Below are 57196 nucleotides of genomic sequence, written 5' to 3'. Positions count from 1 at the left end.
TCGCAAAGGGGACAATTCTCAGTACCAGTCGCTGCGAAAGCAGCTTGATGACTATCCGTTAGCCCCATATTTGGACTACGAAAAGCGCATCGCCCAGGTGGGTCGAATGAGCTTGAAGGACTTCCAGCAGTTCAGCGAGTCCTTGAGCGAGACCCCGCTGTATAACCGAGCCCGCCATCGCTATTTGATGGCCAAAGGCAAACGCAAGCAATGGTCAGAGTTTTTGGCGGTCAGCCCGCAAGAGCCGAGAGACACCCGTTTGCAGTGCTACTACTATCGAGCGCAATTGCAAAAAGGCGACAAAGCGCTGGGCTACAAGGGCGCTAATCGACTGTGGCTGACTGGACGCTCTCAGGTAGACCAATGCGACGTGCTGTTTAGCGAATGGCAGAAAGCCGGTAAACGCACCGACCAACAAGTGTGGAACCGAATGTTGCTCAGCTTTGAGGCGGGCCAAACAAGCCTGACTCGCTATTTAGGTTCACTACTTAGCGACGACAACAAGAAACTAGGGCAAGCCTTACTCGGTGTGTACAGCGACCCTCGCCGACTAAAGCAGGTCAGCAATTACACCAATGACCACACTTGGGTCGAAGAGATTGTGAGCGTCGGACTCAAACGCTTGTCACGCCGCGACCTCAAAGCCAGCTTAGACCTTTATGAGCGCTATCAAGCCAAGGGACGCTTTAGCAAAGCCAACAGCTACAACCTCAAAAACGCCTTGTTGCGACAAGCCCTGATTAAAAAGCCAGAAAAGCTACAGGCGCAAATTGACCGCCTGCTTGAGGGCAGCGAGCAAGACAGCTTGGTGGAAATTCGAATTCGTTGGGCGATTGCCGAGCAAAATTGGCAGCATATTGCCTTTTGGATTGAACAGTTGTCCGATAAAGCCAAGGCCAAAGATCGCTGGCAGTTTTGGATGGCGCGCTACTTGAGTCAAGACCAACAGGAGCAAGCGGCCCAGAACATCTTACAAGACTTAGCCCAACATCGAGGCTTTTACGGCTTCATGGCCGCAGAACAACTCAATTTGCCCATGGCCTTAAAGTCGCAAAGCCCAACGCCTCAAGCCGATAGCCAAACGCTAATTGCTCAGCTTGATGGTATCCAACGAGTACAGGCACTGATAGACGTGGAACGTCACCAAGATGCCCGCAGCGAATGGCTTTATTTGCTGGCACGCCAGCCCCAGCACAAAATGGAGCAGTTGGCCTTGTACGCTGCCGACCAGGGTTGGTCGTATTTCGCTATTGAAGCCGCGATTCGAGCCAAAGCTTGGGATGCCGTCGAGTTGCGCTTCCCCACCGTCTACAACGATATCTTTGAGCAATTTGCCAAAATGCGAAATGTGGACGCTGCGGATTTGCTCGCCATCGCGCGTCGCGAAAGTGCCTACAACCCTCAAGCCACTTCGCACGTTGGCGCTCGTGGCTTAATGCAATTAATGCCGCAAACCGCCAAGATCACCGCCAATAAAATCGGTTTCCGCTACAAGGGCACCGGCCAGCTGTATCAGCCTCACCCTAACATTCGCCTGGCCAGCGCCTATTACAAAGAGCTATTAGGCCAGTTTGATAACAATCGGATACTGGCGGCCTCAAGCTACAACGCTGGGCCAAATCGCACTAAAGCCTGGCTTAAAAAGAGCGACGGTAATCTGGATCCGGTTAGCTTTATCGAGACCATTCCATTTCGCGAAACACGCGAATATGTTCAGGCAGTCTTGAGCTATCGAGCCATCTATCAAATGCTCAATCAACAGAGCCCAAGTTTGCTCAGTGAAGACGAGAGAAGTTGGCGCTATTAATACGCCATCTTATTAAAAAACCAGCAAAATAAGACATTTGTCCAAAAACTGCTACTCTTTGGTAAGTGCGCTGATAATTTACCAGGGGGGCATGTCGTGCACCAACTCGTCGACGAGGCTTTACGCCAGCTCAATCGTGTTATTTTGGACAAACCCAGAGAAATTCAACTGGCGTTGGCCTGCGTGCTTGCGCGCGGCCATCTGCTGCTCAATGACTTGCCCGGAGTGGGAAAATCAACGTTGGCCCAAGCGCTAGCAGATACGCTCGGCTTGAGTCATCAAAGGGTGCAATTCACCAGCGACATGTTGCCGGCAGACTTGGTTGGAGTGTCCATCTTCGACCAACAAACCCAGCAGTTTGTGTTTCATCCAGGACCTGTATTCAACCAAGTAGTGCTTGCGGACGAAATCAATCGAGCTAGCCCAAAAACACAAAGCGCGCTGCTTGAGGCCATGGCGGAAAACCAAGTGTCTATGGACGGCAATACCTATGGCCTTCCGACGCCGTTTTTTGTCATTGCGAGCCAAAACCCCATGGACCAAGCTGGCACCTTCCCTCTGCCAGAGTCGCAGTTAGACCGCTTTATGGTGCGCCTTAGCTTGGGGTATCCAAACCCACAGGCCGAGCTCACCATGCTAGCGCAAAGCGACAGTGGCGCGAATACCCGCTCGCAACAGGCGATGGATGTGCAACAACTGGTGGAACTGCAAGCTTTGGTGGATCGCATTCAGGTGTCTGAACCTGTGCTGCGCTACATAGTGGCGCTGGCCAACGCCTCGCGCAACAATCAGTCTTGCTATCCTCTGTCACCGCGAGCGAGTAAGGCTCTACTCGCCTGCACTAAGGCTTGGGCCTTCATTCAACAACGAGAGTTCGCCACCGCTGACGATGTTCAAGCCGTGTTCGAGGCCGTCGCTCAGCACAGGCTGACGGGCTTGCAACCGCAAACTCAGGCCAACAGCGCGATAAACCTTTTGAGTAAAGTCGACCCACTGCAATGAAACTCAAGCTTTGGTGGCGTCCTTGGTGGTTGCGCCTGAGGAATCAGGAAGAATTGGACAAAGCCAGTCTGACCCATTCCAATATTTTTCTTTGGCCCAGCCGCTACGGAGTGAGCTGGCTTGCCATGGCGAGCGTGCTGTTTATCTTCGGGGTCAACTACCAAAACAACCTGGTCATTCTATTTAGCTTCTTTCTAATCAGTCTGTTCATCACCAACTTAGTGTATAGCTATCGAAACTTAGCCGGGTTAGAGCTTGAGCCTTTGTCATCGGGCAATGCGTTTTCTGGTGAGACCATTCATTTCGTGCTTCAACTCAGTTCTGAACGGCAACGCTTGGGCTTGATGCTGCGCTTTGTGGGCCAACGACGAACCCCGCTTTTTGACTTAAGCGACCAACGTATCGAGTTACAACTGCCCTACTTGTCGAACCGGCGTGGCCCCTTAAAGCCCGGTCCAATTCTGATAGAAAGCCGCTTTCCCATGGGCCTCTGTCGCGCTCGTGCCAAGGTCCATTGTCGCTGGAACGCGCTGGTTTGGGCCAAACCCGATTCTCAGTGGCTTCAGTCCAACGCCAGTGCACAGCAGCCGGATACGGATCAACCCGAGCTCTCGGGTTTAGCCAAGTATCAACCCGGTGAAAGCAAGAGCCGAGTGGCCTGGAAACAGTTGGCGCAAAATCGCGGCTGGTACAGCAAACAGTTTGATTCCGGTCCTGTGCAAAGTACTACCTTGTCGCTAGACCCTTTACCTGGCCCAGGATTCGAGCGCAAAGTGCGCCAGCTCAGTGCCCAGATCGAGTGGTTTTCCACCTCAGGCCTGCCATTTTCATTGGTGCTTCCGGGAAGTACGGTTAACGAGGGACAAGGTGAGCGCCAACGCCAACTGTGTCAAAACGCGCTAGCTGCACTTCCGATTGGGCAAGGAGTTGAGTCGTGAATACCAAGGTAGGTTTTCAGACACTCGCTTGGTTGATGCTCAGCCAATGCCTAATCATGGCATCCATCTGGCAGCAGGTTAGCCCGTGGGCGCTGGCCATTACTTTTTGCTGTTGGTTGTGGCGCGTGAGCGCAGAGGCCGGCTACGCCAACACTTTTGCTAAAGCACTTATCATAGGTGTTACCCTTGTGCTGTGCTTTTACACCTTGATGCACATGGGCGAAACCGGTTTGCTAGAAACCATGGCCAACCTATTGATCATGGGCTTTTCGCTCAAACTGCTTGAGTTGCATTATCGCCGCGATATCTTTGCCTTGGTTCTGGTGGGCTGCTTTATCATCGCCATGTCTTGCCTGTTCTTTAACGACTGGATTCACTCACTGCAGGCAAGCGTGCTGTTTATCCTAAATTTGGCGGTGAGTTTTGTTATGGTGCGCAAGCAAATAGGCAACAGCCAGCTTGCACGCCACTTGCTCCGAATGACTGCCCTAAGCCTGCCGCTGACCTTAATTCTGTTCTACTTGTTCCCCCGTGTTCCGCCACTTTGGATGGTCCCTAAACTGGGGCAATCGGAAATTGGCTTAGCCGATAGCATGTCGCCCGGGCAAATTACCGAGCTTACTCAATCCACACGTTTGGCATTTCGTGCTCAGTTTGGCGATGAGTTACCGGCCACCAGTCAGTTGTACTGGCGTGCGCTTGTCCTCGAAGAGTTTGATGGCGCCACATGGCGTCAGCACTCCTGGCGCAAAACACCGCAAAGCACCCTTACCCAAATTCAGGCAGAGCCAGAGTTAGAAGCCCAATGGCAGTATCAGATATGGGCCAGAGCATCAGACAACCCTTGGTTGTACGGACTAGACAAAGCCTATGTCAGCGATGCTCGCATCCAGACTGGGCAGGACTATAGCCTGAGTCGCTACCTGTCGTTGAACGAGGATATTCACTACAGTGTGCGCAGTTACCCCGAATCGCCGCTGAACACCGCCTTGAGTCGTCCCGAGCACCAGCTGAACTTACACGTTCCCGAAGGCAACCCAAAAACTCGCGCATTTGCGCAGCGCTTACAGCGCAAATACCCAGAGCCCAGCACGGCGGTCACCGAACTCATGCGCCATTTCCACCAGCAGGACTTCCGCTATAGCCTGACGCCGCCAAAGATGCAAAACCAACAGCAAGACGACTTCTTGTTTAACCAGAAAGTCGGTTTTTGCATGCACTTTGCGTCGGCGATGGCAACCGTCACTCGCTTGATGGGGTTACCGAGCCGTGTGGTACTTGGCTATCACGGTGGAATACCTAAAGCCAACGATGACGGTATTTCGCTAAGCGTCTATCAATACATGGCGCACGCTTGGGTAGAGGTGTATCTCGACGGTGTTGGCTGGCAGCGATACGATCCAACCGCTGTGGTCAGCCCAAGTCGCATCAATCTGGGATTTGATGCCTTTGCAGAGCAGCAAATGCAACAAGAAGACCGCTCAGATTGGATGATGCAGGTTCGCTTACATCCCCTGTTTAAAGGCATGCAAACCTGGGCTGCTGAAGTTGACGCTGCATGGGGCGGCTGGCTTGGGGACTTTAACGCCGAACGCCAAACTCAGTTACTAGAACATTGGCTTGGCGATGATGCTAAAACCCACTTGCCGGTGGTATTGCTGACCAGCTTGGTATTGGTGTTGCTATTTCTCGCTTGGAATTTAGGTCTGTTTAAACGCGGGCCAGCCAAAGCGCCAGAGCTCGCTCACTATCAGGCGCTGCTAAAACCCATGGCCCGCTTGGGCATTAATCCAGCCCCTGGTGAAACCCCTAGCTCTGTACTCGACCGGCTAGCCGAAGCACAACCCATGCTAGCCGCCCGCGCCAAACGCTTTCAACGCCTGTTTGAAACCTGTTACTACGGTCAGCAATCACAACAACGCGAAGCGCTAAAGCGAGCCCAGCTTGCGCTGGCCAAGGGATTAAAGCGCGGTTCGTTGCGCCCGCCAAAAGGTCAGCCTACAATGAGCCAAAAACCTGGCTCGGAGTCACGCCATGCACATGAACTACACCCAAGAACAGACTCGAGTGATCGGCTGTCTGATTGAAAAATCTATCACTACCCCAGACCAGTATCCCCTGTCGCTCAACGCACTCACCAACGCCTGCAATCAAAAGAGTAACCGCGACCCAGTAATGGCGTTATCCGAAGGCGATGTTCAAAGTGCGGTTGACGAACTCTCCAAGTTGAGAGTGGTAAGCGATGTCTCTAGCTTTGGCTCTCGAGTGTCCAAATACCAGCACAGATTCTGCAACACTGAGTTTGGCGATCTTCAACTCAGCGAGGGCGAACTGGCGATTGTTTGTCTGATGTTTTTGCGCGGACCACAAACCCCAGGTGAGCTGCGCACCCGCTCCAATCGACTGGCCAAGTTTGCCGATGTTAGCGAAGTTGAAGCTGCCCTCTCTGACATGGCCGAGCGAAGCCCGGCATTGGTGGTAAAACTGCCAAGAGAAGCGGGTAAGCGCGAAAGCCGCTACGCTCATTGCTTTAGCGGTGAGATAGACCTAGACGCCATAGCCTCAAGTGCACCAGCGCCATCGGCAAGCGCCCCATCCGTCGAGTGGATAGACCGAATCGAGGCGCTGGAAGCCCGAGTCGCCGAACTCGAGCGCCAGCTAGGCGTTAATCAAGACTAATTGCCCATCATAGGACCGAATTGACCGGACTGGTAATCGCGAACCGCTTGGTCAATTTGGGCCTGAGTATTCATCACAAATGGGCCATAGTGTGCCACAGGCTCGTTTAACGGCACCCCAGCCAACACCAGCACGCCGGTTGGTTCGGTGGCGCTTAACGTCAGTTGAGTCTGGCCATCTAACGCCAGAATCTGCTGGGCTTTCACTGGCTCTGGCGCCGTTAGCTCGCCTTGATAAACCAATAGCAAAACCCGCTCGTTGTCAGCGACGCCGAGTGTGTGTTCGCCGCTAAACACGAGATCCATGGCTCGGGCACCACTGGGCAATCCTTGAAGTTCAGCCGAGTAACTCTCTCCGTCCAATTGCCACTGTCCAGATATCACCGCCAGTTGGCTTTCACCCAGAGTGTATCTGTGGGTTTTAGCATGCTGATAACTGGGTGGATTTAACTTGTCGGCCGCTGGAACGTTTATCCAGATTTGAAAACCGTGCACGCCTTGTTGGCTGTTGAGCGGCATTTCCGAGTGAATAATACCTCGACCGCTGGACATCCACTGACTGGCGTTTTCACCGGTTTCGGCGCGATTGCCCAAGTTATCTTGATGGACAAAACCACCTTGGCGCATGTAAGTCAGAGTATCGATACCCCGATGCGGGTGCGGCGGAAATCCGGGAATGCTTTGACCCGGCTGAGCGCGAATTTCGTCAATTAACAAGAAAGGGTCGAGTTGATTGCGGGCAAAGCCGTGAACTCGTGATAGATCCACGCCAGCACCGTCGACAGCGGGATGTGCGGTTTGTAAGTAGCTCATAATATAGCCCTCAATATGCGTTGAATTAGCTTGATGAGACTATCTAACTATTAATCAAACCAAATAAAAAGCGCCTTTTTTGGCGCTTTTATTTCTAAAATTTAGAAAGCTAGCTAGTCGCGCTCAAACCTATCAATGCAAAAATCTAGACTAAGCGCCAAAGGTTTAGCGGCCAATTGCGCTTTTTGCGTATCACTCATTCGCCATGCAAACGGTGTCATGTTCAGCAAAGCGGTTATTGCTGCCCCACTTTCAATGGTCAAGGTCTGGCTGACCCGCAATCGATTGCGGTGGCTGAAACCCTCTAGCTCAGTAGTCGGCAGCTGGTGTGGCTTAGGATAAGGGTATATCGCGCTTTTCAACTCAAACAGATGTTGCTCACCGGGAGTCACCGTCAGCAATTGACCTCCGCTTTCCAGCAAGCGTAGCAGTTCTTGATGCTGGCTAGGCGCGAAGCAGCGAACAATGGCATCAAAACTCTGGTCAGCAAAGGGTAGCTGATAAGCGCTGGCAACGGCGAAGTCCACTGTGGGATAGCGCTTAGCGGCAAAGCGTATGGCCGATTTCGAAATATCGATGGCTTCCACTTGCAGCTGACGCTCTGCCGCCTCAAAAGCCTTTGATAAACGGCCGGTATAATACCCCTCACCGCAACCAAGATCTAACAGGCGATAGCTCTGTTTCGACGATAGCACCTCGAGCAGCTCCGCATTAATCGCGTCCGACAAACATTGATAAAAGCCTGCGTGCAAGAACTCGCGGCGGGCCAGCATCATGGCTTTAGAGTCACCCGGTTCTTTTGAACTTTTTTGCTGAACAGGTAGCAGGTTTACGTAGCCTTCTTTGGCCTGATCGAAGTGATGACGGTTGGCGCAACGATAGCCGTTATCGCCAAATTGCAGCGGTTGCTGACATAAGGGACAGGAGTAATTCATAGGTCTCAAAAAAGCCAGTTTGCTCAAGCTTAGCAAGGGTCTGGCGGTTATTCCTCTTCCAGCAGCTGGTCTACTGCTGCAGTTAATTCTGGGCTGGCTAGTAAGCGGTATAACTGAGCCTGACGCTCAGCATGAAGGCTGCCCGCATCATTGGCTGCCGACCCTATATCCAAGGCTCGGGCTCCGTGTTGTATCTGGCGCTGCAAGAACTCGTGCCTTTGACGCAATGCATTGAGCAGCTCATACACTCCTTGATGTTGGTTTAGTACCGCACCGCCATGGCGCATCCAATGGCTCAAGCTCTGGCAGGCTTGCTCGATTTCAAGCAAGTGCAACTGCTGTTCAGTGCGATGTGAAATCTGGTCTAAGCGGCGAGCTATCACAGCTTTGGCTTTGGCCAACTCTACCGGCTCTACAAAACTTGGATGGGAGTCTTCGGCCTTAACCAACTGCCAGGTTTGGGCACCGTGCAACTGTGCATCAAATCCGTTTTCGGTGGGAATCAAACTCAACTGAAGGCCGTTTTGCAACTCCTCAACACACAAACTGGGAGCTTTGTCGTAGAGCGGTTGAACGTAGAGCAACTGTCCGAGTTGGCGCTGAACCACCTGAGATGGCAATTGAGCTTGGGCATGGTCGACCGGCCCGAGTTCAACAAACTCAAGTACTCGCAAGCTAAGCTCTGCCTCTCCTTTGTCCGTGAACCGCATTAGGCATTGGGCAATGGGTGCTTGGCGCGCCGCTAGCGCCAAGGTTTCATCCATTTCACACTTAAAGCGGAGTGCCAGCCCATATTCGGTATCTAACCCAAAGTTATGCTCAGGCTGAAACAGGAGATTAAACATGCCAGTCCTTGGAAGTCGTAGTTGAGTGCAACTGGCAGCAGGATATCACAAAGCCCAGCCAGGATAACTTGATTAGTTTTTGCCGATAGCTCAAACAGTCTAAAAATGGTGTGTTGACACTGCTGCCAAATGCCGCAAATAAGCCTGTGGCGGATTGCCTATCAGGGGATAATCAAGCACAATCTCTAGCATAACCACATCAACAAAACCCACGACTAAAAGTCCGCATGAATCAAGCAACTCTCCTATGGCACGACTACGAAACCTGGGGTGTTCATCCAGGTAAAGATCGCCCCGCTCAGTTTGCAGGGATCCGCACCGACCTTGACCTCAATCCCATCGGTGAGCCGATTGAGTTGTTTTGCCAATTGGCGACTGATTACTTGCCGCAACCGGAAGCCATGCTGGTCACTGGGATCACGCCACAACACGCCAATGCCAATGGTCTAGTAGAAGCGGAATTCATAGCCAAAGTGAATCAGCACATGCGTCAGGCCAACACCTGTACCGTGGGCTACAACTCGATTCGCTTTGACGATGAAGTCACTCGCTACACTCTGTATCGCAACTTCTTTGACCCGTACGAGCGGGAGTGGAAGGACAATAACAGTCGTTGGGATTTGATTGATTTGGTGCGCGCTTGTTACGCCTTGCGCCCTGAGGGCATTGAGTGGCCAACCGATGCCGAAGGAAAGCCGACATTTCGACTGGAAAAACTGACCGAAGCCAACGGCATAGGTCATGCCAACGCTCACGATGCGGTGTCCGATGTGTACGCCACCATTGCAATGGCCAAGGCCATCAAGCAAGCCCAGCCTAAGCTCTACGATTACGGGTTTAAACTGCGCCGCAAACAAGCCGTAGAACAACAGCTCGACGTGTCTAAACTGACACCGCTGGTCCACATCAACTCTCGCTATGGCGGCTGGCAAGGTTGCTGTTCATTAGTTGCGCCGGTATTGCGCCACCCCACCAACCGCAACGGCGTGGTAATGGTAAACCTCACTCAAGACATTCAACCTTTGCTGGATTTAACCCCAGAGCAACTGGTCGAGCACTTGTATACCCGCAACAGCGACATCAAAGTGCCTGTGAGCCAATTGGCCGTGAATCAAAGTCCGTTTGTGGCGCCGGCCAGTACCTTACAAGACGAGAGTGCTGAGCGCTTGGGGATCGACAAGCAATTTGCAAGACAGCAATATCGCACCTTGATTCAGCATCAGGGAATCATTCGCGAGAAACTGGCGCAAATGTTCGAGCAACCAAGAGAGTTCGAGCCTCAGCAAGATACCGATTTGATGCTTTACTCCGGTGGCTTCTTTAGCGAAGCCGACAAGGCCAAAATGGCGATTATTCGCGACACCCATCCGTCCAACTTAGCCGCGCTGTCGCTGAAGTTTGACGACGCTCGTCTAGACACCATGCTGTTTTTGTACCGAGCGCGTAACTACCCCTACGCTTTAAGTGAGTCGGAACTTAGCCGCTATCGTCAACATTGCCAAAGCCGCTTGAACGACCCAGACTATATGGTGCGTTTACAAGATTTGTTTGAGCAACACCAAAATCATCCAAAGAACTTGGGACTGCTCAGTCAGCTCAAGCTCTATCTTCAATCTCTTTAATATTTGGTCGCCATGAATCCAGCCAAGTCGCCGCAGCAATTGGCGCTGCAAACCCTACCAATTTCGTTAGCCGACGCTTTGTCGTCCATGTTAGGAGAAGGGGTTACCCATTGTTTTAGCGCCACCCAATTTCAGACTCTGCAAGAAATCAGCGGTATGGGCCAAGTTGAGCTTAGCCAGGCGCTGTTGCCCTTCGCTGCCAGTTACTCCCAGCCATTTGTGTCAGGCTTTAAAGTCGGTGCATTGGCTCAAGACGATCAGGGCCGTTGGTTTATAGGTGCCAACCTAGAAATCCCCAATGAAGCACTTAACCACTCGCTGCACGCTGAGCAGTCGGTATTGCACAACGCCTGGTGCCATGGCGCCCGTCGCTTGCTCCACATCACCATTAACGCTAGCCCATGCGGCCACTGTCGCCAGTTTTTGAACGAAGTGGCGGATGGTGCTGCCATGCAGGTTTCGATTCCTCAAGGGCAGCGTCAGTTGGGCCAGTTACTGCCAGACAGCTTCACGCCTGCGGATCTGGGTGTTGAGCAACCTTTATTGGTTCATCACGGCGCTGAGTTGGCTCACGACAGCGAGGATACCTTAACTCAGTTAGCCATTACTCAGGCCAACGCGAGTTACGCCCCCTACTCCAAGAATTACGCCGCTATCGCCCTTGAAACTGCTAGCGGCCAACAATTTTTTGGTCGATACGCCGAAAATGCTGCCTACAACCCAAGCTTAATGCCGGTGCAGGGAGCCTTATCGCAAATGGCGCTTAGTGGGAATTTTGAACAGCCGATTGTACGCGCCGTTTTGGTGGAGTCGAGTCAGGGAAGCATTTCACTGGCGAACGCCAGTATGGATGCATTGCACGCCATTGCCGACGTGCAGCTGGAACACTGGGTGCTTTAGTCAGTTGCGGCTACATTGCCAATAGGGCTTGTGACAACAACCAAGCGATAGCAATAAAGCTTACCGCACTCACTGGTATGGCATAGTCAAAACCCGCGTGCGCTTGAACTTGAGCCGGCTGAGGTCTTTTGGGTTGGTGTTTCATAGGAGTCACCTGTTGCTGTCTGCTGTGCATGGGCCTTGCCATTGGCTTAGCCGCACTTTCTACTGCTTTAGTGTTAGCCACCGTCGGGGGGGCCGCCTGAGGCAGTTTGTACCGGATTGCCTGCTGAGTACTTAAGCTCTTATCGTATTCACGCCGTTTATCCGGATCCGAAAGGACAGCATAAGCCAGGTTCAACTGCTGCATGAGCTCATTAGCTAAATTCTTACCCAACACACTAGTGTCGGGATGATAGCGACGCGACAACACCTTATACGCCGATTTCACCAAGGCGCCATCCGCCTCTGGGTCTAACAACATGGTCTGGTAGTGATTGGTCGCGTTCATGGCTTACTTTCCAAGTGGCTGTTCGTAGTAAAGAACTTGAGTTAAGTACATGAGTTAACTATGAAAGACCTCACTCGTTTGCGCTGTGTCCTGCGCACCACCCATTGTGTTTTGGCCAGAACTTTTCTGTTCCTGTTTGTGTGTTTTACTCTGAGCAGCAACACACTTTTGAACTAAGCTAAAAGCGCAGCCATAAACTCAAGGAAACGACGATGGGATATGTAGACGGCTATCTGTTGGCAGTGCCGAAACAAAGCAAACAAGACTATTTAAACCACGCTAAAGTGGCGGCAGAAGTGTTTAAAGATCACGGTGCGATTAGTGTTACCGAATGCTGGGGTGACGATGTTCCGCCGGGTAAACTCACCTCTTTTCCTTTGGCGGTGAAAGCCAGTGAAGACGAGGTGGTGGTATTTTCTTGGATAACTTGGCCTTCCAAAGACGTTCGTCAGGCCGGAATGGCGAAAGCTATGGAAGACACGCGCCTGCACCCAGATAACTGTCCAATGCCCTTTGACGGTCAGCGCGTGGTATTCGGTGGCTTTGAAGTGATGATGCAAGCTTGAGCTTGCATCATATGAGTTAGCCTAAAAGGCCTTAGTCGGCGTGCCTTGGTGAAAGACTATTTGCCACTGTTTGCCGTTTTTGCGCCAAATTGAGCTGCGCAGTGAATAGTTGATGTGGGCTTCGTTGGCCCTTTGCAGGCTGGCGCGATAAATGATCTGTGCCAAGCCCTCACCCAATTTACGCACGCGAAAGCCATGGGTATCCACCCTAGGTGACGTTTCGCTGGGCAGACGTTGCATCACCTCTGTTTTACCAAAGGCAACACCTGAGCTACCAAACTCAAAGAAATCATCCGCCAGATACTTATCTAACGCCATAGCATCCGCTCTCACCTCTGGCTTAAGCAGATGCAACTCGAGTTCAATTAAGGACTGTTTTAAGGCTTCATCCATGATGGCACCCAGCTAACACCTTGTTTACTTGCGATTTTGTTCCAGTCTAGCAATTAACGACGAGGTATCCCAGCGACTGCCGCCAAGATTTTGCACTTCAGCATAGAACTGATCGACTAAGGCCGTCAGTGGCAATTGAGCCCCATTGCGGCGCGCTTCGTCTAGGGTGATCCCTAAGTCTTTGCGCATCCAGTCCACCGCAAAGCCAAAATCAAACTCATCTTTGAGCATGGTTTGGTAGCGGTTTTCCATTTGCCACGACTGCGCCGCACCTTTAGAGATCACCTCAACCACTTTCTCGCCGTCTAACCCTGCCGACTTGGCAAAATGCAGGCCTTCGGCCAAGCCTTGCACCACACCGGCGATACAAATCTGATTAACCATCTTAGCCAGCTGACCGCTACCCACGTCACCGAGTAATTCCGCGCAACGAGCAAAACTGTCAATCACAGGACGAGCTCGCTCAAAGGCGGCTGGTTCGCCCCCCATCATTACCGTAAGAACCCCATTTTCAGCACCGGCCTGGCCGCCGGACACGGGCGCGTCGAGAAACGCGATATCACGTTTGGCAAACTCAACTGACAATTCACGGGCCACATTGGCTGACGCGGTAGTGTGATCTACCAAAATGGTACCTGAGGTCATACCGTGCAGCGCGCCTTGCTCACCGACTGTCACTTGGCGTAAATCGTCGTCATTGCCCACGCAACAAAATACGATTTCCGCACCTTCAGCTGCGGCTTTTGGCGTGGTTTGGTAAGCACCGCCATGCTCGGCAGCCCAAGCCTCGGCTTTTGCCTGAGTTCGATTGTAAACCGTGACCTGATGGCCGGCGTTAACCAAATGCCCTGCCATGGGATAACCCATAACGCCCAGACCTAGAAAGGCGACTTTTGCCATTCGCTACTACTCCATAGTTGAAACACTTGCTGATATTGAACCACCGCTGCAGGATTGGGCTCGAGGCGTAGAAGAACTTGTGTCATTCGGCTTCGAGCACTCGACAGGTCGGGATACACTCCACTTCCGACCGCAACGCACATCGCCGCTCCTAGTGCTGACGATTGATGGGTTTGAATCACTTCTGCCGGTAGATTAAAGACATTCGCCAGCATTTGCACCACAAATTGATTTTGGCTACCACCGCCGCTAACTCTAAGGCGCTGAATAGAATCCGTTTTGCACTTAAGTACCGAGCTCGATTGACGCTTGAGTGTAAACGCAATGCCCTCGAGTGCCGCTTGGTACAAGTGCCAACGAGTGTGATTAACTCGCCAACCGTGCACACTCCCGCTGGCGTTTGGGCCTGGAAAAACGATGCCCGGTGCCCAAGTGGGATTTAAGCGCAAGCCATCGGCCCCCGGGGGCATCTTCGCCAAGCGCTCTAAGATATAGGTTTCAACGCTCACGCCCAGTTCTGAAGCACGCTGGCAATCTTGCTGGCCAAACTGGTCGATGAAATAGCGAAACAACCACATACCTCTTTCCAGCTGTATTTCGACGATGTGCTGGTTGGGGTCAATCGAGCAAAATGCGGGCAAGTATCGCAAGGCCTCGCGATAGCCTTTGCGCTCCAGACTCAAAGTCGCCGCTGAGCCCAAACTCAGATTGAGAACTCCAGCATCACCTCCGCCGGTGGCATAAGACTCACAGGCTTTATCTGCACCTGCGGCATACAGCATCAAACCTTCAGCTAGCCCTGCCTCGCGAGCAAATTCAGGGGTTAGCGGGCCTACTGGGCTTGTCGGTGAGATGAGTGTTGGCAACCATTGAGGCTTAATCGCTAGCGCTTGAAATCGCCAGTTTCGAGTGGTGTACCAACGACGTTGGCGAAAGTTAAAAGGCAAATAGCCCACTTGAGAGGCTTCGCTGTCCTGCCATTTTGCTGTCATACGCCAGTGCAGATAACCGCTAAGCTGCTCGAGTTTGGCTGTGTTATTCAGAGTTTGAGGTTGATGCTCGGCCAGCCAGTTAACCAGCGCTCGTTGGCGCAAGAAAGCAATTCGTTTAGACACTCTTACCAGCGCGAAACCCAAGCGGTAATACCAAGCCATTGGCTTTAGCCGGTGCGCCATGCGTTGATCAGACCAGTGCACAAGCGGGGTCAACGGGCGATTTTCAGCATCTAAAAACAGGCAGCAATTGCGCTGAGTGGTTAAGGCCATGCCTTTGAGCTGATTGAGCCCCGAGTGTTGCTGGTTCACCAGCTGTCGAATGGCGCTGACTAGGGTTTGATAGCAGTCTTCAGGGCGGTACTCACACAAGCCAGCACTCGGGTCAGATGCTTCAATCGGCCTAGGTGTAGGCAACTGGGCTTGGTCAAGCACCCCGCCTTTGGCGTTAATGAGCAGCGCGCGCACGCTTTGGGTGCCGTAGTCCAAACTGACAAATGTTGGCGTGTCCTTCGCGCTGTGCGCCATGTTTGCTTCCTGCATAAAAAAACCGACATTCAGTGTACTGAATGCCGGCCTTCGCTGCCAATCCTTCACTAACAAGAGCGTAGCGTTATTCGCCGTGGGGCAGTTCGTCCATTTGCTTGGCAATTTCTTTGCGCATGTCCATTAACTTCTCGGCGCCAGCGTGTAAGCGTTTGTCGTCTTCAGTCTCTGGCAGCCATTTTGGCACAGGTACCGGATGACCCGACTCGTCTACGGCCACCATCACGATAATGCAATTGGTGGTTTTGCGACGATGAGCTGATTTAGGGTCAGCGGCGTACACGTCGATAGCAATGTGCATCGAGGTACGCCCGGTGTAGATAACCTTGGCTTCAAGTTCCACCAGGTTACCCACGTGAACCGCTGATACAAAGCGAATACCACCGACGTAAGCCGTCACACAATAGCGTCCACTCCAGCCGGCAGCACAAGCATAACCAGCTAGGTCGATCCACTTCATCACAGCACCACCGTGGACTTTACCGCCAAAGTTTACGTCCGTCGGTTCTGCCAAAAAACGCAGAGTTAATGAGCGTTTTGGGTCCATGTAAGTTAGGCCTTTTTGAACAGCAAAGAGCCGTTAGTGCCACCAAAGCCAAACGAGTTACACAAGGCGTACTCAAGCTCAGCTTCTACCGCGCCATTGGCCACGAAATCCAAGTCACAGCCTTCATCTGGATTATCCAGATTGATGGTTGGCGGGATCTTCTGGTCGTGCAGTGCCATCGCAGTAAAGATGGCTTCGACCGCACCAGCTGCGCCCAACAGGTGTCCGGTCATGGACTTAGTTGAGCTGACTTTCAAGTCGTAAGCGTGCTCGCCAAATACGGTCTTAACCGCTTGAGCTTCGGCTTTATCACCGGCAGGGGTAGAGGTGCCGTGAGCGTTAATGTAACCCACTAGGGTTTTATCAATTCCCGCATCAGCAACGGCATTTTCCATTGCTAGAGCTGCACCGGCACCATCGGCCGGAGGTGACGTCATATGGTGAGCATCACCACTCATACCAAAACCAACCAACTCAGCGTAAATGGTTGCGCCACGAGCCACTGCGTGCTCGTACTCTTCAACCACCATGATGCCTGCGCCCTCGCCCATCACGAAACCATCGCGGTCTTTGTCCCATGGACGGCTGGCCGCTTGTGGGTCATCGTTGCGAGTAGAAAGTGCTTTTGCCGAAGCAAAGCCACCAATCGCCATTGGCGTGGTTACCATCTCAGAACCACCGGCTACCATGACATCCGCATCACCATAGGCAATACAACGGGCGGCAAAGCCAATGTTGTGAACGCCTGTGGTACAAGCAGTAGTGACAGCGAAGTTAGGCCCAGTCATGCCGTATTGAATCGACAAGTGGCCAGCAATCATGTTGATAATGGTGCTTGGAATAAAGAAAGGCGAAATCTTGCGAGGACCGCCATTAAGGTATGACTGATGGTTCTTCTCAATCAGCTCAAGTCCACCAATACCGGCGCCAATTGCGGTACCTACGCGATGCTTAGCCAGCGAATCCATATCCAGACCTGAGTCTTTGATGGCCTGAATAGAGGCGGCTAACCCGTAGTGAATGAAGGCGTCCATTTTGCGCGCTTCTTTGCGCGGCACGTATTCGCTAACGTCAAAATCTTTAACGCAAGCAGCGATTTGACAGGCGAAGTCAGTCGCGTCAAAACGCTCAATTTTACCTACGCCACTGGTACCGGCCAGCAAAGCACTCCAAGTGCTATCTAGGTCGTTTCCTACTGGAGTTACAGCACCCATACCTGTGATAACGACACGGCGTTTGCTCATGGCTCACTCCTTTAAATTAATAATTGTGGAATTATAGGATGTCACAAACAAAAACAGGCGGCGCGAGGCCACCTGTTTTAGCGATTCTTGTGCTTACTGATTGTTGTTTACGTAATCAATAGCAGCTTGAACGGTAGTGATTTTCTCAGCTTCTTCGTCTGGAATCTCAGTATCGAACTCTTCTTCCAGAGCCATAACCAGCTCAACAGTGTCCAGAGAGTCAGCACCTAGATCGTCAACAAAAGACGCTTCTGCTTTTACGTCTTCTTCTTTAACGCCTAGTTGTTCAACGATAATCTTACGTACACGTTCTTCGATGTTGCTCATGTTATTTTATTCCCATTAATTTACGCACTTGCGTAGGTTGCGAGTAGTTTATTCTATTTCGATTTTAATGCAAGTCGGAAAATTCTGGTCTAACCACGAAAATACCATCCGAATCACACTTTTTAGCCACTCGTTCGTTACAGTTCAATGCACAAGTGCATTAAACCATGTACATACCGCCATTCACGTGCAAAGTTTCGCCTGTGATGTATCCAGCGGCGTCAGACGCCAGGAAAGCAACCGTATTTGCAATTTCCTGAGGTTGGCCCAAGCGCGCCATTGGCACCTGAGACATAATTCCTGCTTGTTGATCTTCAGTCAACTCGTCAGTCATGTCAGTTTGAATAAAACCAGGCGCAATCGCGTTTACCGTGATGTTGCGGCTAGCCACTTCGCGTGCCAATGACTTAGTGAAACCAATCAGACCGGCTTTCGCCGCTGAGTAGTTCACCTGACCTGAGTTGCCCATGGTACCGACAACAGAGCCGATGTTAATGATACGACCGCTACGGCTCTTCATCATTGGACGCAGTACTTGCTTAGACAAGTGGAATACCGCGCTTAGGTTAGTTGCAATGATATCGTCCCATTCGTCGTCTTTCATGCGCATCATCAAATTATCGCGGGTGATGCCTGCATTATTCACCAAAATGTCGACTTGACCGGCTTTTTCTTTGATTTGCGCGAACAACTCAACGATTGAGTCTTTGTCGGTCACGTTCAGTACCAAACCATGGCCTTTGTCGCCTAGGTAATCGTCAATCGCTAGTGCACCGCGCTCACTGGTCGCAGTACCGATAACGACCGCACCGGCGTTGGCCAAAGTCTCGGCAATTGAACGGCCGATACCACGGCTAGCACCGGTAACCAGGGCTACCTTGCCATTCAGATCCACAGATAAACTCATGCTGTTTTCCTTTTAGATATTATTCTTGCCCAACTGCATCAAGTGCAGCTTGGGTATTCATCACGTCGCTTTGCAACGCTTTGTTAATTCGTTTGGTTAGTCCGCTAAGCACCTTGCCTGGGCCGCACTCAACTAGAGTTTCCACACCGGCTTCTGCCATGGCGTTAACCGACTCAGTCCAACGTACCGGACAGTACAACTGGCGTACTAACGCGTCTTTGATCTCTGCCGCGCTTTGAACTTGGGCCACATCGACATTGTTGATAACTGGAATTGCAGGCGCGCTAAACTCGATAGACTCTAGCGCAACCGCCAGTTTGTCAGCGGCAGGCTTCATCAGAGCGCAGTGGCTAGGCACGCTTACAGGTAGAGGCAAAGCACGCTTAGCACCCGCTTCTTTACACAGCACGCCTGCACGTTCAACCGCTGCTTTTTGACCCGCGATAACCACTTGGCCTGGGCTGTTGTAGTTAACCGGTGATACCACCTCACCTTGCGCTGCTTTCTCACAAGCGGCAGCAATCGCGTCATCAGCCAAACCGATAATGGCGTACATAGCGCCTTCACCAGCGCCAACCGCTTGTTGCATCAACTGACCGCGTAGCTCAACTAGCTTAACCGCGTCTTTAAAGTCGATAACACCCGCGCATACCAACGCCGAGTACTCGCCTAGGCTGTGGCCGGCCAACAAAGCTGGCTGCTCACCACCGCGGGCTTGATAGCTGCGCCACAGAGCAACACTTGCGGTTAGCAAGGCAGGCTGAGTTTTGTCGGTCTGGTTTAGGTTTTCCGCTGGGCCATTTAGCACCAAGTCGGTTAGGTCGTAGCCCAGCGCGTCAGACGCTTCTTGGAAAGTCTGGTTGACCACTGCTGATGATTCGATAACGTCGGCTAACATGCCAACGCTTTGCGAGCCCTGTCCAGGGAACACAAATGCGAGTTTAGACATTATTCTTATTCCTTAAAATTTGACGAGTGCGGAGCCCCAGGTAAAACCTGCTCCGAATGCTTCTAACAGCAAGGTTTGTCCTCGCTGAATACGACCATCGCGGACCGCCTCATCCAGTGCAATAGGCACGGATGCCGCTGAGGTATTGCCGTGACGATCAAGCGTCAGCACTACCTGGTCTAATTCCATATTCAATTTTTTAGCCGTGGCTTTAATGATGCGGAAGTTGGCTTGGTGTGGCACCAACCAATCGATATCCGATTTCTGCATATCGTTGGCATTAAGCGTCTGCTCAACCACGTTAGCCAGTTGCGTCACCGCAACCTTAAACACTTCATTGCCCGACATGTGAATGTACTCTTCTGCTTTACCGCTTTCAACGGTGCGCTGTGGGAATGAGCACTTCAACAAATCGCCGTGCTTACCATCGGCGTATAGATGAGTCGACAAAATGCCTGGCTGCTCTGATGCACCAACCACGGCGGCACCTGCGCCATCACCAAATAGGATGATGGTTGAGCGGTCGTCGCTGTGGCACAGGCGCGACAATACGTCAGCACCAATCACCAACACCTTTTTAGCAGCACCTGTCTTGACGAACTGATCCGCAATCGAGATGGCATAAATGAAACCCGAACAGGCCGCCGCTACGTCGAAACACGGAATGTTGCGCACGCCCAGCATGGATTGAATATCGCAAGCCGCTGCCGGAAAAGCATTATCACCACTGGTGGTGCCCAGAATGATCATGTCCAACTCTTGCGGGTCAATGTCAGCCATCTCTAGCGCCTTTAGCGCCGCCTGATGACCCATAGATGCCACAGACTCGTGACTTGCAGCGATACGCCGCTCTGATATGCCAGTGCGCTCGACAATCCATTGATCGGACGTGTCTACCATCTTTTCCAGATCTTGGTTGCTACGCACTTGCTCTGGCAGATAGCTGCCAGTGCCTAGAATTCTTGTATACATAGGATCTACAGGTTGGTTTTATCCAACAATACTTGTTCCAATCGGTCTGTCACTTGTTGCTGCAGCGCGACTTCAACTTCGGCCTTAGCCAGCTGAATCGCACGCAAAAATGCCGCTTGGTCGGCATTACCGTGACTCTTAACTACAATGCTGCGCAATCCTATCAAACTTGCGCCATTGTACTGGTCGGGGTTCAGGCGATTGAGACTGGCATCGAGTTTTTTTGCGAATACCTTCGCAAGAAGTCGACGCCAAGGCGAGCCTTGAATGCTGGCTCGGATGTGATGTGACAGCAGACGTGCGACCCCTTCACTACTTTTTAACGCTATGTTGCCAACAAAGCCATCGCAGACGATGACATCGACGTCACCGCGATACAAGCGATCGCCTTCGATAAAACCAGCGTAATTCAGTTGCGGGGTTTCTTTGATGAGTTGCGCCGCTTGTTGAACTTGGTCGTTACCTTTGATTTCTTCGGTACCGACGTTCAGCAGCGCAATTTTTGGATTCTGGATACCATTGACCGACTCGGCAATCGCCGAACCCATCACAGCAAATTGAAACAGGGTTTCGGAATCACACGAAATGTTGGCGCCCAAATCCAGCAAATAGGTGGTGCCACCACTATGGGTTGGCAGTCCGGTAATCAAGGCTGGGCGGTCAACCCCTGGCAGGGTCTTAATTAACACCTTGGCCATGCTCATCAGCGCGCCGGTATTACCCGAACTGACACAAGCATCGGCGGTACCGTCGGCCACCAGTTCGAGCGCAATACGCATTGATGATTGTTTTTTGTTGCGCAGTGCCGAAAGCGGACGCTCGTCCATACCCACCACTTGAGCGGCGTGTACGATTTGAAGTCTAGGGTGTTGTTGCGCCTGATGACGACGCAGTAAGTCACCGAGCAGCGACTCATCGCCAACTAAAAGAATGTTTAGTTGAGGGTAAAGCGCGAGTGCCTGCACGACGGCAGGCACTATCACTTGGGGGCCATGATCGCCCCCCATGCTATCTAACGCAAGCGTCAGATCAGTCATCCAGGGTCAACTTACTTGTTGATAACCTTTTGACCACGGTAGAAACCGTCTGCAGTCACGTGGTGACGCAGGTGCTTCTCACCGGTTTGGCTGTCGGTTGACAGTTGAGTGGTAGTCAACGCATCGTGAGAGCGACGCATGCCACGCTTTGAACGGGTTTTACGATTCTGTTGTACGGCCATCGACCTAATCTCCTGATTACTTGCTCTTCAGCTTTTCTAACACGGCAAACGGATTTGGACGTTCCTCTTGCACCTCTTCGATCTTGCCTACGGTAAGATCTTGGCTGCCAGTATTGCACTCACCTTCTTGGTGGGTAGCAATGATTGGCATGGCGACAATCAGCTCATCTTCGATTAACTGATGTAAGTGAACTTCACCATAGTCATTCACTTCAATTGGATCATACATATCCGGGAGCTCATCGATTTCTGCTCCATCCTTTACAGGCGTGAAACAAAAGTCGACCATTACCTCTGTGTTAAATGGCGTCATACAGCGTTGGCATTCCAAAGTGAGCTCCGTCACAGCCTTCCCTTTCAGGTAGACTATCCCTTGGATATCAACACCGCACGTCAGTGACACCGTCACTTCGGAACAGTCGCCGGCGCTAGCCCCGTTCAGCCGCTTCATCTGACCACCTGGGATAACTCCCTGATAATCTAATCGCTTATTAGCAGCACGAACCGGGTCTAAACTTACCGGTATCTTAATTTGTTGCATAGGCGCGCATTCTCAAACAATCCGCACAGGTGGCGCATTCTACCGAGCCTAGGGCCATTGTCAAGGGATCCAACGCCGCTTTAGCCCTATAAGTGTGGGCATTTTAACGCTAGAGGTGACAACTGGCTTTTTTCTGGCCTTGATAGTGGTTTAGCGCCACAGTAAGCTAGGCCAACTCTTCTTATCTTCGCACCAATGGGTGCGTCATGACAAATGCGAAATCACCATGTCTAAGAGACTCATTTTAGCTTCAACTTCGGTTTTTCGAAAAGCCATTCTCGACAAGTTGTCTCTCCCCTTTGAAACCGCTAAGCCGCAAGTGGACGAATCCCCGCTTGCGGGCGAAACCGCTATTGAGCTGGTTGAGCGTTTGGCTATCGCCAAGGCTCGTGCGGTTGCTCAAGAATATCCTGATGCCTTAATTATTGGCAGCGATCAGGTGGCCTTAAACCAAGAGCAGATTCTGGGTAAGCCTGGCGACCACCAAAACGCGGTTACTCAGCTTAAAAACGCCAGTGGCAAGGTTGTCACCTTTTACACAGGTCTATGTCTGTATAACAGTGCTAACGACACCTACCAAAGCTTGGTAGAGCCCTTTGAGGTTCGCTTTAAAGAACTGTCAGAGGCTCAAATTGAGGGCTATTTAAAAACAGAGCAGCCTTATCAATGCGCCGGTAGCTTTAAAAGCGAAGGCCTGGGTATCGCTTTGTTTGAGCGCTTAAACGGGCGTGACCCCAATACCCTTATCGGTCTGCCGACCATTAGCTTAGTTGAGCTGTTGGCCAACGAGGGCTGGGATGTACTTGAGTCCCTCGCCTAGTCTCTAAGTCCAAATCACAAAAAAGCCAAGGAGAGTCAATCACCTTGGCTTTTTTTATTGGGATAATCCTAAGGGTTAGGCTGGCTGAGCAGCACCTGCGGGTACGTTGACCTCTTCTTCTTTGTCAGCAAAGGCTGCGATACAAACGTCACCTGATACGTTCAGGCCAGTACACAGCATGTCATTCAAACGGTCGATGGCCAGAAGCAGAGGAATCGCAGCCAGTGGAATACCGGCAGCCATCATCACAGGAATGGTCAGCAGTGCCGCGCCTGGAACACCGGCAACACCCATGGCCGCCAACAAAGTGGTCAGGATAATTGCAATGTACTCAGCTGCACCCAAGTCGATACCGAAGATGTTGGCACTGAATACCGCACTTAGCGAGAACAGAGCAGCGGTACCGGCCATGTTGATGGTACAACCTAGGGGTACAGTGAAGCCCAATACCGAAGGCTTAACGCCCATCTTCTTCACGTTTTCCATAGTAATTGGCAAAGTGGCCGCAGAACTACAGGTAGAGAAAGCGAACAGTGCTGGCTGGCGAACGGCGCGGAAGTACTGAGCAACAGTGAAGTTAGTGCCGTACTTGATAACTAGCGGGTAAACCACGAATACAAACGTCAGTGGAACCAAAGCCAGAACACCTACGAAGCTCAACAGCTCAGTCATCAAACCCAAACCGTGGCTGCCTACAGCATCAGCAATCAAAGCAAATACACCGATTGGCGATAACAGCATAACCTTTTGGATCATCCAAATCATCACGTCGCGACCCGCGTCTACGGTAGAACGCAGTGATTCGGTTTTTTCACGTGGAAGTGCATTGATGCCCAGACCAAAGAACACGCCAAAGATAAGTACGTGAATAATGTTGCCCGAAGACATGGCATCCATGATGTTGTTTGGTACGAAGCCCTGGACCATCTCCCAGATACCCGGTGCCGCTACTGGCTCAACGTTGTCGGTCAACACCGATGCGTCAATACCTGTGCCAACGCCAGTGATGTTGCCGAAGAAAGCGCCCATAGAGGCAGCCAATAGCGTCGCACAGGCCACAAAGCCCAAAGTACGAGCACCGATGCGCTGCGCCGCTTTACCATTACCTAGACTAGAAGTACCAGATACCACTGAGAACAAAACCAATGGAATAACCATTAGAATCAGTAGCGACATGAAGATTGAGCCCAATGGCGCAATGATTTCTACTTTATCGCCAAAGATGGTTCCGGTAATGGCACCCAGCACCATCCCGACCAGTACTAAAACCCCTAGGTTTTTAAAAATTTTCATTAAGATCCCCTGCTATCTTATTGCGGCTGTATTTGTGATTGCCAAATTGGGTACACCAGTCTGCGCCAGTGTTACGCTTACCAATTCGGTAGAGGATTCTTTTATCATTAGGAACTAATATTCCATATAGCCCGTTCGAATTCTTTCGGGTTTTAACCACATTTGTTTCAGTTAACGCTAAACCATATACCGAACTAACCTGCTCTCAACCTATTCTCACAAGCTTGTTAACGAATCTAAAATTTAGCCAAAAAAACCGAGTTCTTAAAACTCGGTTTTATGTGAAGTCGCGCAGTCACTCAATCCATTAAAGGCCAAATCACTATGTGGTCCTGAAGCTCTTTTACTCCAGTCTCGCAAACGGTTTTACCTTGCACAGATTTTTGCTTTTTGTGCATCTTGCGCTTATCACCGGCAATCAAGTAATGCCAATTCGGTAGGTCTTCACCAAAGTACAAGCGTCGATAAGCGCAGGTGTTGGGTAACCAATCTAGCTCCGCCACATTCTCCGGAGTAATGGTGACGCAATCGGGAACATAGTCGAAGCGGTTTTGGTATTGCTTACACTGACAGGTTTTGTTGTCGAGCAGCTTGCAGCGCACCTCGGTGTAATACAGGTCATCGGTATCATCGTCGATGACCTTGTTTAAACAACACTTGCCGCAGCCGTCACACAGGGACTCCCACTCTTGCGGAGTCAGTTCCTGTAAAGTTTTACGACGCCAGAAGGCGTCGATTGGGTCTCGCTTCATGTCACTCTCAAGCTATCACTGGAACTTAATTCGATCCGCTAAGTATCCAATGCTTAATGTCTGATAATGGCTGCTATCCGAGCGCATTAGTAATCGATAGTTTGGGTAGGCCAAATAAATGCGCCCTTCAACCCCATCGGGCACCAGAAGTCCGGCACTCAAATCGTCGACTTTAGGAAGATCCCTACCGTCCCAGCGACGCACGCCGGCTTGCTGCCACTCTGTCATGGATTGTAGTAAACCCAAATTGAAATGCTGTGGCTCAACCGGTGCAGTTAGTGTGACCTGACGTCCCCAGGTGCGATCCGCTTGCCAGCCCTGCTGTTTGAGTTCATTAGCTAAAGTGGCATAAGCATCGGCTTCGCTGTTCCAAACGTCCAGCTTACCGTCTTCGTCAAAATCCACACCATAGTTGAGCAACTGCTCAGGGCTCATTAACAAAGGTCCCATCTGACCATGGCGATTTGAGCGCAAGCGCTCCAGCGGCACTTTGCCCTGATCAATCAGCGCCAACGCTGCCAGAATCTGCTTTGACCAAAACTCATTTTGCGGCTCTTCAGCACCCTTGGCGACTAACACGGACAACGCAGGAAAGTCCCCCTGCCCTTGACCAAAGTCGGTTTCAAGCGCCCAACGGGCGACCAAGAAACGCCCAGGTACAGAATAGGCTTGTTGAATTCGGTGAAATAGGGCTTCACGGCGATTAAAGTAATCTCTGGCACGAGTGACTTTATTGAAGTCCACTTCAAGCGCTAAATACTGGTCCAAGCTTTCCGGTGAGCTCACCTCTTCTGCCGCTTGGTTAACTGAGACGCTTCGAAAGCGTTTGACTTGCGATAACGCTTGCTGACCTTTGCTACCAATACCAGCCGCTTGCGCTTGCACTCGAACCTGCTTGAGGTAGTCAGAGTGCGACATAGAGGTGGATTGAAGATTCGCTAGTGCGCTGGCAGAGCATACGCACAACAAGAGCAATATATAACGCATACCTATCCCTGTTTGCCGAGTCAGTTACTGGTCGCCGTTCTCGGCTCGCTGTTGTTGTAAGTGTTGCTTTAACAAATTATCTTGCGGCGGCGGCAGTTGCAAATAAAAGCCTTTTTCTAGCAGGTCATCCCGCACCTTTTCAATATCGGCAATCGCCAACTTGTCCAGCTTTTGAATCGGCAACATCATCACGAATAACGGAGTGCCAAAGAGTTTGCGCAATTCATCGGGCAGACAAGAAAAATCGTCTTTGGTCTTCATGTATAAATAGGTATCGGCTTTACGGGAGCTTTTGTATACCGCACACAGCTTCATGTTAGCTTTCCTACTGGGGCTATTTTAAAAACGCGCTACTATACCATCGCACAGGCGAGCAGGCTAAAAATTCAGTTTCAGGGCTTCAATCGGCTCGGCGAGTAGTTCGCCTCGCCATCCAGTCAACACCATGGGCAGCTCACCGGTTTGGCCCTGGTGTCGCCATACCAAGTATTGGTGTAACAAACGCTTAGGCGCCAAGGTTTCAATGGCCACCACTTTTTCTTCGGCGATTTCTGTGCTGCAGTTTTTCAGGCGTTTTAACACACTTTTGTAGCCAGGAGCCAATGCCACTTGCTCGAACGCTTCAGGTAAATCGTCAAAATCTGTTTCTTCAATGCAGCGCAATAACGCTTTGCCATGACGACGCTTTTCGTGATCGCCAAGCACAGTTAACTGGTTTAACTGATTTAGCGATTTGGGTTGGGTGATTGCCAACTCCATCAAACCCGCGTCTTTAACCACAAACCCTAACGCCGAGTTGCGCTTCAGCGCTTGATTCATGCGCCAGCTAGCTAACTCGCGCAACACCGCCAATTGATGAGGGTTAAGTTTGGCAGCCCCTTTGACCTTGCGATAAGCCGCTTCTGGGTTTGGAGTTACCAAACGGCCACTGGCCAACCGCTGACACTCTTGACGAAGCCAGCCCTGACGTCCTTTTTCTTCGATTTCTCTGGCCAAGGTGGGATAAATTTGATGCAAATACAGCACGTCGTTGGCCGCGTAATCCAGCTGTGCTTGCGACAACGGACGTTGGGTCCAATCAGTGCGAGATTCACCCTTATCAATCACAATGCCCAAGTGCTGCTCGACTAACTTGGCGTAGCCTAGCGCTGCGCCATGACCCAACAAGGCGCTAGCGATTTGAGTGTCGAACAGAGGTTCAGGAATGCACTTGCCGTAACAAGCGAAAACGTCTAGATCTTCGCTACAACTGTGCAGAACTTTGATGATATTGGGGTTGGTCAGCAGCGCCCAAAATCCCGACAAGTCTAGGCCAACTCTAGGGTCGATAAGCGCTAATTGTTTTCCGTCGTAAACCTGAATCAAACCGAATTCGGCGTAGTACGTACGTGTGCGCACAAACTCGGTATCGAGCGTCAACACTGGGGCATCCTGATAGCTAGCAATTAACGCGTCTAGCGCGGGTTGCTCAGTGATCACTTGGTAATTGGACAAAAACACATCTCCCTAAAACAATGCAGCTGGCCTAGGCCAGCTGCATCTTCTCGACTAACTGTCTTCGCGCAGCATGCGCCTTAGAATCTTGCCCACATTGGTCTTGGGCAACTCGTCGCGAAATTCTACGTGCTTTGGAACCTTATAGCCAGTCAGGCTTTTGCGGCAATGAGCAATTACCCCCTGCGCATCCAGCTTAGGATCTGACGACACAACCACCAGCTTAACCTCTTCGCCAGATACCGGATGAGGCACGCCGATCGCCGCAGCTTCAATGATATCTGGATGGGTCACAGCTACGTTTTCCACTTCGTTCGGGAAAACGTTAAAGCCCGACACCAAAATCATGTCTTTTTTGCGATCCACAATAAAGGTGTAGCCGGTTTCGTCCATGTAACCCACGTCTCCGGTAGACAACCAGCCATCCTGGTCAACGGTTTCAGCGGTGGCTTCAGGTCGCTTCCAATAGCCTTTCATCACCTGTGGACCACGCCCCTGGATTTCGCCTGTCTCGCCGATTGACAACGGCTGACCATTATCGTCAACGATGCGAATCTCAGTACCTGGAATAGGCAAGCCAATCGAGCCATTGTAAGCCGGTAGATTCCAAGGGGCCGCTGTCAGTACAGGCGAGCTTTCGGTCAAGCCATAACCTTCGAGCAAACGACAGTTGGTGATCTTCTGCCATTTCTCGGCAACCGCTGCTTGAACCGCCATACCACCGCCTAGCGACATTTTTACTTTGCTAAAGTCGAGCTTGGCAAAATCTTCGTTGAGCAGCAGCGCGTTGAACAGGGTGTTCACACCGGTAATGCAAGTAAATGGATACTTTTGCAGGTCCGCCACAAACGCCGGAATGTCTCTTGGGTTAGTGATAAGAATATTGTGACCGCCCTTTTTCAAGAACAGCAGTCCGTTCACTACCAGTGCAAAGATGTGATAGAGCGGCAGCGCCGTAATCACCATTTCCTCATTGTCGATCAACAGGTCATGGTAGTACTGATCTACTTGGTTGAGGTTGCTCACCACGTTTTTGTGAGTCAGCATGGCACCTTTGGATACGCCTGTAGTACCACCTGTGTATTGCAAGAAGGCCAAATCGTCTTGGTCGATTTTCGGCTTAACGTACTGTAAGCGGCGACCTTTTTTAAGCGCGTTTTTGAACGATTTAGCACCAGCAATATTGTACTTAGGCACCATCTTTTTGACGTACTTGACTACGAAGTTAACTAAAGTGCCTTTAGCCGCACCCAGTTGGTCACCCAAAGATGTAATCAGAACGTGCTTAACTGGAGTTTCCTTGATGACCTTCTCAACCGTGCCACCAAAGTTGGATACCACGACTAAAGCGCTGACATCGGCATCCACCAACTGATGCTTCAATTCGCGAGGGGTGTACAGAGGATTAACGTTAACGACAACCATACCCGCGCGCAGTACACCAAACAGTGCAATGGGGTATTGCAGTAGGTTAGGCATCATCAAAGCAACGCGATCACCCTTTTGCAGCTTGAGGTCGTTTTGCAAATAGGCGGCGAACGCTCGGCTTTGCTCTTCAAGACCGCGGAAGGTCAGAGTTGCCCCCATGTTGTCGTAGGCCGGGTTATCAGTGAAACGCCCAACTGCCGTCTCAAACACATCAATCAGTGTTTCGTTGTCGCTGCTGCTTAATTCGGCCGAAGTCCCTTCGGGGTAGCTATTGATCCATGGTTTTTCCACCAGATTCTCCTTCAACTCATTTATTCGTATTGTTTTTTGAGATTATGTTGACGCTAGTTGGCAGCCGCCTAGTGTGACCAATATCACACAGTTAGAGTAAAAGTTCTAGCGATTCTCAAGCCACTCGATGATAGCTTGAGCAACCGCTTCACCAGACTGCATATGACAGTGATGTCCACCAGCCACTTGCCCTTTGGTTAGCTGTCTTAGCCAGCTCTGACGCTCAAGGGCATAGCGCCAAGATTTGTGTTCGCTGTCCGCCCCTTGAATCAGTAAGGTTGGCGTATCTAAGGGTGCCATTAACTGCTGCGCTTGGCTTTGGCTCATCTTAATTGGTGATGCGCCTTTAAGCCGAGGGTCGCTGCGCCAGTACCAGCGCTGTTCACGCTGCTCAAGATTGCGTTTAACCAGCGGTGCCGCTTGCTCCGGCGTTAGCGCTGACACTTTGGCACGAGCTGCTATCACTCTATCTAGGTCCACCGGTTTGAGACTCGGCGATTTGCCGATAAAACTCTGATGTTGGCGAACACTGTTTAGCAACTGCTCGCGCATCGCCGACTCATCGCCAGTAACCGGTCCAAAACTCTCAATTAGCACTAAGCGCTCAACCGCCTGTGGCTCAATAGCGAGATAAGCTGCAGCGATAATGCCACCCAGCGAGTGTCCCACAATTGCCACAGGGGCTTTGGGTAACTGTTCGAGCAAGCAGGCCAAATCTAGCAGGTAGTCAGCCCACTGATAGGGGTATTGCCCCGGTCTGTGGTCCGAGTGCCCGTGTCCCGGCCAGTCTGGACACAGCAGATAATAGTCATTGGCTAAGTGTTGTGCCAAGGGCGCAAAAGTTTCCGAATTATCCAGCCAGCCGTGCAAACACAGCAATAAGGGTTTGTTTGAGTCGCCCCACGCTTGCGCTTTGAGTCGGGTTGGTCCTCGCTCGAAACTCCATGATTCGCTCATTCGCTCTCCTTCGCTCAAGTGGTGCGTCTGACTTTAGTAAGGCGCAACCAACTTCTGTACAGGCACCACAAGGCCAATCCAAACCAGATTATCACCCAAACAAACGCGGGTATTAGAGTGAGTTGCGCCAATAAATGGGCGTCTCCTTGGGTGCCCGGTAGCAACAACACCCACGGACTTTTTAATGCGTTAAGAAGCACTGTCATGCCGACCAACTGCAATATCAAGCCCAAGGTTTGGTGACTTTGCCAGCGCAAAGGCAAGCAAAACAGCAGCATTAAACCTAAAACAATCAACAGGGTCAGCAGATCTCTGCTCCAAAATACCAAACTTGTGAGCAACAGCAATAAAACCACCGCACAAATCGGTTTGGCCATTCGAGGCGACGCGGCAACGATAAGAATGGCACTGCCCCACAAAGCGGCACCGGCATAACCGCTAAAGGCAATCACCGGCTTCCAACCGCCCAAGCTCATCACTAAGCCTGCGCCATTGGGTTCGAGCTGCATCGATTGCACTGAGCCGCCAGTGGCAACTGTGGCTAGCGCGTGCGAGGCTTCATGGAAAAAGGTTTCTAACCAATTAAAGGGAATGCCGATAATCGGCAATTCTGAGAGGATGGCAGCAGTTATTAAAAGTCCGAAAAAACTCAACTGCTTAGACATATATATCCACCCCGAGCAGCTGCGTCAGGGCATCGCGCTCGGCAAAGTGTTGAGTGGTTTGGTATTGCGCCAGCGCTTTTAGTTGCTGAGGTGCGATAGCGTCGTATTCTAGCTTGGCTTTCTTGGCAGTACTGAGGCTCGGTAAGTTCGCCGGCGGTGAAGTAAGCTGTGATGAGGTTTGGTGATATTGCGCCGCAACCTCACCCTTTCCCGCGTTAGCACTTGAACTAGTGCCTTGCTGGCTGACAATGGGGTGAGTTAGCGGCGTCAAATTCATGGGTTACTCACGTCCCGGCAACTTTTTCCAAGTCACTTGATTGCGCAAATACACAGGTTCAATCGACTCAACATCGCTCCACTGGTCTTGCTGTGCGGCGATCTCCACCATAGCAGCGGCGTTTGGATACTTAACTGTGTCGCTTAGAGACAATCCTTGGCTCAAGGACAAAAGCTCTGGATAAGCGTCGAAGCCTGTGCCCACTGCCACTGCAGAGCCTTCAAATGAGACTTGCTGCTCGGCCAATTGCGCAGGCGAGATGACTTGCTCTTCGCCAACTAATACAGCGCGGCCGTCTACTAGCTGATAGTGCCCCCAATATACCTCGCCCATTCGAGCATCAATTGCACACAAGGCTTGTTGAGTATTGGCAGCACGCATGGCTTCGAGCGCCATCGCGGCTAGCGTCGACACCCCTTGGGTTGCCAAATCGGCGCCCAACGACAAGCCCTGCGCCATGGAAGTACAGATGCGAATGCCAGTAAAACTGCCCGGCCCACGTCCATAAACCAATCCGTCAATGTCAGCTAAGGTCAATTGATTGCGCTGCAGCAAGTCTTGCACCATAGGCAGAAGTCGTTGACTGTGGCTACGCGGTGCCTGCTCTGCAAGATGATCGATTTTGCCATTTTGCCAAAGCGCCACAGAGCACAACTCGGTGCAGGTATCGATGGCCAGATAGGTTTGGGTCATTGTAACTCTCTTAAAAAAGCAAACGCTTGGTCTCTGTTTTGAGTGCGTGGCATGGGCGGCAAACTGGTCAACAGTTTTTGGCCGTAATCCCGATTGTGGATCCGTGGATCGCATATTACCAGTAAGCCACGTTGCTTTTCACGCCTAATCAACCGACCCGCCCCTTGTTTGAGCTCCCAACAGGCCAAGGGCAATGCAATTTGTTCAAATACTTGCGAATCTGGCAAACCGAGGCTGGCTTGCAACCCACTTAATTCCGGTGCATCGGGCGGTAAAAACGGCAGTTTGTCGATAAGGGTGCAACGCAGATTGCCCGGGTCTAAATCTATGCCCTGCCAAAAGGTGCGACTGGCCAGCAATACGCAGTTGCCCAAGAGTCGAAAGCGCTGCAGCAGTTGCTGAGGCGGGAACTGCCCTTGTACTAGCACATTCAGACCCGAGTTATGCAGAGCAGTGGCCACTTGCTTCATGGCGTCTAAGCTGGTGAATAGAGCCAGAGTTCGCCCTTGTGCAGCGCAGGCCAGCGACTCGATTAACTCGGTTAAATACCCCACTCGACGAGTATCGCTGATATCAGGGGCACTAGACTCATACAATAACAAGGCCTGCTCCTGGTAGTTAAAGCTGAGCGCGAGTTGTTGGCTGGGAAGCTCTTCAAGCGATAATGCAGTTTTAATCGGCCCAAAATCTTCCCCAGCCGCGAGACTGGCAGAAATTAACACCTTGGCGTCAGACAGTGCTTGCCAGAGTTGCTGCCAGCGAACCTTCGGCGTGCTATCTACCAAGCGATACAAAGGCCAAGCGCCGTCAGAGCTGACTTGCACCGTGATCACTTGTTCGGGTGACATGGCGCACTCTAGCGTCAGCTGGGTCATATGGGTTTGCTGTGCCAGAGGCTCAAGCTCAGGCCAAGCGGTGAGTAACTCAGGCCAGGCGCGGTTCACCGCCATCAATTGACCAAACCAGCCGGTTGCGCGATTAAGCCAATCCAGTGGCGACTCTTGAATTTGAGGCTGTTGCTCGACCAGTGTAGTGGCCAATTGCTGCAAGGCTTGGTATTGCTCGTTTAAGCCCACCTGATTGATGTCCACCAGCTCTGTCAGCCAGTCCGGCCAATAACTTACCCAACCTAGATAACTCTGCTGACTCAAAAGTTGCCAGCCCAAACTTGGCAAGCGATGAGCTTCATCGAGAATAACCGCACGCTCTGATAACCCAGACTCCGCTATGGCTTTTGGATTGGCCGCAAACAAGCTCAGTAGCCAATGCTGGTTGACCACCAACACATCGGCACTATCGGCGGACTCTTGCAATCTTTGGTAACCACACTCGCTAAACTTGGGACACTTAGCGCCGGTACACGCTTGGTGACTTGTGGTGACACTGCGGCGTAGCTCTGTGGGAATATTAGCCGCTCGAAATAACTCGAGATCGCCCCAGTTATCTCGATAGTTTTGAAAATACCAATGGTCGAGTTGCCACAAGACTTGCTGCGATGACTCGCTAAATGCCTGCGGGGTGGATTGGGCGCGCACTAGCGCTTGCGGGCACAGGTAATTTCGCCGCCCCTTCAACGCCACGGCACTGATGGGCCGTTGCAGTGCTTGAGATGCGATAGGAATATCTTGATTGAGCAGTTGTTGCTGCAGTGCTTTAGTGGCGGTGACCACTAACAAGCGTTCGTTGCAGCTCAAACCCGCGATCAAATACGCCAAGGACTTACCACAGCCGGTTGGGGCTTCAATCAAGCCTCCACGATTATCTGCAAACCACTGAGCAATTTGCTGAGCGCACGCCAACTGGCTTTCTCTCGGCCAATAGCGCGGCAATACCTTAGATATCGCCCCACTATCACCGAAGATACCTTCAAGTTCTAACAATCTAGCTTCTTTACCCAAACCCTTGGCTCGTTCTCATTGAGCGAAATCTTGCGCCATAGTAGCACGGAACTAGGCCCAGTCTGCTCCGGAGCTTGTATACACAAGCGCTGAGTGCTGTCGCATTTTTCTGAAGCTTTTTAAATTGTTGCGATTAGGGCTTGCAAGCAGGCGTTTAGCCAATTAGGGTTAATATAAATCGACTCATTAGGAACCATCGCATGTTCGTCACCAACGCGCACCATCATCATCTAGGTACTCGTTAGCCTTCGACGCTCAGCGATCGAAAGGCAGTATCCTTTCGATGGTTCAACTAAAAAACCCTTGGAAGGAACTCCAAGGGTTTTTTTGTATTTGAATCAGGAAGTAAAACAACATGGCAAACCAACAAAGACTTAGAGTCGCCATTCAGAAATCCGGCCGTTTAAGCCGCGAATCGCAAACCTTGCTCAAGCGCTGTGGGCTTAAATTCAATCTCAACGAGCGCCGTTTAATTACCCACGTAGAAAACCTACCTGTCGATTTACTGCAAGTGCGTGATGATGACATTCCAGGCTTGGTGATGGATCAGGTCGTCGACCTAGGTATCGTAGGTGAGAACGTATTGGAAGAAGTCGAGCTTGAGCGCCAAGCCGCCGATAAAGCCAGCGGATACCAAAAGCTCAAGCAGCTGGATTTTGGTAAGTGCAAGCTGTCGATTGCCGTGCCTGAAGAGATGGAGTTTCAAAATCTGGACTCACTACAAGGCAAGCGCATCGCCACCACCTACCCCTACCTGCTCAAGCGTTACATGGCCAATCAAGGCGTCAGCTACGACGAGTGTTTGCTTAAAGGCTCGGTAGAAGTCGCCCCGCGCGCAGGTCTTGCCGACGCCATTTGTGATTTGGTATCCACCGGCGCCACCCTTGAAGCGAATGGCTTATACGAGACTCAAGTGATCTTCACAAGCCAAGCCGCCCTTTTGCAAAGCCCGGGCGAGCAAGCAGATGAAAAACAAGCCCTTATCGACAAGCTGATGTCGCGAATTAACGGTGTAATTAAAGCCCGCGAAAGTAAGTACATCATGCTACACGCCCCTAAAGATCAACTCGACGCCATCATTGAGCTGTTACCTGGTGCCGAAAACCCAACCTTGTTGCCATTAGCCGAAGACCCGACCAAAGTGGCTATCCACGCTGTAAGTTCAGAGGACTTGTTCTGGGACACCATGGAAGAGTTGCGCGCCTTGGGTGCCAGCTCGGTATTGGTGATGCCAATCGAGAAGATGCTGGGTTAGGAGGCGTTATGCAGCAGGTCAATTGGGCAAAGCTCAGCCCAGCTGAGCAACAACAAGCGCTAGCCCGTAACCCTATGGTTAGCGCCGAAGGCTTGGCGGATGTGGTAGCAGGAATTATCGCCAAGGTTCGCGAACAAGGCGATGCGGCTTTACTAGAACTTGGGCGTCAGTTTGACAGTGCTGAATTGTCGGCGCTAACCCCAAGTGAAGACGACTGGGCAGCGGCCGAGCAAATTCCTTCAGCGCTTAAAGCCGCTATCGAGCAAGCCATTGCCAACATTCGCAGCTTTCACGCGGCCCAGCGCCTCTCGCCGATGGCGCTAGAAACCCAACCGGGTGTTCGTTGCGAACTGCGCGTTGAAGCCATTGATAAAGTGGGCTTGTACGTGCCAGGTGGCAGCGCACCACTGATTAGCACTGTGTTGATGCTGGCGGTACCAGCCCAGATTGCCCAGTGTCGCCAAGTGGTGTTGACCACCCCTGCCCCAATTGACCCAGCGATTTTATACGCGGCTAAAGCCTGTGGTGTCACTCAAGTAATTGCCGCCGGCGGTGCTCAGGCGGTGGCAGCCCTGGCCTACGGTACCGAATCTGTGGCCAAAGTGGATAAGATCTTTGGACCCGGCAATCGCTTTGTGACTGAGGCTAAGCGTCAAGTGAGCCAAGATGCGGCAGGGGCTGCGATTGATATGCCTGCAGGCCCTTCTGAAGTGCTAGTGATTGCAGATGCCAGTGCTAATCCTGCGTTTGTCGCCTCTGACCTGCTCTCGCAAGCCGAACACGGTGAAGACTCGCAAGTGATTTTGGTCAGCGATAGTCAAACACTTATAGACTCAGCACAAGTCGAGATTGCCAGTCAGTTGTCACAACTGCCGCGCAAGGCCATTGCCGAGCAGGCTCTGGCTCAAAGCCGCTCTATTTTGGTTGATGATTTAGCCCAAGCGGTGCAAGTATCCAATGCCTACGCGCCCGAGCACTTAATCATTCAAACTCAGTTAGACCAAAGCGTATTAGCGCAAGTTCGCGCGGCCGGCTCTGTGTTTGTCGGGCCATACACCCCAGAGTCGGTGGGCGATTACGCCAGTGGCACCAACCACGTTTTACCGACCTATGGCTTTAGTAAAACCGTTTCCAGTTTGAGCCTGGCAGACTTTCAGCGTCGTTTCACCGTACAAAGCTTAAGTGCCCAAGGGCTGCAGAATCTTGGCGAGTGTGTCATGACCTTGGCCGATGCCGAAGGGCTTGATGCGCACAAGAACGCGGTGGCCATTCGCTTGGCCAGTCTTCAGCAAACGGTGGAGAGCCAGTTATGAGCCAAACAGCTTCAAGTGATAACTGGGCATTAGCCTTAGCTCGTCCTGAGTTGAGCGAATTAGTGCCGTACCAGTCAGCGCGTCGCATCGGTGGCAGTGGTGAGATTTGGCTTAACGCCAACGAATCCCCGTACGCCAACTACAAAACCGAAGAGAATCGCTACCCAGAAGCACAGCCGCCAAAAGTGATTCGCCGCTACGCTCGCTATGCAGGTGTTCGCCAAGATCAATGCTTGGTCACTCGTGGCGCTGATGAGGGTATTGAGCTGTTAATTCGCGCCTTTTGTGTGCCTGGCAAAGATAGCATCGCCTTTGCTGGGCCCACTTATGGCATGTACGCCATCAGCGCTGAGACCTGTGGCGTGGCATCGCAAGTATTAGAACTCAACGACGATTACTCCTTGCCGCAAGATTTGGCTGAGCAGGTCAAACAGCCAAAACTGGTGTTCGTGTGCAACCCCAACAACCCAACCGGAAATCTGGTCCCCAAAGCGCAATTACTCGCGCTGGCCAAAGCGCTACCCAATAGTTTGTTAGTGGTGGATGAGGCCTACATTGAGTTTTGCCCGCAAGCCAGCGTGGCCGATGAAATTAGCGATAACAGCAACTTGGTGGTACTGCGCACGCTCAGCAAAGCCTTTGCGCTGGCCGGTGCCCGTATTGGTTTCACCCTAGCCTGTGCCCAAGTAATTGATGTGCTTAATCGCGTAATCGCGCCATACCCAATTCCAACTCCGTGTAGCAACCTGGCCGAGCAGGCCTTGTCTACCGACGGTATTGCGCAAATGCAGGCGCAAGTCGGACAGCTCAACGCGCTTAGAACCAAACTCATTAATGGGCTAAAAGGCTGTGGTGCTGTGCCCTACTCGGCCGCGGGTAATTTTGTTCTGGCAGAGTTTACTAATGCCCCTGCAGTACAAGCGGCCTTAGCCGAGCGTGGCATAGTCATTCGCGCCTATTCGCACCCCAGATTATCCAGCTGCCTGCGCTTTAGCATAGGTGACGCTCAACAAACCCAACAGCTACTAGAAGCCTTACAAGAAGTAGGACAGCAAGCATGAAACAAAAGCTACTCTTTATCGACCGCGACGGCACCCTTATCGAAGAGCCAGCCATCGACAAACAAGTCGACCGTTTGGACAAGTTGGTGTTCGAGCCGCAGGTGATCCCTGTACTACTCAAGTTCATCGAGCAAGGCTATCAATTAGTGCTAGTGTCCAACCAAGACGGCCTAGGCACTCAGTCCTACCCACAAGTGGACTTTGATATTCCACATCAGGCCATGCGTCAGCTGTTTGCCAGCCAAGGGGTGCACTTTATCGAAGAGCTGATTTGCCCTCACTTCGACGAGGACAACTGCAGCTGTCGCAAACCAAAACTGGGCTTGGTTCAACACTGGCTGCAAAGCGGCAAAATCGACTTTGAACAGTCTGCTTTCATTGGCGATCGCGAAACCGATATGCAAATGGCGCAGGCCATGGGAATTGTCGGGCTTAAGTATCAACGCGAAGCCGATGAGCAAAGCTATGACTGGAACGGTATCGCTCGCCGCCTACTCGACAAGCCACGCCAAGCCAAAGTACAACGAGATACCCGTGAAACCCAAATCAGCGTTGAAATCGATTTAGATGCGCCAGCTCAGTGCCGCGCTAATACTGGCATCGGCTTTTTTGACCACATGCTCGAGCAAATTGCCACCCACGGTAATCTGTCGCTAAGCCTAAGCATGACCGGCGACTTGCACGTGGACGATCACCACAGTGTGGAAGATGCCGCACTAGCGATAGGCGATGCCATTCGCCAAGCTTTGGGTGAAAAGCGCGGTATTCAGCGCTTTGGCTTTAGCCTACCTATGGACGAAGCCCGCGGTGAATGTTTGCTGGATCTATCTGGCCGACCTTATTTGAAATTTAACTGTGAGTTTGAGCGCGAAATGGTTGGCGGCATGGCCACCGAAATGGTGCCTCACTTTTTCCGCTCGCTCTCCGATGGGCTTCGCGCCACCCTGCACTTAAGCAGCGATGGCGATAACGAACACCACAAGGTGGAAAGCCTGTTTAAAGTCTTTGGTCGCGCTCTGCGTCAGGCCAAAACCCGCGAAGGCAACCAGTTGCCATCGAGCAAGGGAGTGTTATGAGCATTTTGATTGTCGATACCGGCTGCGCCAATTTGGCCTCGGTTCGCTACGCCTTTGAGCGACTCGACCAGCAGGTAGTGCTGAGTCGAGATCCTGAGGTCATCAACCGGGCCAAGCGCGTTGTTCTCCCCGGCGTTGGTTCGGCCAAGGCGGCCATGAGCCAAATCCAAGCACGCGAGCTTGAAGAATGCCTGCAAAACCTAACACAGCCTACGCTGGGCATTTGTCTAGGCATGCAGCTAATGTCGGATTACAGCGAAGAGAGCAATGTGGATTGCTTAGGAGTGATTCCAACTCGCATCGAGCCATTTGCGCCTAGCGGGCTGCCCCTCCCTCACATGGGATGGAACCGCCTGAGTGAAATGCAGCACCCGATTTTTACCGATGTAGCCGATGGCGCCTACGTGTACTTTGTCCACGGCTTTATCGCTCCAGTAGGCGAGAACACAGTGGCTCAAAGCGATTACGGCCTGAACTTTAGCGCCGCAATTGCCAAAGACAACTACATTGGTCTGCAATTCCACCCAGAGCGCAGCGCTGAGGTGGGCGCGCAAATGCTTAAGAATTTTATTCGAATCGATGAGCTAGGAGAGCTGTCATGATCATCGCCGCATTAGATTTAATCGATGGCAACGTGGTGCGTTTGTACCAGGGCGACTATCAGCAAAAAACCGAATTTAGCTCAGATCCTGTGGCCCGCTTAGCCGACTACGATAAAGCCGGTGCCGCCTGGTTGCACATCGTCGATTTGGACGGTGCCAAAGATCCTAAGCGTCGCCAAAACGCGCTGATTGCCAAGATGCTCGAAGCGGTTGATGCCAAGGTCCAAGTGGGCGGCGGTATTCGCAGCGAACAAGACTTACAACAGCTGTTCGATATAGGCGTGTCTCGCGCCGTGGTGGGCTCGCTGGCCGTGCGTCAACCTGAGGTCGTGCAAGACTGGTTTAAGCACTACGGGCCTGAGAAAATCTGCTTGGCACTGGATGTAAACATCGACGAGCAAGGCAATCGCGAAGTGGCGGTATCTGGCTGGCAACAAGGCTCAGGCAAAACTCTAGAATCGGTAATGGATGACTATCTGCCACTAGGCCTTAAGCACGTTCTAGTCACCGACATCAGCCGCGACGGCACGCTGAAAGGCGCCAACACCGAGCTGTATCAATCGCTTGCGCAACAGTATCCGCAAATCGATTGGCAAGCTTCAGGCGGTATCGCCGAGCTCGATGACATCAAAGCGGTTAAGGACTCAGGTGCATCGTCAATTATCGTTGGCAAAGCGCTGCTGATTAACCAATTTAGCTTAGCGGAGGCAATCGAATGCTGGCCAAACGCATAGTCCCCTGCCTCGATGTACGCGATGGCCAAGTGGTCAAAGGCGTGCGTTTTCGCAACCACGAAATCATTGGCGATATCGTCCCACTGGCCGCCCGTTATGCGGAGATTGGCGCTGATGAGTTGGTGTTTTACGACATTACCGCCTCAAGCGACGGTCGTATTGTCGACAAGTCCTGGGTGGCCCGCGTGGCTGAGAAGATTAACATTCCATTTAGCGTGGCTGGCGGAATTAACTCGCTAGACAGCGCCCGCCAAATTCTGGCCTATGGCGCTGATAAAATCTCGGTGAACTCCCCTGCTCTGGCGGATCCTAGTTTGATTGAACGCCTACACGACGAATTTGGTCGCCAGTGTGTGGTGGTCGGCATCGACAGCTACCAAGGCGAAGACGGCGAATATCGCGTCAAGCAATACACTGGCGATGAATCCAAAACCCAAGATACTCAATGGCGTACATTGGATTGGGTTGAGAAAGTTCAGCAATTGGGCGCCGGCGAGATAGTGCTTAACACCATGAACCAAGATGGCGTACGCCAAGGCTACGACTTAGCGCAGCTCTCCAAAGTACGCCAAGTGTGCGATGTGCCTCTGATAGCCTCTGGTGGTGCGGGTACGATTGAACACTTCGTTGAAGTATTTCAGCAGGCCAAAGTCGACGCCGCATTGGCCGCATCCGTATTCCACAAGGGCATCATCGATATGTCCGAGTTAAAACAAACATTGGCCGACAATGGCATAGGAGTTCGCCCAGTATGAGCAAGGACTGGCAGCAAGACATTAATTGGAAAAAAGTCGACGGTATGATTCCGGTGATCGTTCAACATTACCTTACTGGCCGTGTGCTGATGCTGGGTTACATGAATGACGAAGCACTGACTAAAACCCTGGATACCAGCAAGGTCACCTTTTTCAGTCGTACCAAGCAGCGCTTGTGGACCAAAGGCGAAAGCTCGGGCCACTTTCTCAACCTAGACCACATAGTACTGGATTGCGATCAAGACACCCTGCTGATTCAAGCAAGACCACAAGGGCCTACTTGTCACTTAGGCGCTGAGTCTTGCTTTGACGCCAACAAGGCGCAGGGCTTTTTAGGTCAGCTCGAAGGGGTGATCACTCAACGCCAAAGCGATGCGCCAGAGTCTAGCTACACCGCATCACTTTTTGCCAAGGGCGATCGCCGCATCGCACAAAAAGTCGGTGAAGAAGGTGTGGAAGTCGCCCTTGCCGCTGCTACGGGCGATAAGCAAAACCTGATCGATGAGAGTGCGGATCTTCTGTATCACTTGTTGGTGTGTTTGCGCTCCCAGGATGTCAGCTTGGAAACTGTGTTAGAGAATTTGCACCAGCGCCACCAGCCGAAAGACTGATTTCGCTTTCAATTGCGCACTTAGTTGAGAGGGAATTGGCGCTAGTCAGTTCCCTCTTCCTTTATTAGGGAGCAAACTACGGCTATACGCTAAACCCCATGCTCGTCATTCTCGCAAAAGCGGGAATCTAGCTAACCGCAAGTAGCGCCAAACTGCCAACACCACGCTCGTCATTGCCGCGGAAGCGGTAATCTAGCCAAATGCGAATTGCAGCAAACGGCCAACACCCGCGCCCGTCATTGCCGCGAAGGCGGTAATCTAGCCAGCGGCGAACAGCGCCAAACGGCCAGAAGCGGACATTCAGGCTACCAGAAATCCCACAGATTTCTAACGACCGCCTCTCAATTGAAAAGCACTTAAACTTGATGCACTTCAACAGTAATATGAGCTAATTGACAAACATCGTTAAGCAACGCTTTGTAGTATTCAGGCTGCTTTGGTTGCTGTGTTACCACACTGATAATTGCCGCACTATGATGCCCTGAAAGCTTCCAAATATGCAGATCCACAACTTGGTTGTCGCTATCTTGCTCTATTAGTGATTTCACTTCTGAAGAAAGTTCGCTACTCGGACATCTATCAAGCAAGGTTGGATATGTGTCTTTGATCAGTCCCCATCCCCATCGAGTAATGATAATAGCGCCCACGACTCCCATAATCGGATCTAACCCTGGCATGTCGAAGTAACGGGCGGCTAACAAAGCGAGAATAGCGGTTAGAGAAGTCAATGCATCCGCGATAACGTGCAAATAAGCCGCATATAAATTGTGGTCATGGTGGTGTTCGTCACTACTATGACCATGATGGTGATGACCGTGGTGATGGTCATCGTCCTGATGAAGCAAGTAAGCGCACACCAAGTTGACGATTAAACCTATGACAGCTACGAACAGGGCGTTCTGATAATCAATAGCTACCGGTTCAATCAAGCGCCAAACAGATTCTATGGCCATCATCAGTGCGACTAATATCAAAGCCACCGCACTTGTGAAGCCCGCGAGTATATTGACTTTACCCGAGCCAAAACTATAGAGCGGATTTTTAGCCGCTCTTCTTGCATACCTGTATGCAAATAGGGTTAGGCCAAATGCAGCTACGTGTGTGGCCATATGCCATCCGTCTGCTAGTAGAGCCATAGAGCCGGTAACATACCCAGCGACAATTTCGACGAACATCATTGCGGCTGTAATAATTACAGCATACAAAGTACGACGTTCATTTTTCTTTTGAGCCAATCCAAATTGATGGGAGTGTTGCCAGTTTTCTAGGGAGCGTTCTTGCATGGGATTGATAATGAGTGTGATTAATGTTTTAGCGATTGTATCGCTACAGAAACTCAAGAACATTGAGTGAAGTCACATCTCGTGGCGGCTAAAACTAAAACCTAGCTACTCCTGCTGCGGCTGTATGACTGGATATGCCTTAAATATTGTATCTAAAGCTAATAAGGCGGCGATCGGTAGATTCCGCCTAGACTTGAAGTTGGGAGCGATTTGGCACCGTAACGTTGTCCTTTACCACTGAACAACTCTTTTGCTGTTACCTGCTAGACACAATTCCAGAGTGAATAGGTATAAACTGGCTTCCAAAAGAGAAGAGGCAAGCTAAAGCCTGCCCCAATGCAAGGTTATTTACCCCCCATGTCCCCCATGGCCACCGCCTCGGTGTCCATTGCCACAGGTCATTACATTTTGATGGCCGCCGTTTTCGCCGGTATTAACCACCACCGAGCCAGCATCTTGCTCCATCTCAAATCGACCGGTTGCAATATCATCGACACTGGCGTCGTCTAAGTGGGCTAAGCAAGTGTAACCAACTCGGTACTCGCCTTTGGGCAAGAATCCCATGTGGAAGTGCCAGTCGTCATTGTGGTCTTGAAACAAAGGTGCGGTGGCAATCGGTGCAATGCGGCCATCATCTCGCTTGCCACTGATGTCTGCCATGGCTTCAATGGTGTTCACTTCTGCCGGATAGAGGTAGGCCATGTGGCCGAAGTTGCCATCGACAGCCCCATTAGCCGCATTCTTGGTTTCGCAATCTTCAACCCACTGAGGGTCAACTTCGCCGATCAGGTGGCCCATGTGATTATCGGCAACGCTGTAGGAGGCGTCTTGATGGAAATGATAGCCCTGGTGATGTTGATCGCTACCGTGCAGTCCACGGTATAAATCCATTTCGATGGTCATGCGCTGATGGCCGCCGGCTTTCACTTCGAAATCGCCAAGGTGTATACGGCCATTTTCTAGGTGTAGTCCGTGCCGACCCGTGCCATTGTCCACATAGCAGCCTTGGTTGCCATCGCCTTCTACCATTTCAAAATAGCCGTTGTGGTATTGACCTGCAGGTAAATTCAGCTGGTCAATCACCATGTGCCGATCCATACCGCGATAATCCATCAAGTTCATCTGCACGTCGGACATTTGGTGTTGGTGTTCAATGCCGTTAGCATCCGTATAATGGAATCGATAAAACTCCAACTGAACTTTTTGCATTGAGTGCATTGGGCTATCTGAGATGCCTATGGACAGAGTGCCCTTTGATATCTCGGGTAATTCATTGTTGGAGCTCTCTGAGCCACAACCTTGTAGCAGGCTAAGAACTGCCACACTTACCAATAACTTCTTCACGATAATTCTCCTAAGAACCCCATCGAGAGGGGTTATTTTACGCCTTTAGCTGACGCTAATATTGCGCTAGATCAGTTTGTTTACAGTTTGTAAGCTCGGCGTAGCAAAAGTTGCGTTATGCAACGCCAAGGGCTAGCGAGCCTAGTGGTGGCCTTTATGACCCGAGTGCTTTGAAGTCTTGGAGTGACCGGTTTTCATGGATTTGAGTTGCATCGTAGTGATGCAAGTTCGAGCGTCGCCAAAGGTAGACAGTACCTCTTTAGCCTCTCGATAAACGCCGTTGGCGTCTCCGTGGTGGAAGGTGAATTCAAGGCGGCGATTGCGTGGCACCCAAAAATCAATGAATCCATCGTGTTGGGTGGTAATCATTTGGTTCAGTATTTCTTCGCCGCTTTCCATATCAACTGCGCTCATGTGCATCTTTTGCTGAATCAGCTCGCCGGTACAACCTGTGGGTACGTGATAGGTGCAAGGGTGGGTGTAGTTGATCCATGGGGCGATGGACAGATAGAACTGGTCCTTGGGGATCGCCACAGAGGCGCTTTGCTTGCTGCTAGTTTGGGTTGCAACCACTTCGTTGGGCATGACTTTTACCACGATCCCTTGATCGTTTTTATACCATTGGTGCGCTTGCTTAACCGCTGCCTGATGATCAAGCTCAGCAAAACTCTTAAGCTCGCTCTGGCTAGCGGCGACATTTGAGGCAGGTAAAACCAATAACAAAGAGGTTAGAACGGATTTAATTAAAGACTTGCGAAACATAATAAACTTCCTCTGCTGAACCATTGTCAGCATTCAACAATAAAACTTTCTATAAAAAGAGATACTTAAGTGCATCAGTGCGAGTGTCTGGCTCGGCTTAAATTGGATTATTGAAAGTGAATTGGAGGAGGAATTAGTGGCGCCCATAACAAAGAGCTACAGCGCTGGTTACCGCTACACGTAAAATTGTTTTTGTAGTTGGACGCTGGCGTGATGTCGGCGCGAACAATGACCGCTGAATTAAAGTGAAAATCGCAGTGTTCACAGTTGTCGCATGAATCACAACAGGGTCTGTGGGTCTCTGCCGCGTGGGTTGTTGAATCGGAGTGGTGAGAGCAGCAATGGTCATCCTGCTCGTTGATATGTTCGTTTTCCGAAGAGGCGTGATGTTTGCAACCAGCCGCATCATCCATCGTATGAATGCCGCTGGTAGCATCTTTCGGACTGGAATGAACTTGCATACCTAGGCTATCCGAGCTCGGCAACAACAAAATAAGCATCATTGATATTGCAAGGAATAAGCGCATGGCGATATGGATATTTTTTTAGTGCTTGCAACCTATCAGCAAACTCAAGCAAATAGCTACCTAGTTAAGGATTTTCAGGCTCAAAATTAGAACAACATCTAACTTGTCTAATTGGCTTGCGCTACGTCACATGGTTGTGTGCAATTGAGTTTGTTTATGACTCCTAGCTGAGGATTGGTTAGCAACAATACAGCGCTCGTTTCTTTGACGAGTACGAATACGGTTGAGTCAACCTAAGGCCTATTGAACGCGTAGCGCTGTTAGATCACGAATAACATAAGGCAAAGTTGATTTAATATTTGTCTTTGGTATATTTTCGATTCTTCTCAGATAGCCCAACGGATTGTCGTTTGTTGTTTCGTAAGTATTTTGTAACGATATTAGCATTACTGGTTGTTCTACAGTCAGGCTTTGCTGTTGCACTTTCTTACGAGCCTCATCAGTCAGATACTGAGCACTATCTATCAAGCCATAGCCATGTAGAAGGCGCCGAGTCTGCTGGTTCCACGAGGAATACAGAGTCAGGTATCAAGGATACAAACCTTGAGCATCCGGCGGATGATTGTCATGAGTGTGGGCATTGTCATGGCCATACCTCTGCCGCTATCGTCGCTACTCTAACACCTTCAAATTTGTCGACATCAGAAACACCGACAGGCTTTTCATCTAGCCACATTAATTACCAACCTATTTCGTTATTTCGCCCTCCAATAGCGTAGCAAGCCTCTTCATTTTTATTTAAGCCCGCAGTGCTGAATAGCCGCTGCGAGTCAATGATTTTCAATGCTTGGTCAAAACAATGACGAACATAAATTTTAAATGCCTGCCCAAAGCAGTGCGATTTTTTTCACTTGGCTTTCTCTGCTCTTTCGCGCTCAGCCCACAGGTGCTAGCTGATGATTGGAGCGACTGGCTAGCCATCCAAATTAATCAACATCCAGACGTGCTGGCTGCGAAAGAGCGTTGGCACGGTTCTAATGCTAATGCGGAAGCTATTAGTCAACCTATCTACAACCCAGAACTATCTCTTGAAGCCGATCGAAAAGGTGATGAAAACAACTATGCGGTTGGGGTAGAGCAAACCATCGATCTGTGGAACCGGAGAGCTGTTAACGCCAATCAAGCTGCTCACCTAAAAACTGCAGCCATGAACATGTTTAAGCAGGAAGTGCTTAATAAGAGCGAGGAAGTCCTTACAGCTTTGATAGAATGGCAAACCGCCGACCAGGCAGCCAGCATCGCCCAATCTCAGCGGCAGCAACTTAACTCCATGCTGGATTTGGTTGACGCAAGGCAAAAGTCCGGTGATCTCAGCGCTGTAGATGCTGAACTAACCTTTTTGTCGCTATCACAGCAAATCGCCCAAGTCGCTGAAATCGAATCCAGTCTTATGCGAGCCGAGACTCGCCTTCTAGAGTTGCTTCCCCACTGGACACGCTCGAAAGGCGGCTTGCCCGAGACATTTTGGCCCTCCGCGATTCCAGCGGCTAGCGATGAAAAACTAAGGCAACATCCCTTGGTAGCTAGCTCAGAAGCTATCTGGCATTCAATGAAAGAAAATACCGAATCAGCCCGTAGAGCGTCAAAGCCAGATCCAACGATTGGGATTAATGCAGGTCGAGATGGAGGAGCAAATCTAGTCGGTCTGTCGGTTTCCGTTCCTCTTCACGTCAGAAATAACTTCAGTGCGGAAAATCGAGCAGCGAAGAGTATGGAGCTCGAAGCAGAGGCTAACTGGATAGCGACTTTTCGAAAGCAGCGGGTTGATTGGCAGGTTGCACGAGGGACTTGGCAACGTTATCAGCACCACCTTAACTCGTGGAAAGCACTGTCAGCAGATAGAGCCGAAAATAGCGAACAGTTATTGAAACGCCAGTGGCAAAGTGGAGACATCTCTACTTCTGATTATTTATTGGCGCTGAATCAACGCACTGAGAGTCTCCTAGCGGGTATAGAGCTAGAGAAACAGGCACAGCTTGCGCTAACACAAGCACTTTATCAATCAGGTTTGCTGAGCACCATCATTCAGCCCAAAAACTAAGCCTAGGACCAAATCAATGAACAAGAAATTTATCGCCTTTTTGATTGCTGGACTGCTGAACTCGCCGGCTGGAATAGCATCGGAAAGACTACACAGTCACACGTCTCCTAAAGCCAGCAATCACGAACATCACAGCGAGGCTCACGAGCATCATAGTGAGACTCACGAACAAAACAATGAAGGAGAAAAGGAACATGCCCATAGCGGGCATAAGCACGACACTCCGACTACTAGCGGCGAAGTGGAGCCCCATATTGAACGCGATGAGCATGGGCACGATGGCGCTGTAACCCTGGCGCCAAACCAAATGACGCAGGCTGACATTGTTGTCGAAACTCTTTCACTTCAAGAAATCGATTATCAGCTTTATGCCCCTGGGGAAATTCTTACAAACGGATATGCAAGCTATAGAGTATCTCCCAGAGTTCCCTCTGTTGTGCTAAAACGCCACATCGGCCTAGGAGAGCACGTCAAAAAAGGCCAAGCCCTTGTGACGCTTTTCAGTGAGAGCGTTGCAAATGCCCAAGCCGAATTCCGAAAGTTATGGCCTGATTGGAAACGGGTTAAATCGTTGGGGCAAAAAACTGTCGGCGCTCAGCGATATGTTGAGGCAAAATCGAATCTAGAGGCAATTGAAGCAACATTGTTGGCAATTGGGCTAACGGAAGATGACTTCGAGAATCTTAAATCTCAGAGCACAGCGTCCTTAGGAGAGTATACTCTTCGCGCTGAAATCGATGGCTCCGTGCTTGCAGATGAATTCGAGCAAGGTCAACGCATTGAAGCTGGCGATTCCTTGATTCTCATTGCCGACGAAAAGAAACTTTGGGTAGAAGCTCATTTACCGCCAAACCTACGCCTGTCTTTAAAAGCTGGCGAAAAAGCGGAAGTCCGAAGTGCTGACATTCGGTTAGATGCTGTAATTTCTCAAGAAGCTCACACCATCGACCCCGTCACGCGAACCCGTCTTGTACGGCTGCTAGTCGATAACGTTTCACATCAACTTCATCCTGGGCAATTTGCTGAAGTGTTTTTCAATGTTAAGTCAGAACATTCGGTAATTGCTGTACCAGAATCGGCATTGATCCGTGATGAGCATGGCGACTGGACCGTATTTGTCGAAGACCATCCGGGAGAGTTCAACCCAATAGAGGTCGAATTGGGACAATCCTACGGCGATGTGCGTGAGATTATTGGAATTGAGCCGGGTACAAGAGTCGTCACAGAAGGTGCATTTTTCGTTGCTTCACAAATCGCCAAAGGCGGTTTTGACCCTCACAACCACTAAGCGATCGGAGTTCCAATGTTTAATCGAATTGTTGATTGGGCGGTGGCCAACAGGTTGCTGGTCATAATCGCTCTGGCTGTGCTTGTCGTTAGCTCGGCCTTTTTAATCCCTAAGCTGAATTTAGACGCTTTCCCAGACGTCACCAACGTCCAAGTGTCTATTAATACCGAAGCTCCAGGCCTAGCCGCTGAAGAAGTCGAGCAGCTCATTACTTACCCTATTGAAGCGGTGATGTATGCGCTACCCGATGTTAAAGAGGTACGATCCATCTCAAAAACTGGGTTGTCGGGGATTACCGTCGTATTTGAAGAGGGCACCGATATTTACTTTGCTCGCCAGCTCGTGTTTGAAAGGCTGCAAGCTGCGAAAGAATTGATTCCTGAAGGGGTAGGAACTCCTGAAATGGGACCAAATACTTCAGGTTTAGGGCAGGTTTATCAGTATCTATTGGTAGCCGATGCTGATTCAGGCTTTGATGCAATGGCGTTACGAAGCCTAAATGACTGGGTTGTGAAACTGCTACTCGTCCCAGCGGAAGGTGTTACAGAAATCCTATCATTCGGCGGAGAAGTCAAGCAGTACCAAGTCAACCTTAACCCTGCCTTACTCCTCGCCTACGAGCTTTCGCAAAATGACATTATCTCTGCGCTCCAACGCAACAACAGCAATGTTGGTGGCTGGTACATGAACCGCGGGCAAGAACAGCTTGTTATCAGAGGGACAGGCTGGGTCGCCGCTGGAGAATTGGGGCTTGAGCAACTTAGGCAAGTGCCGGTTAAAACCATCGAAGGTGTGACCGTTACCGTCGGCGATATTGCCAAAGTATCCTTGGGAGGGGAAATCCGGCAAGGTGCCGTAACTATGAGTCGTAGAACCGACGAAGGTAATGTGGAACACCTTGGAGAGGTTGTATCAGGGATCGTTCTAAAGCGCATGGGGGCTAACACCAAAGCAACAATTGATGGAATCAACAACCGAGTTGAACGAATCAACCAAGCGTTGCCAGAGGGTGTCCATTTTGAAGCGTTTTATGATCAAGCAGACCTGATATCACAAGCCGTGCAGACTGTGGTCAATGCTCTGCTACTAGCCTTCGGTCTCATCGTGGTGATATTGGCGCTGTTTCTGATGAATTTGCGAGCAACGTTGCTGGTTCTTATTTCCATCCCTATTTCCATAGGCATAGCATTGATGATAATGGCTTGGTTTGGAATCTCAGCCAACCTGATGTCCCTGGGAGGGCTCGCCGTTGCTATCGGCATGCTGGTTGATGGTTCAGTCGTCATGGTGGAAAACATGTTCAAGCATTTGAGCAAAAAGGAAGCCGAGACATCGGGTGGTTTACCAAGCAATCTCAGCCCCAGCGAAGCGAAAAAAGCTGGCATTGCTCAAAAGCTTAAGACAGCGGGTCGGGAGGTCGCTCGGCCAATATTCTTTGCTACCGCCATTATTTTAGTGGTGTTCATGCCATTATTTAGCTTTGAGGGTGTAGAAGCCAAGCTGTTTCAACCCATGGCTGTGAGTATCATGCTAGCAATGTTGGCAGCGTTAGCAGTTGCATTAGTGATTGTGCCAGCGCTCGCGACATACATGTTCAAATTTGGCGTCAAAGAGCGTCAAAGTATTGTGCTTCGACCGCTTGAGCAAGTGTATCGAGTGGTTCTTGCTTGGGCCTTGAGCCATCGACGAGCTGTAGTTGGCTCTGTGCTGTTACTGATTGTCTCAGCGTTGGCCGTTATTCCAAGGTTGGGTACTGAATTTGTGCCACAACTAGAAGAAGGCACCATCAACCTAAGGGTAACATTAGCTCCATCTTCAAGCCTGGATACTGCTCTAGAGGTCGCCCCGAAACTTGAAGCCATGCTAATGGAGTTTCCAGAAGTGACTTACGCTATGTCTCGCATTGGTCGAGCTGAAATAGGCGGCGATCCCGAGCCCGTTAACAACATAGAAATTTATATTGGCCTCAAGCCTATTAACGAATGGACAAGTGCAAACAACCGCTTTGCGTTGCAAGAGCTCATGGAGCACAAGTTAGAGCAACACCCAGGACTACTATTCAATTTCTCACAGCCAATCGCCACTCGAGTCGATGAGTTACTCTCTGGGGTGAAAGCACAACTCGCGATCAAGCTTTTTGGTCCGGATTTGGGTGTATTAGCCCAAAAAGGGCAAGAAATAGAAGCTGCCGTTAAGGAAATAGCTGGAACACGCGATGTTGCCATGGAGCAAATTGCTGGCGAATCACAATTAGTTGTAAAACCTAATCGCAGAGCTCTATCAAGATACGGCTTAGATGTTGAAGACGTAATGTCGTTAGTCCGCGATGGCTTAGGTGGGGCAAGTGCTGGGCAAATTATCAATGGTAACGAGAGATATGATATATACGTTCGATTAGCAAAGCCTTTCCGCCAAGACCGAGAGAAAATCGCCGAACTTCGTATACTCTCACCCTCTGGTGCATGGGTGCGTCTTGGGGATGTGGCTGACGTAACAGTAGAATCTGGGCCACCACAAGTTCGCCGAGATGATGTTCAGCGTAGAGTGGTCATCCAAGCTAACGTGTATGGCAGAGACATGGGCAGCGTGGTGGAAGATATCCAGGAGGTTATCGCAACACAGGTTGATTTACCCACTGGATATTCTATTGACATCGGTGGGCAATACGAGAACCAGAAACGTGCGCAGCAGCGATTGTCACTCGTGGTGCCGTTATCTCTTGGTTTGATAACACTGCTGTTGTACTTTACCTTCTCATCGGCCGGGCAAGCTATGTTGATTCTTGTGAACGTGCCACTAGCCGTCGTTGGCGGCGTTTTCTCTCTTTGGCTAACTGACCAATACTTATCTGTGCCGAGTTCCGTTGGGTTTATTACCTTGTTCGGGGTAGCAGTATTAAACGGTGTTGTAATGGTTGAAAGTATCAATCAACGACTAAAAGACGGGTTTTCGCTTGAAAATGCAGTTTTTGATGGCGCTTTGTCTCGACTTCGCCCAGTCTTAATGACCGCCATAACCTCCGCTTTGGGGCTCATTCCAATGCTGCTTTCTAGTGGGGCTGGAGCGGAGATCCAAAAGCCTTTGGCTACGGTCATTGTTGGTGGGCTGATAACCGCTACGTTGCTCACACTCTTTGTGCTGCCAGTTCTGTTTTCATGGTTCTCAAAAGGCAAACTACAAGAGGTTTCGTAAGTTAGAGGCCTGCCGTGCCAATCTCGATACGGCAGGCCGCTTTTCACGCTAGGCGCAGTGTTCGCCTTCACACTGCGAGTGGTCGGCAAGCGCTTTGATAACGGAACATCGTTTATTCTCTGCGCTTTCTGTCAGCGACACCATTCGTTCGAGTTCATGCTTAAGTCGTTCTAGTTGAGCTAAACGAACACAAACGGATTGCAGATGACGAGCGGCAATTAAATGCGCACTCTCACACGAACCACTAGGTTGTTGTTCAAGTAAAATAAGTTCTCGCACATCATTTAGCGAAAATCCTAAGTCCCTTGCATGTTTTATGAATCTGAGGCGTTGAAGCTCTTTTTCAGAGTATAAGCGTTGGTTACCTTCAGAACGACACGTCGCAATAATTAGCTCTTGCTGTTCATAGTAGCGAATCGTTGGTATTTTCACGCTTGCTGCTTTAGACAGACTTCCAATCGACATCAGGTTGGTTGTTTTTCGTTCCATTATATTTTAATAAAATGCACTTGAACCTCTAGTTACTAGAGGTATTAGTATAAGCCAACCGAAGATAGAAGATTAGGGAATTGCTTAACTATGTCGTATACATTGAATCTGGAACTCAAAGTTCCGCCAATTATCGTGATGTTTTTGAGCGCAATTCTCATGTACCTGGCATCAATAGCGACAAATCAAGTGTCGTTTGATGTACCTGTTTTGCATGTGACGAGTTGGGCTTTTGGCTTAGTCGGTTTGGCTGTTATCTTTCGTGGGCTACAAGTTTTTAAACGTAACCAAACCACGGTTGACCCTCGTGTGCCAAACGCGTCGAGCCGCTTAGTTACAACAGACATATATGGATTAACACGTAATCCGATGTATCTAGGTATGGCCCTATGCCTACTCGGTTGGGGACTCTATCTAGGCAGCATAATTTCTTTAGCACTTGTGTTTGCTTTTGTTGCCTACATTGCTAGATTTCAAATTCGCGCAGAAGAACGGCTACTTAAAGGAAAGTTTGGAAAGACTTACTTAGAATACGCCAAAAATGTAAGGAGATGGATTTGAGTTAGTAAGCCTCATCTTAAGTTCGTTGACACACAAATCTTAGCTATGAACAAATTTGAAATCTTATCTACTTGCATATCTGTCTCGACAGAAGTTTCGAGTAAAGAACTGCAAAGCTAGCGCCTATTGGGCAAACAAACAACTCAGTCAGCTCACGTCATAAGCGGCGGACTACGGGGCATTTCGCTCTTCATTGTTGACCCACAATGCATTAACTAATGCATCACTTTTACTGTTATGTAAATGTGCAAAATACAATCAAGCAGTTGACATTGAGCGTGTTTTTTTAAACATCTGCTCCTGGTAATTAGACTTGCCGCTCAACTTTGATCGCACTCGCAAATTACTGATAAAGATATTGCTTAAGCGCAATATTTCAACCTCTTTTGCCTGCCTATAATCCGACCAGGTCAAATTGAATTGACCCGAATAAAAACAACGACAAACTCATATGCAGGAGCAGTAGATGTCCTTAAAAAGAAAAACAGTCCTCGCTACTATGTTAAGCGCAGTATTCGCGCTTGGCGCATGTAGTGATGGTAAAGATGGCGCCCAAGGTCCACAAGGCCCGCAAGGTCCTGAAGCACCAAAACCTCCTCTTGTCATTTCCTCAGCTCAAGCTCAAGTACTCGAGTGGTCCTATGGCGACGGCACTGTTAACGTTACGTTCGCGCTTCAAAACCAAGATGGCGAAAACATTGAAACTTTAGATCGCGTCCAATTGATGTCTACGGTCACCGATGAAAACGGCATGTTGGCCAATACTATCGACGTGACCTACCAAGTCGGTTCAGATACCTCTGTGGGCACCTTAGAGCACACCGGCGACGGCGTGTACAGTCTAGTTATGCCGCAGGAAGGCGTTAGTGCTGATTCAACAGGTATTGGCTACGTCCGCCCTGGTTGGAAGAGCGCGAATGATGGTATTCCGCGCACCAAGCGTATTATGTTCAACGAGTCTGACAACCTAGCCAAAGTTCAAACCACAGATGATGCTAAATGCGTCGCCTGTCACGGTGAGTTTGATGCGGCCTCTGGCAACTCGACGTGGGGCTGGCATCAACATCACCACGGTTTAGATAATGACCAAAACGTGGTTGTTGTAGAAGCCTGTTCGGTATGTCACACCGATGTCCAAAAAGAGAATGGCGGCTGGGCTAACAATACCTTGGCTATGTTTGGTCACGGTAAGAAGTTCGATGCTGACAATGGCATGGCATATTCAGGCCATTCGGCCCTATGGAGCAACTACTCCATGGACATGAAACGCTGCTCGACCTGTCACATGGACGATGTGGTCTTTACCGCTACCATTAACGGTTGTGCGACCTGCCACACCAGTCTACAAGACCCAGATAACGGTCTTGCGGTTGACCACAGTGGCTTTACGGATGCGAACTGTACTGCGTGTCACAACGCTGATGGCGGATTCTACTATGACCACAGCAATAGCAGCTCCTAGGCTTCCTAGACCGCTTAAACTCACTATTGGGTTTTTCATTGTAGACCTTTATCTGCTCATATTGAGTATCGTTGGAGTGGGCAATATTGATACATCCTGTTCTGCAAAACAACATGGCTATTGTCTTAACCTTATCGCGCTCTCATTTATCTTCACTAAACGGCAGCTAAGGGCCAAGCTAAGCCTCATCATGCCATCTTAAGCTAGTGTATGCTATGAACGAGCGGAAGCGGTCCTTAAAGCCTTACTAATTGGTGTAAACTTCTTGGCTGAAATTAGCGACTAAGGAGCACAAGCCAAGCGTTTAAAGTCCTTTTAAGTAACTAGTTATATGCACGTTACCTCTTCCAATAAATCTGTATCAATACGCAATTTTTCGTTGGTTTTCTCTTGTTTCCATGGATATTTGGGCCTTACCCAATTGTCTACGGAATGATCTACCCAACAAGCGGGGATTCTAAACTCTATTTCAGAACTAGATTTCAGCGTGGCAAATACTTCCCAACAACTCCCCGCAGTACCATAGGATTGATCGTAAACCTTGGTAATTCTAATTACATCGCCTTTAGCAATCGTGGATTTAACTTTCCATGGAGCTAAAGAAGTTCGCCACGGTAATTTATTTAACTTAGGAGATATCAGCTCATACGTAGGGTTTGGGAACGTATCTGCAGAGTAAATAATCATTTCCTTCGTGGCGGAGTAACACTTTTCACTAATCTCAGATGACAGATTTTGCTGGCTGATATCAACTCTGCCAACACAACCAGCTATAAGAAAGAGTGAAATTGTGAGGATGAATCGCATAGCTTCCTTTGCCAAATAACGGCGGCTTTGTGCAGAACTCTAGATAATAATCTTTGAACGACGGGCGAAACAAGACTTGTACAAACCGACACGTGAATGGCAGCCAAGGGCCAATTCAAACCTCAGGTGACGAGACTAGAACAAGCATAGGCAGCCCAGTAGAGAGGCAGAACAATTAAGCAGCCGATTAGGTAAACGCCAAATAGGTGCCCCTTGTTAGGAATCTTTCCTTCCAAAACCTCAAGTTTTGGCGATTTCAAAACCAGTGGGCTGCATGTCCATACAATGCCTATAGATAACCAAACGGTCCATACTAAAGGCTCGAAGACGGTAACCTCAAATGCAAGAGAAAACAGTGCCAGACAACCAAAGACGTGGAACGAAATACTTGCAGCTTCTTCTAGCTTGATCCTGCCGGTTGCGTGGACTTTTCCGCTTTCGTAGGTCTTAATTTTCCAAGGGATAGCTAGTAGGTAAAACAAAGTGTAAACGACGAAAAACAATTTCCATATCATTGTTAGAGTTCCTTCTCTTCAAGCCTCGTTATTCTGCTTGAATCAGCCCAGACAGAGAATCATTTATCGATACCTGTGAATAATCTTCAACACAAAACGAACGGCAGCTAAGGGCCACCTTAGGCCTCGTTCTGTCATCTGTTTGCCAACAATAGGCGCTGATACTAGGGTAGAACATCCACTTAGAAGATATAAACTAGATACAAGGTACAGAACAACAAATACTCACTATACAGAACTCTAGAGCACCACTTTGGCAAACCCTTCTGTAGTTGCTTCAGCACTATGAAGCCGGAAACTAACACTAAAACCATTAGTAAAAAGAGTGTGATTCCCGCAGGCCCAATAGGGTTCCCACGCCCCGGTATGCCGACTAAATCGAATATCGTTTCAATGACGCCCAACCAATATCCGTCGAACGCATAGATAATAATGGGTACTGCATGGCTAAGCAGATAAAACCCCATGAGGACTGTTAGTTTGTTCAAACTTATCAACCTAGTATGTCCCTTCCTTACACACACCGCAGGAGAGCCCCGTTAGTCACTGAAGGCCACTTAGGGCCAGGCGATGCCTCACCATGCCATCCCAAGCTATGACATACGATCATCGGCATTAGTTGCCGTTCACAGTAAGCCAAACAGGAGGCGGCCTAACCTCTACTTTTAACTTCGGTTAAAAATGGAAGGATTACCAATCTCCTAAAAGCTTGTTACGAGCGAATTTCCACACGCCATGGAGGATTGAGGCGGTTTTCACCAGCCCAATATAATTTAATTTTATTCCCAGACGGGTCCTCTATGATAGCTTCACGCCACAAGTACCTTTGATCTGTAGGCTCTTGAATAAATTGAATCCCTTTTTGTTTTAAATTACTTACCCATTCATCCAAGTTTTTACTTTCGAAGTAAATGACAGTGCCATTATTAAACTGCGTATTTTCGAGAGATAATGAGAAAGTCGATTCACCTTCAGGAGACTCAAATCTTGCGTAATGTTCAGTATCAACAATTTGAGTGAAGCCAAGTTTCAAATAAAACTCTGTAGCTTCTGGCATATTGTTTACTGGTAGTGTTACTTGATTGAGATTCATGCCACTCCATAGCACATAACAGCGAACTTAGACTGTTTTTTCGATAATACTCTGAATATCGCGGTATAAACAAGCCTCCAAGAACGCGAACTCTCAATAATGTTCGCACGCATACGAATGACAGCTTAGGGCCAAGCTATGCCTCGAATCCAAACCTAACTCCGCCCACTAAAGAGCGAAATCGCCTTTGGTTTTCACTATTTTTTTCAGGTTTTTTAGCTTCCGAGTAGATTCCGAAAACATAATCTCTGTTCCATGTTCTAGCTCTTCATAAATAGGCAGTATTTCAGTTACTCCTTCAAAGACCCATTGAACAGCAACTCCTTCAGCACCACCTTTGTATGGTTCTGTGTGCTCCGAAGCTATCTGCTCCAGTTTGTCATAAGCATCTTCTGGATCACTCGCCTGAACTAATACCGTATTTTCCCAGGATAAGAACTTGTTCTCGTCGTCATAATTGCCAGATTTATCTAGCTCGATGAACCTCAGCAAGTACGAACCAACATACCATCCAACAGGTGATAGATTGCCATCAGACACTGCACTTCTCCCAAGTCTGTAGAAACAAAAGTGAGCTGTGATTAAAACCAATTTAATCGATTGGGACCATATCAATCACCAAACCTATCAAGTCTACACTGAGAAATGACCGGCAGCTAAGGGCCAAGCTAAGCCTCATCATGCGATCTCAGGCTACGACATACAACCACCTGCCAAAAGCGGTCGTTTGGCAGAAT

General features: G+C 50.2%; 57 protein-coding genes (1 of these 57 cut by a window edge). 22 read left to right on the top strand and 35 right to left on the bottom strand.

Annotation, left to right across the window (positions count from 1 at the left end):
* The 5 genes from CLC93_RS06155 to CLC93_RS06135 all read left to right on the top strand — a co-directional run.
* Nucleotides 1-1807: the 3' portion of a transglycosylase SLT domain-containing protein gene (locus CLC93_RS06155; RefSeq protein WP_095505094.1), read on the top strand. Its footprint begins 113 nt before the window's first position; the window shows 1807 of its 1920 coding nt (coding positions 114-1920); its start codon lies off the left edge, out of view; it ends in the stop codon at nt 1805-1807.
* A 96-nt stretch (nt 1808-1903) separates the two neighbouring features.
* The gene (locus CLC93_RS06150) at nt 1904-2809 is read left to right on the top strand and encodes an AAA family ATPase (RefSeq protein ID WP_095505093.1); all 906 of its coding nucleotides are present in this window, start codon (nt 1904-1906) and stop codon (nt 2807-2809) included.
* On the top strand, nt 2806-3747 hold the full coding sequence (locus CLC93_RS06145; RefSeq protein WP_095505092.1) for a DUF58 domain-containing protein: 942 nt from the start codon (nt 2806-2808) through the stop codon (nt 3745-3747). The genes CLC93_RS06150 and CLC93_RS06145 overlap by 4 nt, the downstream gene beginning before the upstream one ends.
* A complete protein-coding gene (locus CLC93_RS06140) occupies nt 3744-5834 on the top strand; it encodes a transglutaminase TgpA family protein (RefSeq protein ID WP_095505091.1) in 2091 nt (696 codons plus the stop codon). The genes CLC93_RS06145 and CLC93_RS06140 overlap by 4 nt, the downstream gene beginning before the upstream one ends.
* On the top strand, nt 5788-6426 hold the full coding sequence (locus tag CLC93_RS06135; protein ID WP_425439839.1) for a YceH family protein: 639 nt from the start codon (nt 5788-5790) through the stop codon (nt 6424-6426). Before CLC93_RS06140 ends, CLC93_RS06135 begins: the two co-directional genes overlap by 47 nt.
* On the opposite strand, the gene CLC93_RS06130 is transcribed toward CLC93_RS06135, so the two are convergent.
* From CLC93_RS06130 to CLC93_RS06120, 3 genes are all read right to left on the bottom strand, one after another.
* Entirely contained in the window at nt 6423-7238 is an 816-nt protein-coding gene (locus tag CLC93_RS06130; RefSeq protein ID WP_095505089.1) for a pirin family protein, read from the bottom strand. The two genes, CLC93_RS06135 and CLC93_RS06130, sit on opposite strands and share 4 nt — an antisense overlap.
* 113 nt (nt 7239-7351) lie before the next feature.
* Nucleotides 7352-8173 (bottom strand): 23S rRNA (guanine(745)-N(1))-methyltransferase, encoded by an 822-nt coding sequence (rlmA, locus tag CLC93_RS06125; protein WP_095505088.1) that lies wholly within the window; start codon nt 8171-8173, stop codon nt 7352-7354.
* Nucleotides 8174-8220: 47 nt separating this feature from the next.
* On the bottom strand, nt 8221-9018 hold the full coding sequence (locus CLC93_RS06120) for a hypothetical protein (RefSeq protein WP_095505087.1): 798 nt from the start codon (nt 9016-9018) through the stop codon (nt 8221-8223).
* A gap of 227 nt (nt 9019-9245) precedes the next feature.
* Between CLC93_RS06120 and sbcB the strand changes: the two genes are divergently transcribed.
* The gene (sbcB, locus tag CLC93_RS06115) at nt 9246-10640 is read left to right on the top strand and encodes an exodeoxyribonuclease I (RefSeq protein WP_095505086.1); all 1395 of its coding nucleotides are present in this window, start codon (nt 9246-9248) and stop codon (nt 10638-10640) included.
* A 12-nt stretch (nt 10641-10652) separates the two neighbouring features.
* A complete protein-coding gene (gene cdd, locus CLC93_RS06110; protein ID WP_095505085.1) occupies nt 10653-11540 on the top strand; it encodes a cytidine deaminase in 888 nt (295 codons plus the stop codon).
* A 10-nt stretch (nt 11541-11550) separates the two neighbouring features.
* Here cdd and CLC93_RS06105 read toward each other — a convergent pair whose 3' ends face one another.
* The gene (locus CLC93_RS06105) at nt 11551-12030 is read right to left on the bottom strand and encodes a J domain-containing protein (RefSeq protein WP_095505084.1); all 480 of its coding nucleotides are present in this window, start codon (nt 12028-12030) and stop codon (nt 11551-11553) included.
* A 212-nt stretch (nt 12031-12242) separates the two neighbouring features.
* Here CLC93_RS06105 and CLC93_RS06100 point away from each other — a divergent pair, with 212 nt between their 5' ends.
* Nucleotides 12243-12596, top strand: coding sequence for a DUF1428 domain-containing protein (locus CLC93_RS06100; RefSeq protein ID WP_095505083.1), 354 nt, complete (start codon nt 12243-12245; stop codon nt 12594-12596).
* A gap of 21 nt (nt 12597-12617) precedes the next feature.
* On the opposite strand, the gene CLC93_RS06095 is transcribed toward CLC93_RS06100, so the two are convergent.
* The 12 genes from CLC93_RS06095 to yceD all read right to left on the bottom strand — a co-directional run bounded on the left by CLC93_RS06095 (nt 12618) and on the right by yceD (nt 22133).
* Nucleotides 12618-12989, bottom strand: coding sequence for a nuclear transport factor 2 family protein (locus CLC93_RS06095; RefSeq protein WP_095505082.1), 372 nt, complete (start codon nt 12987-12989; stop codon nt 12618-12620).
* A 24-nt stretch (nt 12990-13013) separates the two neighbouring features.
* The gene (locus CLC93_RS06090; RefSeq protein WP_095505081.1) at nt 13014-13889 is read right to left on the bottom strand and encodes an NAD(P)-dependent oxidoreductase; all 876 of its coding nucleotides are present in this window, start codon (nt 13887-13889) and stop codon (nt 13014-13016) included.
* Nucleotides 13868-15409 (bottom strand): FGGY-family carbohydrate kinase, encoded by a 1542-nt coding sequence (locus CLC93_RS06085; protein WP_169902851.1) that lies wholly within the window; start codon nt 15407-15409, stop codon nt 13868-13870. The genes CLC93_RS06090 and CLC93_RS06085 overlap by 22 nt, the downstream gene beginning before the upstream one ends.
* Before the next feature lie 85 nt (nt 15410-15494).
* Entirely contained in the window at nt 15495-15974 is a 480-nt protein-coding gene (locus CLC93_RS06080; RefSeq protein ID WP_095505079.1) for an acyl-CoA thioesterase, read from the bottom strand.
* A 5-nt stretch (nt 15975-15979) separates the two neighbouring features.
* On the bottom strand, nt 15980-17218 hold the full coding sequence (gene fabF, locus CLC93_RS06075; RefSeq protein ID WP_095505078.1) for a beta-ketoacyl-ACP synthase II: 1239 nt from the start codon (nt 17216-17218) through the stop codon (nt 15980-15982).
* 93 nt (nt 17219-17311) lie between these two features.
* A complete protein-coding gene (gene acpP, locus CLC93_RS06070; RefSeq protein ID WP_095505077.1) occupies nt 17312-17545 on the bottom strand; it encodes an acyl carrier protein in 234 nt (77 codons plus the stop codon).
* A gap of 160 nt (nt 17546-17705) precedes the next feature.
* Complete coding sequence (gene fabG / locus CLC93_RS06065) at nt 17706-18452, bottom strand: 3-oxoacyl-ACP reductase FabG (protein WP_095505076.1); 747 nt, start codon at nt 18450-18452, stop codon at nt 17706-17708.
* 19 nt (nt 18453-18471) lie between these two features.
* The gene (fabD, locus tag CLC93_RS06060) at nt 18472-19401 is read right to left on the bottom strand and encodes an ACP S-malonyltransferase (RefSeq protein ID WP_095505075.1); all 930 of its coding nucleotides are present in this window, start codon (nt 19399-19401) and stop codon (nt 18472-18474) included.
* Nucleotides 19402-19413: 12 nt separating this feature from the next.
* Nucleotides 19414-20373 carry a beta-ketoacyl-ACP synthase III gene (locus CLC93_RS06055; RefSeq protein WP_095505074.1) on the bottom strand — a complete coding sequence of 320 codons (960 nt, stop codon included), beginning with the start codon at nt 20371-20373 and terminating at the stop codon, nt 19414-19416.
* 5 nt (nt 20374-20378) lie between these two features.
* Nucleotides 20379-21410, bottom strand: a complete 1032-nt coding sequence (gene plsX, locus CLC93_RS06050) for a phosphate acyltransferase PlsX (protein ID WP_095505073.1) — start codon at nt 21408-21410, stop codon at nt 20379-20381.
* A gap of 11 nt (nt 21411-21421) precedes the next feature.
* On the bottom strand, nt 21422-21592 hold the full coding sequence (gene rpmF / locus CLC93_RS06045) for a 50S ribosomal protein L32 (RefSeq protein ID WP_095505072.1): 171 nt from the start codon (nt 21590-21592) through the stop codon (nt 21422-21424).
* A gap of 16 nt (nt 21593-21608) precedes the next feature.
* Nucleotides 21609-22133, bottom strand: coding sequence for a 23S rRNA accumulation protein YceD (gene yceD, locus CLC93_RS06040; protein ID WP_095505071.1), 525 nt, complete (start codon nt 22131-22133; stop codon nt 21609-21611).
* 226 nt (nt 22134-22359) lie between these two features.
* On the opposite strand from yceD, the gene CLC93_RS06035 reads away from it, so the two are divergent.
* Nucleotides 22360-22953, top strand: a complete 594-nt coding sequence (locus CLC93_RS06035; protein WP_095505070.1) for a Maf family protein — start codon at nt 22360-22362, stop codon at nt 22951-22953.
* Between the two features lie 75 nt (nt 22954-23028).
* Here the strand turns inward: CLC93_RS06035 and CLC93_RS06030 are convergent, their stop codons facing one another.
* The 11 genes from CLC93_RS06030 to CLC93_RS05980 all read right to left on the bottom strand — a co-directional run bounded on the left by CLC93_RS06030 (nt 23029) and on the right by CLC93_RS05980 (nt 33670).
* A complete protein-coding gene (locus tag CLC93_RS06030; protein WP_095505069.1) occupies nt 23029-24246 on the bottom strand; it encodes a dicarboxylate/amino acid:cation symporter in 1218 nt (405 codons plus the stop codon).
* A 299-nt stretch (nt 24247-24545) separates the two neighbouring features.
* Nucleotides 24546-24998 (bottom strand): YcgN family cysteine cluster protein, encoded by a 453-nt coding sequence (locus tag CLC93_RS06025; protein ID WP_095505068.1) that lies wholly within the window; start codon nt 24996-24998, stop codon nt 24546-24548.
* A gap of 15 nt (nt 24999-25013) precedes the next feature.
* A complete protein-coding gene (locus CLC93_RS06020; protein WP_095505067.1) occupies nt 25014-25985 on the bottom strand; it encodes a lytic murein transglycosylase in 972 nt (323 codons plus the stop codon).
* 24 nt (nt 25986-26009) lie between these two features.
* Nucleotides 26010-26300 (bottom strand): YcgL domain-containing protein, encoded by a 291-nt coding sequence (locus CLC93_RS06015; RefSeq protein ID WP_095505066.1) that lies wholly within the window; start codon nt 26298-26300, stop codon nt 26010-26012.
* Nucleotides 26301-26363: 63 nt separating this feature from the next.
* Nucleotides 26364-27479 (bottom strand): ribonuclease D, encoded by a 1116-nt coding sequence (rnd, locus tag CLC93_RS06010; protein ID WP_095505437.1) that lies wholly within the window; start codon nt 27477-27479, stop codon nt 26364-26366.
* Between the two features lie 54 nt (nt 27480-27533).
* Complete coding sequence (gene fadD / locus CLC93_RS06005; RefSeq protein WP_095505065.1) at nt 27534-29198, bottom strand: long-chain-fatty-acid--CoA ligase FadD; 1665 nt, start codon at nt 29196-29198, stop codon at nt 27534-27536.
* A 105-nt stretch (nt 29199-29303) separates the two neighbouring features.
* Entirely contained in the window at nt 29304-30155 is an 852-nt protein-coding gene (locus tag CLC93_RS06000; RefSeq protein ID WP_095505064.1) for an alpha/beta fold hydrolase, read from the bottom strand.
* Between the two features lie 14 nt (nt 30156-30169).
* Entirely contained in the window at nt 30170-30820 is a 651-nt protein-coding gene (locus CLC93_RS05995) for a M50 family metallopeptidase (RefSeq protein WP_095505063.1), read from the bottom strand.
* Nucleotides 30813-31097 (bottom strand): hypothetical protein, encoded by a 285-nt coding sequence (locus tag CLC93_RS05990; RefSeq protein ID WP_095505062.1) that lies wholly within the window; start codon nt 31095-31097, stop codon nt 30813-30815. The genes CLC93_RS05995 and CLC93_RS05990 overlap by 8 nt, the downstream gene beginning before the upstream one ends.
* 3 nt (nt 31098-31100) lie before the next feature.
* Entirely contained in the window at nt 31101-31790 is a 690-nt protein-coding gene (gene tsaB / locus CLC93_RS05985; protein ID WP_095505061.1) for a tRNA (adenosine(37)-N6)-threonylcarbamoyltransferase complex dimerization subunit type 1 TsaB, read from the bottom strand.
* The gene (locus CLC93_RS05980; RefSeq protein WP_169902848.1) at nt 31787-33670 is read right to left on the bottom strand and encodes an ATP-dependent DNA helicase; all 1884 of its coding nucleotides are present in this window, start codon (nt 33668-33670) and stop codon (nt 31787-31789) included. Before CLC93_RS05980 ends, tsaB begins: the two co-directional genes overlap by 4 nt.
* Before the next feature lie 373 nt (nt 33671-34043).
* On the opposite strand from CLC93_RS05980, the gene hisG reads away from it, so the two are divergent.
* The 8 genes from hisG to hisIE are packed head-to-tail and all read left to right on the top strand — an operon-like array spanning nt 34044 to nt 41095.
* On the top strand, nt 34044-34943 hold the full coding sequence (gene hisG / locus CLC93_RS05975) for an ATP phosphoribosyltransferase (protein WP_095505059.1): 900 nt from the start codon (nt 34044-34046) through the stop codon (nt 34941-34943).
* 8 nt (nt 34944-34951) lie between these two features.
* Nucleotides 34952-36256 carry a histidinol dehydrogenase gene (hisD, locus tag CLC93_RS05970; protein ID WP_095505058.1) on the top strand — a complete coding sequence of 435 codons (1305 nt, stop codon included), beginning with the start codon at nt 34952-34954 and terminating at the stop codon, nt 36254-36256.
* Complete coding sequence (gene hisC, locus CLC93_RS05965; protein WP_095505057.1) at nt 36253-37317, top strand: histidinol-phosphate transaminase; 1065 nt, start codon at nt 36253-36255, stop codon at nt 37315-37317. The genes hisD and hisC overlap by 4 nt, the downstream gene beginning before the upstream one ends.
* Nucleotides 37314-38393: a bifunctional histidinol-phosphatase/imidazoleglycerol-phosphate dehydratase HisB gene (hisB, locus tag CLC93_RS05960; RefSeq protein ID WP_095505056.1), complete on the top strand. Its 1080-nt coding sequence runs from the start codon at nt 37314-37316 to the stop codon at nt 38391-38393. The genes hisC and hisB overlap by 4 nt, the downstream gene beginning before the upstream one ends.
* Nucleotides 38390-38995: an imidazole glycerol phosphate synthase subunit HisH gene (gene hisH, locus CLC93_RS05955; protein ID WP_095505055.1), complete on the top strand. Its 606-nt coding sequence runs from the start codon at nt 38390-38392 to the stop codon at nt 38993-38995. The genes hisB and hisH overlap by 4 nt, the downstream gene beginning before the upstream one ends.
* Nucleotides 38992-39729 carry a 1-(5-phosphoribosyl)-5-[(5-phosphoribosylamino)methylideneamino]imidazole-4-carboxamide isomerase gene (gene hisA / locus CLC93_RS05950; RefSeq protein WP_095505054.1) on the top strand — a complete coding sequence of 246 codons (738 nt, stop codon included), beginning with the start codon at nt 38992-38994 and terminating at the stop codon, nt 39727-39729. Before hisH ends, hisA begins: the two co-directional genes overlap by 4 nt.
* A complete protein-coding gene (hisF, locus tag CLC93_RS05945; protein WP_095505053.1) occupies nt 39711-40484 on the top strand; it encodes an imidazole glycerol phosphate synthase subunit HisF in 774 nt (257 codons plus the stop codon). Before hisA ends, hisF begins: the two co-directional genes overlap by 19 nt.
* Nucleotides 40481-41095, top strand: a complete 615-nt coding sequence (gene hisIE / locus CLC93_RS05940; protein WP_095505052.1) for a bifunctional phosphoribosyl-AMP cyclohydrolase/phosphoribosyl-ATP diphosphatase HisIE — start codon at nt 40481-40483, stop codon at nt 41093-41095. Before hisF ends, hisIE begins: the two co-directional genes overlap by 4 nt.
* 356 nt (nt 41096-41451) lie before the next feature.
* On the opposite strand, the gene dmeF is transcribed toward hisIE, so the two are convergent.
* From dmeF to CLC93_RS05925, 3 genes are all read right to left on the bottom strand, one after another.
* Nucleotides 41452-42441 carry a CDF family Co(II)/Ni(II) efflux transporter DmeF gene (gene dmeF, locus CLC93_RS05935; RefSeq protein WP_095505051.1) on the bottom strand — a complete coding sequence of 330 codons (990 nt, stop codon included), beginning with the start codon at nt 42439-42441 and terminating at the stop codon, nt 41452-41454.
* A gap of 285 nt (nt 42442-42726) precedes the next feature.
* Nucleotides 42727-43722, bottom strand: a complete 996-nt coding sequence (locus CLC93_RS05930; protein ID WP_095505050.1) for a DUF4382 domain-containing protein — start codon at nt 43720-43722, stop codon at nt 42727-42729.
* Nucleotides 43723-43863: 141 nt separating this feature from the next.
* Nucleotides 43864-44484, bottom strand: coding sequence for a CueP family metal-binding protein (locus CLC93_RS05925; protein WP_141237350.1), 621 nt, complete (start codon nt 44482-44484; stop codon nt 43864-43866).
* Nucleotides 44485-45810: 1326 nt separating this feature from the next.
* Between CLC93_RS05925 and CLC93_RS05915 the strand changes: the two genes are divergently transcribed.
* The 3 genes from CLC93_RS05915 to CLC93_RS05905 are packed head-to-tail and all read left to right on the top strand — an operon-like array spanning nt 45811 to nt 51532.
* Complete coding sequence (locus tag CLC93_RS05915; protein ID WP_095505047.1) at nt 45811-47052, top strand: TolC family protein; 1242 nt, start codon at nt 45811-45813, stop codon at nt 47050-47052.
* A 16-nt stretch (nt 47053-47068) separates the two neighbouring features.
* A complete protein-coding gene (locus CLC93_RS05910) occupies nt 47069-48340 on the top strand; it encodes an efflux RND transporter periplasmic adaptor subunit (protein ID WP_095505046.1) in 1272 nt (423 codons plus the stop codon).
* A 15-nt stretch (nt 48341-48355) separates the two neighbouring features.
* On the top strand, nt 48356-51532 hold the full coding sequence (locus CLC93_RS05905) for an efflux RND transporter permease subunit (protein WP_095505045.1): 3177 nt from the start codon (nt 48356-48358) through the stop codon (nt 51530-51532).
* A gap of 48 nt (nt 51533-51580) precedes the next feature.
* Here the strand turns inward: CLC93_RS05905 and CLC93_RS05900 are convergent, their stop codons facing one another.
* Nucleotides 51581-52021, bottom strand: coding sequence for a MerR family transcriptional regulator (locus CLC93_RS05900; protein WP_211286819.1), 441 nt, complete (start codon nt 52019-52021; stop codon nt 51581-51583).
* A 90-nt stretch (nt 52022-52111) separates the two neighbouring features.
* Here CLC93_RS05900 and CLC93_RS05895 point away from each other — a divergent pair, with 90 nt between their 5' ends.
* The gene (locus CLC93_RS05895; RefSeq protein WP_095505044.1) at nt 52112-52582 is read left to right on the top strand and encodes a methyltransferase family protein; all 471 of its coding nucleotides are present in this window, start codon (nt 52112-52114) and stop codon (nt 52580-52582) included.
* A 466-nt stretch (nt 52583-53048) separates the two neighbouring features.
* Entirely contained in the window at nt 53049-54044 is a 996-nt protein-coding gene (locus CLC93_RS05890; protein WP_141237349.1) for a hypothetical protein, read from the top strand.
* Between the two features lie 327 nt (nt 54045-54371).
* Here CLC93_RS05890 and CLC93_RS05885 read toward each other — a convergent pair whose 3' ends face one another.
* The 4 genes from CLC93_RS05885 to CLC93_RS05865 form a co-directional block, all read right to left on the bottom strand.
* A complete protein-coding gene (locus tag CLC93_RS05885; protein WP_095505042.1) occupies nt 54372-54851 on the bottom strand; it encodes a hypothetical protein in 480 nt (159 codons plus the stop codon).
* A gap of 122 nt (nt 54852-54973) precedes the next feature.
* On the bottom strand, nt 54974-55366 hold the full coding sequence (locus CLC93_RS05880; RefSeq protein WP_095505041.1) for a hypothetical protein: 393 nt from the start codon (nt 55364-55366) through the stop codon (nt 54974-54976).
* Nucleotides 55367-56078: 712 nt separating this feature from the next.
* Complete coding sequence (locus tag CLC93_RS05870; RefSeq protein WP_095505039.1) at nt 56079-56459, bottom strand: VOC family protein; 381 nt, start codon at nt 56457-56459, stop codon at nt 56079-56081.
* A gap of 168 nt (nt 56460-56627) precedes the next feature.
* Nucleotides 56628-56999, bottom strand: coding sequence for a DUF4288 domain-containing protein (locus tag CLC93_RS05865; RefSeq protein WP_095505038.1), 372 nt, complete (start codon nt 56997-56999; stop codon nt 56628-56630).
* Nucleotides 57000-57196: the final 197 nt, after the last annotated feature.

It is taken from the genome of Paraferrimonas sedimenticola (assembly GCF_002282855.1).
Taxonomy (GTDB): Bacteria; Pseudomonadota; Gammaproteobacteria; order Enterobacterales; family Shewanellaceae; genus Paraferrimonas; species Paraferrimonas sedimenticola.
This window is presented reverse-complemented; position numbering and strand designations above follow the sequence as displayed.

Coding starts and splice junctions, on each gene's coding strand:
- fabG (WP_095505076.1), bottom strand. CDS start 18,452: ATGAGTTTATCTGTGGATCTGAATGGCAAGGTAGCCCTGGTTACCGGT.
- rlmA (WP_095505088.1), bottom strand. CDS start 8,173: ATGAATTACTCCTGTCCCTTATGTCAGCAACCGCTGCAATTTGGCGAT.
- fabD (WP_095505075.1), bottom strand. CDS start 19,401: ATGTCTAAACTCGCATTTGTGTTCCCTGGACAGGGCTCGCAAAGCGTT.
- acpP (WP_095505077.1), bottom strand. CDS start 17,545: ATGAGCAACATCGAAGAACGTGTACGTAAGATTATCGTTGAACAACTA.
- CLC93_RS06055 (WP_095505074.1), bottom strand. CDS start 20,373: ATGTATACAAGAATTCTAGGCACTGGCAGCTATCTGCCAGAGCAAGTG.
- CLC93_RS06030 (WP_095505069.1), bottom strand. CDS start 24,246: ATGAAAATTTTTAAAAACCTAGGGGTTTTAGTACTGGTCGGGATGGTG.
- hisC (WP_095505057.1), top strand. CDS start 36,253: ATGAGCCAAACAGCTTCAAGTGATAACTGGGCATTAGCCTTAGCTCGT.
- CLC93_RS05915 (WP_095505047.1), top strand. CDS start 45,811: ATGACGAACATAAATTTTAAATGCCTGCCCAAAGCAGTGCGATTTTTT.
- CLC93_RS05890 (WP_141237349.1), top strand. CDS start 53,049: ATGTCCTTAAAAAGAAAAACAGTCCTCGCTACTATGTTAAGCGCAGTA.
- hisF (WP_095505053.1), top strand. CDS start 39,711: ATGCTGGCCAAACGCATAGTCCCCTGCCTCGATGTACGCGATGGCCAA.
- plsX (WP_095505073.1), bottom strand. CDS start 21,410: ATGACTGATCTGACGCTTGCGTTAGATAGCATGGGGGGCGATCATGGC.
- CLC93_RS06145 (WP_095505092.1), top strand. CDS start 2,806: ATGAAACTCAAGCTTTGGTGGCGTCCTTGGTGGTTGCGCCTGAGGAAT.
- CLC93_RS05895 (WP_095505044.1), top strand. CDS start 52,112: ATGTCGTATACATTGAATCTGGAACTCAAAGTTCCGCCAATTATCGTG.
- CLC93_RS06100 (WP_095505083.1), top strand. CDS start 12,243: ATGGGATATGTAGACGGCTATCTGTTGGCAGTGCCGAAACAAAGCAAA.
- fabF (WP_095505078.1), bottom strand. CDS start 17,218: ATGAGCAAACGCCGTGTCGTTATCACAGGTATGGGTGCTGTAACTCCA.
- CLC93_RS06085 (WP_169902851.1), bottom strand. CDS start 15,409: ATGGCGCACAGCGCGAAGGACACGCCAACATTTGTCAGTTTGGACTAC.
- CLC93_RS06105 (WP_095505084.1), bottom strand. CDS start 12,030: ATGAACGCGACCAATCACTACCAGACCATGTTGTTAGACCCAGAGGCG.
- CLC93_RS06020 (WP_095505067.1), bottom strand. CDS start 25,985: ATGCGTTATATATTGCTCTTGTTGTGCGTATGCTCTGCCAGCGCACTA.
- CLC93_RS06000 (WP_095505064.1), bottom strand. CDS start 30,155: ATGAGCGAATCATGGAGTTTCGAGCGAGGACCAACCCGACTCAAAGCG.
- CLC93_RS05910 (WP_095505046.1), top strand. CDS start 47,069: ATGAACAAGAAATTTATCGCCTTTTTGATTGCTGGACTGCTGAACTCG.
- CLC93_RS06090 (WP_095505081.1), bottom strand. CDS start 13,889: ATGGCAAAAGTCGCCTTTCTAGGTCTGGGCGTTATGGGTTATCCCATG.
- CLC93_RS05885 (WP_095505042.1), bottom strand. CDS start 54,851: ATGCGATTCATCCTCACAATTTCACTCTTTCTTATAGCTGGTTGTGTT.
- hisD (WP_095505058.1), top strand. CDS start 34,952: ATGCAGCAGGTCAATTGGGCAAAGCTCAGCCCAGCTGAGCAACAACAA.
- hisB (WP_095505056.1), top strand. CDS start 37,314: ATGAAACAAAAGCTACTCTTTATCGACCGCGACGGCACCCTTATCGAA.
- hisG (WP_095505059.1), top strand. CDS start 34,044: ATGGCAAACCAACAAAGACTTAGAGTCGCCATTCAGAAATCCGGCCGT.
- CLC93_RS05900 (WP_211286819.1), bottom strand. CDS start 52,021: ATGGAACGAAAAACAACCAACCTGATGTCGATTGGAAGTCTGTCTAAA.
- CLC93_RS05990 (WP_095505062.1), bottom strand. CDS start 31,097: ATGAATTTGACGCCGCTAACTCACCCCATTGTCAGCCAGCAAGGCACT.
- CLC93_RS06035 (WP_095505070.1), top strand. CDS start 22,360: ATGTCTAAGAGACTCATTTTAGCTTCAACTTCGGTTTTTCGAAAAGCC.
- CLC93_RS06025 (WP_095505068.1), bottom strand. CDS start 24,998: ATGAAGCGAGACCCAATCGACGCCTTCTGGCGTCGTAAAACTTTACAG.
- dmeF (WP_095505051.1), bottom strand. CDS start 42,441: ATGTTCTTGAGTTTCTGTAGCGATACAATCGCTAAAACATTAATCACA.
- sbcB (WP_095505086.1), top strand. CDS start 9,246: ATGAATCAAGCAACTCTCCTATGGCACGACTACGAAACCTGGGGTGTT.
- hisH (WP_095505055.1), top strand. CDS start 38,390: ATGAGCATTTTGATTGTCGATACCGGCTGCGCCAATTTGGCCTCGGTT.
- tsaB (WP_095505061.1), bottom strand. CDS start 31,790: ATGACCCAAACCTATCTGGCCATCGATACCTGCACCGAGTTGTGCTCT.
- CLC93_RS06015 (WP_095505066.1), bottom strand. CDS start 26,300: ATGAAGCTGTGTGCGGTATACAAAAGCTCCCGTAAAGCCGATACCTAT.
- CLC93_RS05880 (WP_095505041.1), bottom strand. CDS start 55,366: ATGATATGGAAATTGTTTTTCGTCGTTTACACTTTGTTTTACCTACTA.
- CLC93_RS06120 (WP_095505087.1), bottom strand. CDS start 9,018: ATGTTTAATCTCCTGTTTCAGCCTGAGCATAACTTTGGGTTAGATACC.
- hisIE (WP_095505052.1), top strand. CDS start 40,481: ATGAGCAAGGACTGGCAGCAAGACATTAATTGGAAAAAAGTCGACGGT.
- CLC93_RS06130 (WP_095505089.1), bottom strand. CDS start 7,238: ATGAGCTACTTACAAACCGCACATCCCGCTGTCGACGGTGCTGGCGTG.
- CLC93_RS05870 (WP_095505039.1), bottom strand. CDS start 56,459: ATGAATCTCAATCAAGTAACACTACCAGTAAACAATATGCCAGAAGCT.
- cdd (WP_095505085.1), top strand. CDS start 10,653: ATGAATCCAGCCAAGTCGCCGCAGCAATTGGCGCTGCAAACCCTACCA.
- hisA (WP_095505054.1), top strand. CDS start 38,992: ATGATCATCGCCGCATTAGATTTAATCGATGGCAACGTGGTGCGTTTG.
- rpmF (WP_095505072.1), bottom strand. CDS start 21,592: ATGGCCGTACAACAGAATCGTAAAACCCGTTCAAAGCGTGGCATGCGT.
- CLC93_RS05995 (WP_095505063.1), bottom strand. CDS start 30,820: ATGTCTAAGCAGTTGAGTTTTTTCGGACTTTTAATAACTGCTGCCATC.
- CLC93_RS05925 (WP_141237350.1), bottom strand. CDS start 44,484: ATGTTTCGCAAGTCTTTAATTAAATCCGTTCTAACCTCTTTGTTATTG.
- CLC93_RS05905 (WP_095505045.1), top strand. CDS start 48,356: ATGTTTAATCGAATTGTTGATTGGGCGGTGGCCAACAGGTTGCTGGTC.
- CLC93_RS06080 (WP_095505079.1), bottom strand. CDS start 15,974: ATGGACCCAAAACGCTCATTAACTCTGCGTTTTTTGGCAGAACCGACG.
- CLC93_RS06135 (WP_425439839.1), top strand. CDS start 5,788: ATGAACTACACCCAAGAACAGACTCGAGTGATCGGCTGTCTGATTGAA.
- yceD (WP_095505071.1), bottom strand. CDS start 22,133: ATGCAACAAATTAAGATACCGGTAAGTTTAGACCCGGTTCGTGCTGCT.
- CLC93_RS06095 (WP_095505082.1), bottom strand. CDS start 12,989: ATGGATGAAGCCTTAAAACAGTCCTTAATTGAACTCGAGTTGCATCTG.